Here is a 57,228-nt window from a genome sequence, read left to right as displayed (position 1 = left end):
GCCCGCGCGGGGCTGGTAAGTGCCGCCCATCACCGGATAGCGCACGTCCGGCGAGATGTTGACGATCGGGCAGACCTCCTTGACCTGCCGCTCGTCGAGCCACTCGGCGTCCACCCCGTTGAGGCGGTTCGCTTCCACCCTCCGCACGCTGTCGCGGACGTCCTGGAGGCTGTGGGCCAGGTTCAGAACTCCCCGCTGGGAGAAGAGGATCGGATAGTCCAGCTCCTCCTCCAGGCCCTCCCACAGCTTGAGCGCGTGCTCGTAGATGCCCGCGCTCTCGTCCCAGAGGTAGTTGGAGCGGATGATCGTGGTGTTGCGGGCCATGTTGCCGCCCGCGAGCCAGCCCTTCTCCAGCACGGCGACGTTCGTGATGCCGTGGTTCTTCGCGAGGTAGTGGGCGGTGGCCAGGCCGTGTCCGCCGCCGCCGACGACGACCACGTCGTACGAACGCTTCGGCTCGGGCGTGCGCCACAACCAGTCGGGGTGCTCCGGCAGTTCGGCGCCGGGGGTACGGGGGCTCATCGCGCGTCTCCGTCTTCTGCGAGTCGACTGTGGTGGTTAGCCGCGGAGGCGGGACATCGTCGGGTCGAACAGCGGCTCCTCGGCGACGACCGCCTCGACGCGCTCGTCGAAGTAGCCGATGTGCAACGCCGTGCCGGGCGTGGTCAGTTCGGTCGGCAGCCAGGCGTACGCGATGCCCTTGCCGATCGTGTAGCCGTACGCGGCGCTCGTGACGTAGCCGACGGCGCGCTCGCCGTCGTACACCGGCTCCTTGCCCATGACGCCCGACCTCGGGTCCTCGATGGTCAGGCAGGTGAGCTTGCGCCGTACGTCCGCCTTACGGCGTTCCAGGGCCGCCTTGCCGACGAACTCGCCCTTGTCGAGCTTCACGGCGAAGCCGACGCCGGCCTCGTACGGGTCGTGCTCGTAGGTCATGTCGGTGCCGAAGGAGCGGTAACCCTTCTCCAGGCGGAGGCTGTTGAAGGCGCCGCGGCCCGCCGCGATGCCGCCGAGGGGCTGGGCCGCCTGCCAGAGGGTGTCCCAGAGTTTCTGGCCCTGGTCGGCGGTGGTGTACAGCTCCCAGCCGAGTTCGCCGACGTAGGAGAGGCGCATCGCCGTCACCGGGACGCTGCCGATGTAGGCGCGTTTGGCGCGGAAGTACTTGAGGCCGTCGTTGGAGAAGTCGGCGTCCGTCAGGGGCTGGAGGACCTTGCGGGCCAGGGGTCCCCACAGGCCGATGCAGCAGGTGCCGGGGGTGATGTCGCGCACCTGGACCGTGCCGTCGGCCGGGAGGTGGCGGGTGAACCAGTCGAGGTCGAGGTTGCCGTTGGCGCCGACCTGGAAGAGGTCGCGGGCGAGGCGGGCGACCGTGATGTCGCTGCGGATGCCGCCGTCGTGGTCGAGGAGCAGCGTGTACGTCACCGAGCCGACCGACTTGGCGACCTTGCTGGTGGTGAGGCCCTCCAGGAAGTCGGCGGCACCCGGGCCGGTCACCTCCAGGCGTTTGAGGGCCGTCATGTCGTACATCGCGACCGTCTCGCGGGTCGCCTGGGCCTCGGCGCCGACGATCGGGGACCAGAACTGGGCCGCCCAGTCGTTCGGGGTCGGCACCGAACGGCCTTCCACCAGGGGCGCGTTGGCCTCGTACCAGTGCGGGCGTTCCCAGCCGTTCGCCTCCAGGAAGAAGGCGCCCAGTTCGCGCTGGCGGGTGTGGAAGGGGCTGGTGCGGATCGGGCGGGGGTGCCCGGACGGCTGGAGGGGGTGAAGGATGTCGTAGACCTCGACGAAGTTCTGGCAGTCGCGGGCCAGGACGTACTCCGGGGAGAGCTGGTGCGGCTCGAAGCGGTTGAGGTCGCACTCGTGGAGGTCGAAGGAGGAGCAGTAGCCGTCGACCAGCAGTTCGGCGACGGCGCGGCCGACGCCCGCGGAGTGGGTGACCCAGACGGCCTCGGCGACCCAGAAGCCCTTGACGTCCGGGGACTCGCCGAGGAGGGGGAAGTTGTCGGTGGTGAAGGAGAAGAGGCCGTTGATGCCTTCCTCTACCTTCGCGTCCTTGGTGGCGGGGAGGAGCGACTGGGTTTCCGTCCAGGCGGGCTCGAAGTCGTCCTCGGTGAACTTCAGGACCGAGGGCATCCCGCCGGCCGTGTCCGCCTCGTCGAAGGAGAGGATCTCGTCGGCGGTGACCGGCATCGGGCGGTGGCCGTAGTAGCCGATGCCGAGGGTGTCGAAGCGGTCGCGGTAGTAGAGGTCGGCGTCCTGGTGGCGCAGGATCGGCCGGACCGCCTCCTCCGTCTGACCGGCGAGCGCGGGGACGGGGCCGGTCCAGGCGAGCTGGTGCGCGAGCGGGGTGAGGGGGAGGTTCAGCCCGGCCATGCGGGCGATCTTCGGCCCCCAGATGCCGGCGCAGCACACGACGATGTCGGCGGGGATCTCGCCCTGGGACGTGAGGACGCCGGTGACCCGGCCGTCGCTCTGTTGGATGTCCAGCACCTCGTGGCGGGGCAGGAAGCTCACGCCACGCTCGGTGGCCCGGCGGATCTGGGCCTCGACGGCGAGTACGGCCTTGGCGAGGCCGTCGGTGGGGACGAGGAGGCCGCCGAGGACGCGGTCGCGGTTGAGGAGGGGGTGCTGGGCGGCGCACTCGTCGGGGGTGAGGAGACGGGCCTCGATGCCCCAGGCGGTGATCCAGCCGTGGCGGCGGTGGAGTTCGGTGAGGCGCTCGGGGGTGGTGGCGACTTCCAGGCCGCCGACCTGGAGGAAGCAGGGCTGGCCGTCGACGTCGAGGGAGCAGAACTTCTCGACGGTGTAGCGGGCGAGTTCGGTCATCGTCTTGGACGAGTTCGTCTGGAAGACCAGGCCCGGGGCGTGGGAGCTGGAACCTCCGGTGGCGGGAAGCGGTCCCTGGTCGACCACGGTCACTTCGGTCCAGCCTCGCGCGGAGATCTCGTCCGCGAGTGCCGCGCCGACGACACCCGCTCCGATGATGACCACTCGGGGTCCCGCCATCGCCGCACCTCCGGTTGAAAACCAGTCCAGGCCCTCAGTGTCAGTTGCTTGCTACGCAACATGACTCAGGTTGCGCAACTCAATGTGCCCGCCTCGCAGGTGGGTGTCAAGAGGGTCAGGGAGGTGGGAGAGGAGGCCTCTCCGGCGAGGACGACCACCGGTGGGGGCGGTCCCCGGCGGGGCGGTCCCCGGCCGGGGCAGAAACGAAGAAAGCCCCGCGCTCGCGGCGCGGGGAACACACAAGTGGTGCGGGCGGTCACGCGCCGGGGCGGCCTACGGGCGGGCTCACCGGCGGGGCACAAATCGGCGTGACAGGATACCCGTATGTCTACCAACGTATTCTTCGACATCACCATTGACGGCGACGCCGCGGGCCGCATCGTCTTCAAGCTGTACGACGACGTCGTCCCCAAGACGGCGCAGAACTTCCGCGAGCTGGCCACCGGCCAGCACGGCTTCGGGTACGAGGGCTCCGGCTTCCACCGCGTCATCCCGGAGTTCATGCTCCAGGGCGGCGACTTCACCCGTGGCGACGGCACGGGCGGCAAGAGCATCTACGGCGAGAAGTTCGCCGACGAGAACTTCAAGCTCAAGCACACCAAGCCGTTCCTGCTGTCGATGGCGAACGCCGGCCGGAACACCAACGGCTCGCAGTTCTTCATCACCACGATCGTCACCTCGTGGCTCGACGGCAAGCACGTCGTCTTCGGCGAGGTCGTCGAGGGCCAGGACCTGGTCACGCGGATCGAGTCCCTGGGCTCCCAGTCCGGTGCCACCCGCGCGAAGATCGTCATCGCCGCCTCGGGCGTCGTGAGCGAGTAACACCCTCTCCCGCCGAGGTCCGCCCGGTCATCCCGGCGCCCGGCAGCCCGTGGCGGGACCGCGGCAGCCCTTGAGCTGCGGCAGCCCCGCCACGGGCCCCTGGAAGAGGCCGTACCCGACCATCCCGGTACTACTTGATCCAGGCGTCAACCTTCGCCCGGTTCGCGTCGACCCACTTCTTCGCCGCCGCCTCCGGCGTCATCTTGTCCTCGGCTATGTACTTCGCCACCGTGTTCTGGTCGTCGTTCGTCCAGGTGAAGTTCTTCACCAGGTCGTACGCCGGACTCCCCGACTTGGCGAACTTCGCGCTGACGATCTTGTCCAGCTTGTACACGGGGTAGTCGCACGCCACCTTCTCCAGGTCCGCGTCGCAACCCGCCTTGTACTCCGGCAGCTTCACCTTCACGAGCGGCACCTCGGCCATGAACCACTGGGGCTCGTAGAAGTAGCCGATCACCCACTCCTTGTTCTTCTCCGCCTTGCGGAAGGCCTGGATCAGCGCCGTCTCGCTGCCCGCGTACACCACCTTGAAGTCCAGCTTCAGGTTCTTCACCAGCGCCTCGTCATTGGTGACGAAGGACGGGTCGCCGTCCAGCAACTGGCCCTTGCCGCCCGACTCCGACGTCTTGAACTCCGCCGCATACTTGTCGAGGTTGTTCCAGTCGGTGATGTCCGGGTGCGCCTTGGCCAGCCACGGCGGTACGTACCAGCCGATCAGCCCTTCGTTGCCGGTCGCGCCCACCTCCACCGCCGTCTTCTGGTCGGTGATGTACTTCTTCTTCAGGTCGTCGTGGCCCCAGTTCTCGATGACGGCGTCCACCTCGCCCGTCCCGAAGCCCTGCCAGGCGATCTCCTCCTTCAGGTCCTTCTTGGTGACCTTGCACCCGAGGTCGTTCTCCGCCACGTACGCGACGACCGCCGCGTTCGCCTCGTAACCGACCCACGGGTTCACCGCGAGGTTGAAGGTGCCGCACTTCCCGGACGACCCGGAAGCCCCGGACGAGTCGTCGGAGCCCGACGCCGTGTCGCCGACCTTCGCGCCACCGCAGGCGGTGAGGGCGAGGCCGAGCACCGCCACCCCGGCCGCGCCGACTCTCCACTTTGCTGCTTGTCCTGCCATGGTGGGTAGCTCCTTACGCGCCGGCACGCCGCGCCGCTGCTTGAGTGATCCGGTCGAACATGACTCCGAGAAGGACGATGGCCAGCCCCGCCGCCAGCCCCTTCCCGTACAGCTGCCCCTGCGAGAAGCCGGCCACGACGTCGTAGCCGAGGGCGCCCGCGCCTACCAGGCCGCCCACAACAACCATCGACAGCACGTAGATCAGACCCTGGTTGGTGGCCAGGGTCAGGGCTCCGCGTGCCATCGGCAGCTGGACCTTGGTGATGATCTGCCAGGTGTTGCACCCGGCGGAGGTGGCCGCCTCGACGGTCGTCGCGGGCACGTTCCGTACACCGTCCGCGATGATCTTCATGGCGACGGGCGCCGCGTAGACGATCGCGGCGACGATCGCCGTGAAGCGGGTCGCGCCGAACAGCGCCAGGAACGGTACGAGGTAGACGAACGGCGGCATGACCTGCGCCGCGTCGAGGGTGGGCCGGATCAGGCGGTCCGCGACCGTACTGCGGGCCATCCACACCCCGACGACCACGGCCAGCAGCATCGTCATGACCGTGGCCACGAGCGTGGACGCCAGCGTCGTCATGCTGTCCGACCACAAGCCGGTCCCGACCAGCAGGCCGACGCACACCGCCGTCGTCACCCCGGACCGCCAGCCGCCGAGGACCACGCCGAGCCCGACCAGGACCGCGCCGACGAGCCACCAGGGCGAGTCAGTGAGCAGCGTCTGGAAGGGGTTGAGCAAACCGTTGGTGAGGGCGTCGCGGAAGGCGTTGGTGAGGCCCGACAGGTTGTCCTGCACCCAGGTGCTCGCGGTGTCGGCGGCGCTCGCGACGGAGCTGCCGACACTGCCCTCACCCGGGAACTCCGCCGCCCATACATAGGTGTGGGAGAGGTAGACCAGGACCGCGGTGACCGCCGCGCCCGCCACCACCAGCTGCCGGCGCCGGGCGAGGAACCGGCCGCCCGAGCGCCGCGCCGCCTCCTCGCGTCCGCTGGCCGCTGTCGTGACCCGGTCCAGGACGATCGCCATGATGACAATGGCGAGGCCCGCGTTGAAGGCCGTACCCACGTCGAGCGACTGGAGGGCCTGGATGACGGTCTTGCCGAGGCCGGGCGCGTCGATCAGGGCGGCGATGGTCACCATGGCGAGGGCCGCCATGATCGTCTGGTTGACGCCCATGACGACGGTCCGCTTGGACATCGGCAGCAGCACCTTCAGCAGCGACTGCCAGCGGGTGGCGCCCAGCGAGTCGGCCGCCTCGACCGTCGTCTCCGGCACGGACCGGATGGCGTGCGCGGTGATGCGGATCGCCGGCGGGGCCGCGTAGATGACGGTGGCGATGGTCGCGGAGGCGCCGCCGATGAGGAAGAACAGGGTCAGCGGGGCGAGGTAGACGAAGGTGGGCATCGTCTGCATGAAGTCCAGGACGGGCGTCATCACCTTGTTGACCCGGTCGGACAGCCCCACCCACACCCCCAGCGGGATCGCGAACAGCAGCGCCACGAGCACCGCCGTCAGCGTCAGGGCGAGCGTGTCCATGCTCTCCTGCCACAGCCCCTGCAGTCCGAAGAACACGAACCCGGCGACGGTCAGCAGCGCCACCCGCCAGTTGCCCACGGCCCACGACACGAACCCGGCGATCCCTACGACCCCGAGCCACCCGATCTGCGGCAGCGGCCGGGAGTCGGACGGCTGGGAGATCAGGTGCTGGACGAAGGTCGCCAGGTTGTCGATGACCAGGCGGATCTCGTTGAAGAAGTAGAGGAAGAGCGGGTTGGAGTTGCGGTTGGCGCCGATCGAGTCGTAGACGTCGTTCAGCCACCGGTGCAGGTCGGTGAGGTCCGCCGCCGCGAGGGTCAGCGTGTTCGTGCCGCGCAGTACGGCGAACAGCACCAGCCAGACGACGAGGATCGCCCCGACCACCACACGCCGGCTGACCCGCCGTACGGCTGCGGCGGGCGCGGCCTCGGGCACGGCGTCCTCGGGCCCGGGCGGCTCGGGCGTCGGCGGTTTCTCCACGGCGACGGTCATCGCGCGTCGCCTTCCTGCCCGGCGACGACGGCGAGGATCTCCTCGTCGCCGACGATGCCGAGCAGCTTGCCGTTCTCGACGACCTTGACCGGCTTCTCGGCGGCGAGCACGGCCCGGGTGGCCTCCCGTACGACGACATCGGGGCCCAACTCCGGCCCGTCCAGGGCGTCTTCGTCGACCGGCGGACGCATGATCCAGCGCAGGGTGAGGACATCGGCACGCGGTACGTCCTTCACGAACTCGCGTACGTAGTCGTCGGCCGGGGCGCCCACCAGCTCGTCGCCCGTGCCGCACTGGACCATCTTGCCGTCGCGCATGATGAGGATGCGGTCGCCCAACTTGAGGGCCTCGGACAGGTCGTGGGTGATGAACACCATGGTCTTGTGGACCTCGTGGTGCAGCCGGATGACCTCGTTCTGCATGTCCCGCCGGATCAACGGGTCGAGTGCGGAGAACGGCTCGTCGAAGAACAGGACGTCCGGTTCACCGGCCAACGCCCTTGCCAGGCCCACGCGTTGCTGCATACCGCCGGAGAGCTGATCGGGATAGGAGTTCTCGTACCCGGAGAGCCCGACCAGCTCGACGACCTCCAGCGCCCGCTTCATCCGCTCGGCCCGGCCCATCCCCCGTATCTCGAGCCCGAAGGCGACGTTGTCGACGACCCGCCGGTGCGGCAGCAGCCCGAAGTGCTGGAACACCATGGAGAACTTCTGCCGACGCAGCTCGCGCAGCCGCTTGTCGTCGGCGTCGCGGATGTTCTCGCCCTCGAAGACGATCTCCCCCGCGGTGGGTTCGATCAGCCGGGTGAGACATCGCACGAGGGTCGACTTCCCGGACCCGGAAAGGCCCATGACGACGAACACCTCGCCGGGCGACACGTCGAAGTGCACGTCCCGTACGGCGGCCGTGCAGCCCGTACGGTCCATCAGCTCGCGTCGGGTGAGCCCGCACAGCTCCTCCGATTCCGGCACCCGGTCGGCCTTCGGCCCGAACACCTTCCACAGGCCGCGCACGGAGATGACCGGCGTGCCGTCCGAGTCCTGGGGCGTGCCGCGCCGCTGCGGCACCTCGGTCTGTACTGGGGTCACGATCGACCTCTTTTCGGCGTTCAGCCGCGGAACCAGTGCTGCGGCCGGGGTTGGATGTTCTGCCAGATGTGCTTGGGCTCCCGGTACTCGTCCAGGCCGGACGGTCCCAGTTCCCGGCCTACGCCCGAGTGCCCGAAGCCACCCCATTCCGCCTGCGGCACATAGGGGTGGTAGTCGTTGATCCACACGGTGCCGTGCCGCAGCCGCCGGGCGACCCGCTGGGCCTTGCCCGCGTCCTGCGTCCACACGGCTCCCGCGAGCCCGTACTCGGTGTCGTTCGCGATGCGTACGGCATCGTCCTCGGCGCCGCTGAAGCGCTCGACGGTGAGCACGGGCCCGAAGGACTCCTCGTGCACGACCCGCATGTCCTGCGTGCACTCGTCGAGGACGGTGGGCGGGTAGAAGTGCCCGCCGGCGAGGGCGGGTTCGTCCGGCCGCGCGCCCCCGCAGCGCAGCACGGCGCCCTCGGCGAGCCCGGCGGCGACGTAGGCCTCGACCTTGGCGAGATGCTGGGCGGAGATGAGCGCCCCGGTCTCGGCGTCGGGGTCGAAGGGCCCGCCGAGCCGTATCTGCCGGGCCCGCCGCACCACTTCGTCCACGAACCGGTCATGGATGGAATCCTCGACAACGAGCCTGGCCCCGGCGGAGCAGACCTGCCCGGAGTGCAGGAAGACGGCCGTGAGGGCGAAGTCCACGGCCGTCTCGAAGTCGGCGTCGGCGAACACGACGTTGGGGTTCTTCCCGCCGAGTTCCAGGGCCACCTTCTTCACGCCCGCGGCGGCGGTGGCCATGATCCGTTTCCCGGTCTCCAGGCCGCCGGTGAAGGAGACGAGGTCGACGTCGGGGTGCTCGGAGAGCGGCGCTCCGACCTCGGGCCCGGCGCCCAGGACGAGGTTGGCGACACCGGCGGGGAGCCCGGCCTCGGCGAGCGCGCGGACGAGGAGGACGGAGGTGGAGGGGGTGAGTTCGCTGGGCTTGAGGACGAAGGTGTTCCCGGCGAGAAGGGCCGGGGCGACCTTCCAACTGGCCTGGAGGAGCGGGTAGTTCCAGGGGGTGATGAGCCCGCAGACCCCGACCGGCTCGTACACGACCCGGCTGACGGCGTCGTCCCGCCCGGTGTCGATGACCCGCCCGGCGTCGACGCCCCCGATCCCGCCGTAGTACCGGAAGCAGGAGACGACGTCGGCGATGTCGTACTCGCTCTCCACCAGCCGCTTGCCGGTGTCGAGGGACTCGGCGCGGGCGAACTCCTTGGCGTCGCGCTCCATGATGTCGGCGGTGCGGAGCAGCAACTGACCGCGCTCCCGTTCGGGAGTACGCGGCCAGGGTCCCGTGTCGAAGGCGCGGCGGGCGGCGGCGATCGCGGCCTCGGTGTCGGGGCGGGTCCCCTCCGAGACGGTGGCGGCGAGCGTGCCGTCGGCGGGACATCGGATTTCCCGGCGGCCACCGGCCACCGGCTCCCGCCATTCACCGTCCACATACAGGTCTGCCACGCGCCAAGCCTTTCCATAGGAATTCGTTGCGCATCGTGCACCCAATTGCTTGTGGTGGAACACCCTGGCGAATGTGCAGACATACGTCAAGTAGTTGGCGGATGACGATTTCGACAGCCCCCGAGGTCACGGGCGCGCGCCGCGCCCACATACACCAGACAAGGCCCGACCGCCCTTGACGCGACCGGCCACCGAGCCGACCATGTTGCGTATCGCTCACCATGTTGTGCAATACGCACCAACGGAGGCTGACGTGTCCCCTGAGTTCCCGCGCCCGCAGACCGGCAGCGAGTACGTCCTCACCCTCTCCTGCCCCGACAGCTCGGGGCTGGTGCACGCCGTGAGCGGCTTTCTCGTCCGCAACTCGGGAAACATCCTGGAGAGCCAGCAGTTCGATGACCGGCTCCAGGGCCGTTTCTTCATGAGGGTCCACTTCGACGTTTCCGATCCAAACGCGGGACTGGAAAATCTGCGTTACCGATTCGGTCCGGTGGCGGAGGCGTACGGCATCTCCTGGACCCTTCGGGAGGCGTCGACGCCGACCCGCACCCTGATCATGGTGTCGAAGTTCGGCCACTGCCTGAACGACCTGTTGTTCCGCCGCCGCACGGGCGGCCTGAACATCGAGATCCCGGCGATCGTCTCCAACCACCGCGACTTCGAGAGCCTGGCGGAGAGCTACGGCGTCCCCTTCCACCACATCCCGGTGACAAGGGAGACGAAGCCGGAGGCGGAGGCCCGACTGCTGGAGCTGGTACGGGAGTTGGAGATCGACCTGGTGGTCCTGGCCCGCTATATGCAGGTCCTCTCCGACGACCTGTGCAAGGAGCTGGAGGGCATGGCGATCAACATCCACCACTCCTTCCTCCCCAGCTTCAAGGGGGCGCGGCCGTACGAGCAGGCGTACGACCGGGGCGTGAAGCTGGTCGGCGCGACGGCGCACTACGTCACGCCCGAGCTGGACGAGGGCCAGATCATCGAGCAGGACGTGGTGCGGGTGGACCACTCGCTGGACCCCGGGGAGCTGGTGACGGTGGGCCGGGACGTGGAGGCGCAGGTGCTGGCGCACGCGGTGAAGTGGCACAGCGAGAGCAGGGTGATGGTGGAGGGGAACAGGACGGTGGTCTTCCGCTGAGGTCCGCATTTCGTATACGGGGTCGGTATTTCGTATACGTGGGCGGCATGACGGATCTCTGAGGTCGAGCCGACAAACCACATCCCGCCGGTTTTCACTGCTTCGAGCTACCTCACTCAACTCCCCGAACGACGCGGCCGGTTTGGCGGCTAGGTTGCTGCGAGTGGACGGATTCCCTTGATCCCTCTCGCCAGTTGCCTCCTCCTCCCTGTCTCCCGGTCGGCGTACCCGTGTGCGTCGGACGACCCGTCGTGCAAGGAGCAATCCCCCGATGTCTGTCGACAGCACCCCGGAAGCGCGGACCGCGGCCGACGTGCCGCAGCAGTCCCTGAGCACCGCCGCCGCCCGCAACCTCGCCGGCACCACCAAGTCCGCCCCGCAGATGCAGGAGATCACCTCCCGCTGGCTGCTGCGGATGCTGCCCTGGGTCGAGACCGGGGGCGGTGTCTACCGGGTCAACCGGCGGTTGCGCCACACCGTCGGCAGCGGGCGCGTCGAGTTCGTCCAGGAGGGCGCCACGGTCCGGGTGATCCCGCAGGCGTTCGCCGAACTGGCCCTGCTGCGCGGATTCGAGGACACGGAAGTCCTCACCGCCCTCGCCGACCGCTGCACACAGCGTGACTTCACGGCGGGCGAGGTCCTCGTCGAGCGCGGCGGTCCCGCGGACCGGATCCATCTGATCGCACACGGCCGGGTCAGCCAGACCGCCGAGGGCGAGTACGGCGGAGAGATCGCCGTCGCGGTGCTGGCGGACGGCGCCCACTTCGGCGAGAACGCGCTGTCGGACCCCGACGCCCGCCACGACTGCACGGTCACCGCCGAGACCTCCGGCACCCTCCTCACCCTCTCGCACGCCGACTTCGCCGCCGTCCGGGCCGCCGCACCCCACCTCCAGGCCCACGTCGATCAGTTCGACTCCCGTACCCGGCAGCGTCAGAACAAGCACGGTGAGGCCGAGATCGCCCTGTCGGCCGGTCACGTCGGCGAGGCCGAACTGCCCGGCACCTTCGTCGACTACGAGTTGCGCCCGCGCGAGTACGAACTCTCCGTCGCACAGACCGTGCTGCGGATCCACACCCGGGTCGCCGACCTCTACAACGGTCCGATGAACCAGAGCGAGGAGCAACTCCGGCTCACCGTCGAGGCGTTGCGCGAGCGCCAGGAGCACGAGCTGATCAACGACCGGGAGTTCGGGCTGCTGCACAACGTCGACTTCAAGCAGCGCATCCAGCCCCGCGAGGGTCATCCGACCCCGGACGACATGGACGAGCTGCTCTGCCGCCGACGCGGCACCAAGATGTTCCTCGCCCACCCCAGGACCATCGCCGCCATCGGACGTGGTTTCAACGCCTGCGGTCTCTATCCCGACCATGTCGACCTCGGCGGGCAGTCCGTCCCCGCCTGGCGCGGGGTCCCCATCCTGCCCTGCAACAAGATCCCGATCAGCAGGGAGCAGACCAGCGCCATCATCGCGATGCGTACCGGTGAGAAGAACCAGGGCGTCATCGGCCTGCGGCAGACCGGGCTGGTCGACGAGTACGAACCGGGGCTCTCCGCGCGGTTCATGGGCATCAACGAACAGTCGGTGATCTCCTACCTGGTCAGTACCTACTACTCCGCCGCGGTGCTCCTGCCCGACGCCCTCGGCGTGATGGAGAACGTGCAGATCGCCCCCAGGCCGCGCTGAGGCCCTGATCCGTCGCAGGCCCACGCCGCCCATCACAGGTCCACAAGGAGCCGCCGATGCCCGACTCCGGGTCCCTCGGGTCACTTTCCCCCGACCAACTGCCGACACCGCCCACCGCCGTGCCGGACACCGGTACGCCGGCCGTCCCCGACCTCCCGGTCACGCCGACCGCCGTGCGCTTTCTCGCCTCGCTGCATCCACCGGTCCCGCTCCCCACCCCGCCACCACCCCCCACGGCCGCATCCGCAGCCGTATCCGCAGCCGCCGTACGGGACACGCCTCACCCCGCCGAGGCCGCTTCCGCCCTCCAGCGGATCCTGCGCGGACCGAGCGGACTGGGCGCGACCGCGCTCTCGTTGACGGGCGGCCACGCCCCCTCGCTCCCGGTTCCGGGGGCCCCGGCATCCGCGCCGCCCGCCGAGGGGCGAGCCGTTCCCGGCCTCTACCACCACTCCGTCCCGGAGCCCGACCCGGTGCGGGTCGAGGAGGTGAGCCGCCGGATCAAGGACTGGGCCAAGGACGAGGTCCAGCTCTTTCCCGAGGAGTGGGAGGGGCAGTTCGACGGCTTCTCCGTCGGCAGATACATGGTCGGCTGCCACCCCGACGCCCCGACGGTCGACCACCTGATGCTCGCCACGCGGCTGATGGTCGCGGAGAACGCGGTGGACGACTGCTACTGCGAGGACCACGGCGGGTCACCCGTCGGTCTCGGCGGGCGCCTCCTCCTCGCGCACACCGCGCTCGACCACTTCCACACCACCGCCGAATACGCACCGGCGTGGCAGGAGTCGCTCACCTCGGACGCCCCCCGGCGGGCCTACCGCAGCGCGATGGACTACTTCGTCCGCGCGGCCACGCCGTCCCAGGCCGACCGCTACCGGCACGACATGGCCCGGCTGCACCTGGGCTACCTCGCCGAGGCCGCCTGGGCACAGACCGGCCATGTTCCGGAGGTGTGGGAGTACCTGGCGATGCGCCAGTTCAACAACTTCCGGCCCTGCCCCACGATCACCGACACCGTCGGCGGCTACGAGCTGCCCGCGGACCTGCACGCCCGGCCGGACGTGCAACGGGTCATCGCGCTGGCCGGCAACGCGACCACCATCGTCAACGATCTCTACTCGTACACCAAGGAACTCGACAGCCCGGGCCTGCACCTGAACCTGCCGGTGGTGATCGCGGAGCGCGAGAAGCTCTCCGAGCGCGACGCCTATCTGAAGGCCGTCGAGGTCCACAACGAACTCCAGCACACCTTCGAGGCCGCCGCGGCCGACCTCGCGAAGGCCTGTCCACTGCCCAGCATGCTGCGCTTCCTCAAGGGCGTGGCCGCCTGGGTCGACGGCAACCACGACTGGCACCGGACCAATACCTACCGCTACACACTGCCCGATTTCTGGTAAAGAACGGAATTTATCTGTGACCACTGAAACAACCGCTACCGCCACCTCTACCGCAACCGCCACCGTGAAGATCCCGGCCCCGGCGACGCCGTACCAGGAGGACATCGCCCGCTACTGGAACAACGAGGCACGGCCCGTCAACCTGCGCCTCGGTGACGTGGACGGGCTTTACCACCACCACTACGGCATCGGCCCCGTCGACCACTCCGCGCTCGGCGATCCGGCGCACAGCGAGTACGACAAGAAGCTCGTCGCGGAGCTGCATCGACTGGAGTCGGCGCAGGCCGAGTTGCTCATGGACCACCTCGGCACCATCGGCCCCGACGACACCCTCGTCGACGCGGGCTGCGGGCGCGGCGGATCCATGGTCATGGCCCACAACCGCTTCGGCAGCAGGGTCGAGGGCGTCACCCTCTCCGCCACCCAGGCCGACTTCGGCAACAGGCGCGCGCGGGAACTGGGCATCGCGGACCAGGTCCGCTCCCGGGTGTGCAACATGCTCGACACGCCCTTCGACAAGGGCAGCGTGGCGGCGTCGTGGAACAACGAGTCGACCATGTACGTCGACCTGCACGACCTGTTCGCGGAACACTCCCGCTTCCTGAGGGTGGGCGGCCGGTACGTGACCATCACGGGCTGCTGGAACCCCCGCTACGGTCAGCCGTCGAAGTGGGTCTCCCAGATCAACGCCCACTTCGAGTGCAACATCCACTCCCGCCGCGAGTACCTGCGCGCCATGGCCGACAACCGGCTGGTGCCGAACGCCGTCATCGACCTCACCCCGGACACGCTGCCCTACTGGGAGCTGCGGGCCACGTCCTCGCTGGTCACCGGAATCGAGGAGGCGTTCATCGAGTCGTACAAGGACGGCTCCTTCCAGTACGTCCTGATCGCCGCCGACCGCGTGTGAGCCCGGCCTGGCGGGGCGAGGTCTCCCACCGGAGGCCCCGCCCCGCCAGGAGCGAACCTCAGCCTGCCAACCGCTCCAGCACGGCCCGCCGCCACCGTTCCGTCTCCGCGACCTGGTTGAACGTGAACAGGTGCAGGCCCGCCACCCCCGCCCCGGGTGCCGTGAGCGCCCCCTCCACCTGGGCAAGCAGCCTCTCCGGCGAGTATCCGCCGGGCGCGGCGAACCGCAGGAACCACAACGGGTGCCGGGCCAGGAAGCGGGTGGACTCGCCCACCCCGATCTTCGTCGCCATCGACAGCAGCTTGGCCCGCTGCACCGGCCCGGCCACCCCCACGTACACGGGCAGGGAGACATCCCGCCCTCGTATACGACCCACCCACTCCCCCAACACCCGCGCGTCGAAGCACAGGTTGCTCACGATGTACGTCGCGTGCTCCCGTTTGTCCCACATCGACTGGATGGTGACGTCGTCGTGGATGAGCGGATGGCTCTCGGGGTAACCGGTCACGCCGACATGCGTGAACGGGCCGCCCAGCTCACCGAGCCTCCGCAGCACCGGCAAGGCACCCTCGTACGCCCCGGCCGGTGGATCCGAGTCGCCCGCCGGCACGAAGACGTCATCGACCCCCACCTCCCGCAGCCGGTCGACGACGTCCTTGAGATGCGTGTCGTCCCGCAGCAGCCGCGCAGGCACATGCGGGACGACCCGATACCCGTGCCCCGCCAGCCGCTCGGCGAGGTCGAGAGTCGGCTCCAGTCCCTTGACCGGCGACGCCGTCACCGTGACGACGACGTCGCGCGGCACATGGGCCAGCACCTTCTCCTCGGTCGCCTTGGCGGGCAGCACCTCGTACCGGACGCGCTCCAGCAGCGACCTCAACCCCGAGGCAGCCAACGCCTACCCGCCCTGCTCGGCGTCACGGAGGCGGTAGTACACGGCCTTTGAGGCGGGCAGCGGCTCCTTGCCGAGGATCAGGTCGGCGGCCTTCTCGGCGATCATCATCACCGGCGCGTAGATGTTCCCGTTGGTGACGTAGGGCATGACGGAGGCGTCCACGACCCGCAGGCCCTCCACCCCGTGCACCCGCAGACTCTCGGGGTCGACGACGGCCATCTCGTCCGCCGCGGGCCCCATCTTGCAGGTGCAGGACGGATGCAGCGCCGTCTCGCCCTCCTTGGCGACCCAGTCGAGGATCTGCTCGTCCGTGTCCACCTGGAGCCCCGGCGAGACCTCGCCGTCGTTGTACGGGGCCATCGCGGGCTGGTTGAGCAGCCTGCGCGCGACCCGGATCGCCTCGACCCACTCCCGCCGGTCCTGCTCGGTGGAGAGGTAGTTGAAGCGCAGGGCGGGGTGTTCGCGCGGGTCCTTACTCTTGATCTTCACCGAGCCGATGGCGTCCGAGTACATGGGCCCCACGTGCACCTGGTAGCCGTGGCCACCGGCGGGCGAGGAGCCGTCGTAACGGACCGCGATGGGCAGGAAGTGGAACATCAGGTTGGGGTAGTCGACGTCCTCGTTGCTGCGGGCGAAGCCCCCCGCCTCGAAGTGGTTGGTGGCCGCCGGACCCTTCCTGAACAGCCACTGGAGCCCGATGAAGGGGGCCCGCCACTTCGCCATGTACGGCTGCATCGACACGGGCTGCTTGCAGGCGTACTGGACGTACACCTCAAGGTGGTCCTGCATGTTCTCGCCGACGCCCGGAAGGTCGTGCACGACGTCGATGCCCAGGGCGCTCAGCTCCTCGGCGTTCCCGACGCCCGACAGCTGGAGCAGCTGCGGTGAGTTGATCGCGCCGCCACAGAGGATGACCTCCTTGGCGCGGACCTCCTGCACCGGTCCCCTGCCGTGCCGGTACTCGACCCCCACCGCCCGCTTGCCCTCGAAGAGCACGCGGTTCACGAAGGCACGCGTCTTCACGGTGAGGTTGGGCCGCTTGCGGACGGGCTTGAGGTACGCCTTCGACGCGGACAGCCGCCGCCCACGGTGGACGTTCCGGTCGAACTTGGCGAAGCCCTCCTGCCGGTACCCGTTGACGTCGTCCGTCGCCGGGTACCCCGCCTCCACGGTGGCCTTGAGGAAGGCGCCGAAGAGCGGGTTGGTCGCCGGGCCGCGTTCGAGGACGAGGGGGCCGTCGTGGCCGCGGAACTCGTCGTCGGGGTCGGCGGCGAGACAGTTCTCCATGCGCCGGAAATACGGGAGACAGTGCGCGTAGTCCCACTTCTCCATGCCTGGGTCGGCCGCCCAGCGCTCGTAGTCCATGGGGTTCCCGCGCTGGAAGATCATGCCGTTGATGCTGCTGGAGCCGCCCAGCACCTTGCCGCGGGCGTGGTAGACGCGCCGCCCGCCCATATGGGGCTCGGGCTCGGACTCGTACTTCCAGTCGTAGAAGCGGCTGCCGATGGGGTAGGTCAGGGCGGCGGGCATGTGGATGAAGACGTCCCACGGGTAGTCGGACCGGCCGGCCTCCAGGACGAGCACCCGGTTCGCCGGGTCCGCCGAGAGCCTGTTCGCCAGTGCGCTGCCGGCCGATCCGCCGCCGACGATGACGAAGTCGTATTGCAGGGGAGCCATGATGTCTCGTCTCGCTCGCGCCGTAGATACGCGAGGCATGCTAATCCAGTAGCGCTATACGCACCAGGTTGCGGGACACGCAACATGCAAGGTCTTGATTTCGGAGCTGTTACCGGAAGGGGCGTTTTTTACTGCGCGTATAGTTTCGTTGTGAGCAACCACAGCACAGACACCGAAACGTCCAATTCACCGGCCGGCGGAGTGCAGTCGGTCGACCGCGCGATCAGCGTCCTGGAGATCCTCGCCCAACGCGGCGAGGCAGGCGTCAGCGAGGTCGCTGCCGAGATCGATGTTCACAAATCGACCGCGTTCCGGCTGCTCGGCGCGCTGGAGGCGCGTGGTCTGGTGGAGCAGGCGGGTGAACGCGGCAAGTACCGGCTCGGCTTCGGCATCGTCCGGCTGGCCGGCGCGGTCACGGGAAGTATCGACATCACGCAGCAGGGCCGTACGGTCTGCGAGCAGCTCGCCGAGGAGATCGGCGAGACGGTGAACCTCGCCGTGCTGCAGGAGCACTACGCCGTCAACCTGTTCGAGGCACGCGGCCCCGGGGCCGTCAGCGCGTACAACTGGGTCGGCCAGCTGACCCCGCTGCACGCCACGTCCAGCGGCAAGATCCTGCTGGCCCACCTCCCGGCGAAGGAGCGGACCGCGCTGCTGAACGGGGCGGGCCTGAAGAAGGTCACCCCGCACACGATCACCGCGAAGTCGAAGCTGGAGAAGGATCTCGTCGAGGCGCGCGAGCAGGGGTACGCCTGGACGCAGGAGGAGCTGGAGATCGGGCTGCACGCGATGGCGGCGCCGATCCGGGACCACACCGGGACGGTCGTCGCGGCGGTGAGCGCGTCCGGGCCCTCCTACCGGTTCACGACGGAGCGGCTGCACGAGACGGCGCCGCTGCTGGTCAAGGGGGCTGCGGAGATCAGCCACCGGATGGGGTTCGTGGCTGCTGCCGCCGGCGTGTCCTGAGGCACGGGTGAACAGGGACGTACGCCTGCGGCAGGAGTCACACGACAGGGCCTAGCTCGTCCAGCTGTGGGCGACGTCGACCACGACCCGGTCGGCCAACTGGATCACCCGGAACGGCAGTCGGGCGCGCACACCGAGCCCGACCTGGCTCTGGCCCTCGGAGGTGCCGCCGAAGCGGGCGTCCCGGAAGGTGCTGTACCCGCTGATGTTCACACCCGGCAGCGGCCTGCCCACCACACCCGGGTAGGTCGGTACGCCGGCCTCCAGGTCGTAGCTCCACGCACCCACGGCGATGTCGAGGATCGCCCCGCCGGCGACCGGGATGTACTGACCCGAGGGGTCCGCGTAGAACCGGTCCACGTACTGGACGGCATAGCCGACCTGACCGCCGCCGGGCACGTCGAACACGATGCGGTCGTAGCAGTCGTGCCGTCCGGTCCTGACGTCCGTCAGATGATCGGCCCCCATGACCGCGCCGCCGCTCTTGGCGCCGCTGCCCCAGCCCGTAGGACAGGCCGCCGCCGCGCGTGAGACCTCCGCCGGTGCCGCGCCTGCGGTGCCCGCCGCCGTCCCCAGCATGGTGCCCGCAAGCGCGAGCGCCGTCATCGCCGCTCTGATACCTCGCACCGTGTCCCCCTTGAAGCCCTTGGTCGCACAACTCTGACGCTGAGTGAGACTACCCATGGCACAGAAAGGTTGTACGTCGGACGAGGCGGGACAAACCGGTGATCTTGCCGTCCACGGCTGTGGTCCTGCGGCTGTGGCCCTGCGGAGGCTAGCGCGTCCCCAGCCGCTCGCTGACCCAGTCGTGGAAGGCGCCGATGTGGTGCTCGCTCGGCACCAGCACGCCGCCCTTCGCGTACAAGCGGGAACTCATGCCCGGCTGGGTGCGCTCGCAGGCCTCGAAGTCCTGGCGGTTGACGCGGTCGAACAGTTCCACCGACCGGCTGACGTCCTTGCCGGTCTCGACGACGTGCGGCAGATACAGCCAGTCGCACTCGACAACCGTGCGGTCGGCCGCCACCGGGTACATGCGGTGGAAGATCACATGGTCGGGTACGAGGTTGATGAACACCTGCGGTTTGACGGTGATCGCGTAGTAGCGGCGGTCCTGCTCCTCCGCGACCCCCGGGATACGGTCGAGCCCCTCGGAGCCGTCGATGGTGAACCCCTGCACCTCCCCGCCGAACTCGGCGCCGTGGCCGACGTAGTACTGGGCGGCGTAGCCGTCGGCGAACTCCGGGAGCACCTCGGTGAGTTCGGGGTGGATCGTGGCGCAGTGGTAGCACTCCATGAAGTTCTCGATGATGAGCTTCCAGTTGGCCTTCACGTCGTAGACGATCCGCTTGCCGACCGAGAGGTTGTCGATGTCGTAGTGCTCGATCGACTCGACGTCACCGAGCCGGCCGATGACCTCGCCGATCACGTCCTCCTCGAAGGAGGGCGGGTTCTCCGCGAGGCAGACCCAGACATAGCCGAGCCATTCCCGGACAGCCACGCTCACCAGCCCGTACTCGGTACGGCCGACATCCGGCATCTTCGTCAGGTTGGGCGCGGCGACGAGCTTGCCGTCGAGCCCGTACGTCCAGGCGTGGTAGGGACACTGGAAGGCCCGCTTGACCTCACCGGTCTCCTCGGTGCAGAGCTTGGCTCCCCGATGCCGGCACACATTGAAGTAGGCCCGGATCGAGTTGTCCCGCGCCCGCGTCACGAGGATGCTCTCGCGCCCCACGTCGACGGTCCGGAAAGCACCGGGTTTCGCCAGCTCGGAAGCGCGCGCGACACAGAACCACATGGTCTCGAATATCCGCTCCTGCTCCTGGGCGAAGATCCCCGCGTCCGTGTAAGAGGAGCCGGGGAGGGTGGCGATCAGACTGTCGGGCAGACTGGTCGAGGTCACAGGGCACTCCTCGGAGAAACGTAGTGATCACTTGATGTCGGGTAGCGCCCCGCAGGGGCGCACCCGCTAGGGGCGCGGGGAACTGCGCGAGAAGCCCCACCGACCGGCAGCCGAACTCACCGCACAACCGGCAGAGCCAACTGCTTACGCCACCGCACAAAAAGCCGAGGCTGATTCATCCCCAGCACAGCAACCGGCTCCCCACCCCGCCGATAGACAGCCAGGACGTCACGGTCACCCACCGCACCTTCCTCGACCGTCACACTGTCCGCACCCCCCGCGAACCCGGCGAACTGAATCTTCACCCCGTACTGATCCGACCAGAAGTAGGGAGGCCGGGGCGCCCCCGGCAACACCGCACCCCCGGCCAGCAGCACAGCCACCGCCGCAGCCGGCCGCTCCACCGCCCCGGTCCAGTGCTCGACCCGACGGTGAACGCCCGCCCGGGGGTCGTACCAGTTGGCACAGTCCCCCACCGCGACAACCCCCGCCAGACTGCTGCGCCCGTCCGCCCCGCACTTGACCCCGTTGTCGAGAACGACCCCGGACCCCTCAAGCCACTCCACACACGGCCGCGCCCCCACCCCGACGACGACGATGTCGGCCGGAACGCTGCGCCCGTCCTCCAGCAGCACCGCCTCGACCTGCCGCTCCCCGCTCAGCCCCTTCACGCCGACCCCGCAGAGCAGCCGTACGCCGTGGTCGGTGTGCAGGCCGGAGACGACGGCGCCCATGGTCTCGCCCAGGGGGCCGGCCAGCGGGGTCGGGGCGGCCTCGATGACCGTGACGTCGAGGCCGAGGGCGTACGCCGTGGAGGCGACCTCCGCGCCGATGAAGCCGCCGCCGATGACCACCAGGCGGCCACCGCGGGCGAGTTCGTCGCGCAGGGCGCGGGCGTCGTCCAGGGTGCGCAGGGTGTGTACGCCGGTGAGGCCCTCGGCGCCGGGGAGCGTGCGGGCGGCGGCGCCGGTCGCGATGACGACGCCGTCCGCACGCACCTCCCGGCCGTCGGCGAGGCGGACGGACCGGTCGGTGCGGTCGAGGCCGGTGGCGCGGGTGCCGAGCAGCCACTCCGCGCCGAGGTCCTCGCCGTCCGTCTCCAGCCCTAGGTCCGCCTCGCCGAGGGTTCCGGCCAGGAACTCCTTGGACAACGGCGGTCTGTCGTACGGGCGGTGGGCCTCGTCGCCGATGACGACGAGCCGCCCGTCGTAGCCCTGCTTCCGGAGCGAGCGCGCCGCCGACAGTCCGGCCAGCGAGGCGCCCACCACGGCCACCGTCCTCACGCGGGACCCCCGGCTAGCCGGGCCGCGACGCACGGCGGCAGGTTGGGGGCGTCCGCGGACACCCGGACGTGGATCATGCCGTCCTCGACGACCACCTCGTGCGTCCGCACCGGCAGCTTGGCCGGCGGGGAGTCGACCGCGCCGGTGCGCAGGTCGAACTTCGAGGCGTGCAGCGGGCATTCCACCTCGCAGCCCTCCAGCCAGCCGTCGGCGAGCGAGGCATCCTGGTGGGTGCAGGTGTCGTCGATGGCGAAGACCTCGCCGTCCTCGGTGTGGAACACCGAGACGGGCGGGTCGATGTCGAGCCGGAAGGCCTCACCTCGCGGGAGATCCGCGAGTCGGCACGCGGGAATCATCATGACACCTCGGTGCGTATAGCGAAACGGATTGCGGTAAGCGCAACGTCAGTTTGAGGGCGCCCAGAACCCTTGTCAAGAAGTCCAGGGGCCGGGATGAGCCACGTACGAGCCATGAATGACAGTTGCGCACTGCACAACACACAGCACATGACACAACACGCAGGCGGGCAGTCAGTCCACGGCCGGACGATCAGAAGCCGCGGTCGATCCACTCCTGAAGATGCGGCGCCTCGGCGGCGACGGTGGTGGTGTCGCCGTGCCCGGTGTATACGACCGTCTCGCCCGGCAGGGTCAGCAGCCGGTCCCGGATCGAGCCGACGATGGTCGGGAAATGGCTGTACGACCGTCCAGTGGCCCCGGGACCGCCCGCGAACAGCGTGTCGCCGCTGAAGAGGGCGCCCAGGGCGGGCGCGTACAGGCAGACCGCGCCCGGGGCGTGTCCGGGCGTGTGCAGGACGGTCAGCTCGACGCCGGCCACGGTCAGGACCTGGCCGTCGGCCAGTCCGCCGTCGGGTTCCCGGTCCGGATGGGTCTGCTTCCACAGCGGCAGGTCGTCGCCGTGGAGCAGGACCGGGGCGCCGGTGCGCGCGGCGAGCGCGGGGGCCGCGTCGATGTGGTCGTTGTGGGCGTGCGTGCACACGACGGCCCGGAGGGTACGGCCGCCGAGGGCCGCCGCGATGGCGTCGGCGTCATGGGCGGCGTCGACGACGATCGCCTCGCTGTCGTCGCCGACGATCCAGACGTTGTTGTCGACGTCCCAGGTGCCGCCGTCGAGCGAGAACGTGCCCGAGGTGACGAGCCGCTCGATCCGCGCGCTCTGCTCGATGGGGGCGCCCATCAGAACACCACCACCGAACGCAGCACGTCTCCGCCGTGCATACGCTCGAACGCCTTCTCGACGTCGTCGAGCGCGATGGTCTCGGTCACGAAGGCGTCCAGCGGGAGCCGCCCCTGGAGATGAAGGTCGATGAGCATGGGGAAGTCGCGGGAGGGCAGGCAGTCGCCGTACCAGGACGACTTCAGCGAGCCGCCGCGTCCGAAGACGTCGATCAGCGGCAGTTCGAGCTTCATGTCGGGCGTGGGCACACCGACCAGGACGACGGTTCCGGCCAGGTCGCGGGCGTAGAACGCCTGCTTGTACGTCTCCGGCCGGCCGACCGCCTCGATGACGACGTCGGCGCCGTGGCCGCCGGTCAGCTCACGGATGGCTTCGACGGCATCGGTCTCCCTGGAGTTGACCGTGTGGGTCGCGCCGAGGGTGCGGGCGGTGGCGAGCTTCCGCTCGTCGATGTCCACGGCGATGATCCTCGCCGCGCCCGCGAGGTTCGCCCCGACGACGGCCGCGTCCCCGACGCCCCCGCAGCCGATGACGGCGACGGTGTCACCGCGCCCCACGTTCCCGGTGTTGATGGCGGCACCGATCCCGGCCATCACCCCGCACCCCAGCAGCCCGGCGACAGCAGGCGAGACGGCCGGGTCGACCTTGGTGCACTGCCCGGCGGCGACCAGGGTCTTCTCGGCGAAGGCGCCGATACCGAGAGCGGGCGACAGCTCCGTACCGTCGGCGAGGGTCATCTTCTGCTTGGCGTTGTGCGTGTTGAAGCAGTACCAGGGCCGCCCGCGCAGACAGGCCCGGCAGTTCCCGCACACGGCACGCCAGTTGAGGATGACGAAGTCACCCGGGGCGACATCGGTGACCCCCTCGCCCACCGACTCGACGACACCCGCCGCCTCATGCCCCAGCAGGAAGGGGAAGTCGTCGTTGATCCCGCCCTCGCGGTAGTGCAGGTCGGTGTGGCAGACCCCGCAGGCCTGGACCTGGACCAGCGCCTCGCCCGGACCGGGGTCCGGCACGAGGATCGTCTCCAGGCTGACGGGGGCGCCCTTCCCCTTCGCGACGACAGCACGGACCTGATGGGTCATGGCCACTCCTCGGCTGGTACGAGACTGGATGTTGCTCATTACGGCACACATCTCACGTGTCGCAACACAGCATCATGGAGAGCCAAGCAGCGGTCAAGAACGCTGCAGGCACCCCCGGCCGCCGCCCTGTCGCTCCCCGACCGCTCCCCAGCCGCTCGTCAGCCGCCCCCGGCCTTTCGTCAGACATTCCTCCGATACTGGCCGCCGATCTCGAAGAACGCCTCGGTGACCTGGCGGAGTGTGCACACGCGGGCGGCGGCCATCAGCGCCTCGAAGGCGTTCTCGCCGCCCACCGCGGCCTCCTTCAGCCGGGCGAGGGCCTGCGCGGCCTCGGCACCGTGCGCGTTCTGGAAGTCGCGGACCCGCGTGAGCTGGGACTCCTTCTCCGTCTCCGTGGCGCGGGCCAGCTCGACCTCGTGGGGCGCACCCTCGCCACCGGGACGGCGGAAGGTGTTGACGCCGATGATCGGCAGCGTGCCGTCGTGCTTGCGCTGCTCGTACAGCATCGACTCGTCCTGGATGCGCCCGCGCTGGTACCCGGTCTCCATGGCCCCGAGCACCCCACCCCGCTCGTTGATGCGGTCGAACTCGGCGAGCACGGCCTCCTCGACCAGGTCGGTGAGCTGGTCGATGATGAACGACCCCTGGAGCGGGTTCTCGTTCATGGCGAGCCCCCACTCCCGGTTGATGATCAGCTGGATGGCCAGCGCCCGCCGCACGGACTCCTCGGACGGGGTGGTGACGGCCTCGTCGTAGGCGTTGGTGTGCAGGGAGTTGGCGTTGTCGTAGATAGCGATGAGCCCCTGGAGGGTGGTGCGGATGTCGTTGAAGTCCATCTCCTGGGCGTGCAGGGAACGACCCGAGGTCTGGACGTGGTACTTCAGCTTCTGGCTGCGCTCGTTGGCCCCGTACCGCTCCTTCATGGCGACGGCCCAGATACGGCGGGCGACCCGCCCCAGCACGGAGTACTCGGGGTCCATCCCATTGGAGAAGAAGAAGGACAGATTGGGCGCGAAGTCGTCGATGCGCATGCCACGCGCGAGATAGGCCTCGACGTAGGTGAACCCGTTGGCGAGGGTGAAGGCGAGCTGGCTGATCGGGTTCGCCCCGGCCTCGGCGATGTGGTAGCCGGAGATGGAGACCGAGTAGAAGTTGCGGACCTTCTGCTCGATGAACCACTCCTGGATGTCGGCCATCATCCGCAGCGAGAACTCGGTGGAGAAGAGGCAGGTGTTCTGCCCCTGGTCCTCCTTGAGGATGTCGGCCTGCACGGTCCCGCGCACGTTGGCGAGCGCGTGCGCCCGCAGCTCGCCGGCCTCCTCCGCCGAGGGCTCACGCCCCTCGGCGGCCCGGAAGGCGTCAACCCTCTGATCGATGACGGTGTTGAGGAAGAAGGCGAGAACGGTGGGCGCGGGCCCATTGATGGTCATGGAGACGGAGGTCGTGGGAGCGACGAGATCGAACCCGTCGTAGAGCGCCTTCATGTCCTCCAGGGTGGCGACGGAGACCCCCGAGGTGCCGACCTTGCCGTAGATGTCGGGGCGTTCGTCGGGGTCGCGGCCGTAGAGGGTGACGGAGTCGAAGGCGGTGGACAGCCGGGTGGCGGGCTGCCCCTCGGAGAGCAGCTTGAAGCGCCGGTTCGTACGGAACGGATCGCCCTCCCCCGCGAACATCCGCGCCGGATCCTCACCGTCCCGCTTGAAGGGGAACACCCCGGCGGTGAAGGGGAAGAGACCGGGCAGATTCTCCCGCCGCCAGAAGCGGACCAGCTCCCCGTGGTCGGTAAAAGCGGGCAGAGCGACCCGAGGAATCTTATTACCGGAGAGGGACTCACGATTCAACGCCGTACGGATCTCCCGGTCCCGCACCTTCACAACCTGCTCGTCGCCGGAGTACGAGGCCACGACCGCGGGCCAGTCCCGGATCTGATCGGCGACATCGGGAGACAGCTGACGCCGGGCGTCGGCGAGCAGGGTCTCGACACCCCCCGCATCGCTCCCGACCTCGTCCAGCTCACACCTGACGAAATCCAACCGCTGCACCCGCCGAGCGGCATCGGCGAGAGCCTCCGTACGGGCGTGATAGGCCCGGACGGCCTCGGTGATCTCGGCGAGATAGCGGACGCGTTCGGCGGGGACGACGCGCCGGATGCCGGAGGAGTGCCGCACGGTGACGGGCGCGAGAGCACCCTCGGACAGCGACAGCCCACGCTCGGCCAGTCCGTCCCGCAGGTGCTGGTAGAGGGCGGTGACACCGTCGTCGTTGAAGGTGGCCGCCGAGGTCCCGAACACGGGCATGTCCTCGGGCCGCTGCCCGAACGCCTCCCGGTTCCGGACGAGCTGCCGCCCCACGTCCCGCATCGCGTCCTTGGCGCCGCGCCGCTCGAACTTGTTGATGGCGACGACGTCGGCGAAGTCGAGCATGTCGATCTTCTCCAACTGCGAGGCGGCGCCGAACTCGGGCGTCATCACGTACATGGAGGTGTCGACGTACGGCACGATCGCAGCGTCGCCTTGCCCGATCCCCGGCGTCTCCACGATCACGAGATCGAACCCGGCGGCCTTGACGACGTCGATGACGTCGGACAGATGCTCGGGCAGCTCCCGGCTCCCCCGCGTGGCGAGGCTCCGGAAGAAGACCCGGCTGCCGTCGAGGGAGTTCATCCGAATCCGGTCACCGAGCAGCGCCCCGCCACCGCGCCGCCGGGTGGGGTCGACGGCGATGACAGCGATCCGCAGCTTGTCCTGCTGGTCGACACGGAACCGTCGTACGAGTTCATCGGTGAGTGAGGACTTGCCGGAGCCGCCGGTACCGGTGATCCCGAGAACGGGCGTGACCCGAGCGGCAGCGGCGGCCCGGACCTGCTCCAGCAGCTCGGGGGGCAGCTTGCCCAGCTCGGCGCCGGTGATGGCACGGGCGATGGCGAACCGATCACCGGTGAGCACGGCGGCGGCATCAACAGCCTTACTGTCCCAAAGGTCGAAGTCACAATCCCGAACGACGGAGTTGACCATCCCGGCAAGCCCCATCCGCTGCCCGTCCTCGGGCGAGAAGATGGTGACACCGCTGCGCCGCAGCCGGGCGATCTCCTCGGGCACGATGACCCCGCCCCCGCCTCCGACCACCTGAATATGCTCGGCCCCCTGCCCGCGAAGCGACTCGACAAGGTACTCGAAGTACTCGACGTGCCCGCCTTGATAGGAGGACACGGCAACCCCGTGCGCGTCCTCTTCCAGCGCGGCATCGACGACCTCCCGCACGGACCGGTTGTGCCCCAGGTGGATCACCTCGGCACCCTGGGACTGAAAGATCCGCCGCATGATGTTGATCGACGCGTCATGCCCATCGAACAACGCCGAGGCGGTAACCAGCCGGACGGGGTGCACGGGACGGTGGAGATCGCTCGCGGTCATGGGTTGCCTTCCCATTTACTAGGACGTCCTACTAGTGAGGATACTAGGACGTCCTAGTAAATGGACAGACGCACACCCCCACGCGGCCCGTCCGGGACATGAGGGCGGGGCCGCCGAGGCCGATTTTTCCCGCCCACCCACCCGTTTACTGCATCCATCCAGCCAAGGCCCAGGCATCTCCAGCCCGTCCGGCGTTTGAGGACGAGCGCGTTCAGCGCGATAGGCGGGGGTCTGGGGGCGGCAGCCTCCAGGGATGGGACGGGTAGGGGCGGCGGGGGCGAGGAAAGCACGGCAATGTGCCGCACGCCATTATGCAACTAGTTGCACAACACCCCCCACGTCCCCTACAAAGGCAGAACCAGCCCACCCCCACCCCACCCGGAGAGGCCCCCATGAGCCCCACCCCCTACCCCCACCTCCTCCGCCCCCTGAACCTCGGCCACACCACCCTCCCCAACCGCATCCTCATGGGCTCCATGCACATAGGCCTCGAAGAAGCAGACCCCACCTTCAAACGCATGGCCGAGTTCTACGCAACCCGAGCCCGCGGCGGCGTATCCCTCATCGTCACCGGCGGAATCGCCCCCAACGACGCCGGCCGCCCCTACGAAGGCGGCGCCAAACTCACCACCGACGCCGAAGCCGACCAGCACCGCACCATCACCACCGCCGTACACGCCGAGGGCGGAAAAATCGCGCTCCAGATCCTGCACTTCGGCCGGTACGCCTACCACCGGAACCTCGTCGCCCCCAGCCCCCTCCAGGCCCCGATCAGCCCCTACCCCCCACACGAACTCACCACCACCGAGGTCGAACAGACCATCGACGACTACGTCCGCACAGCCACCCTCGCCCGCCGCGCCGGCTACGACGGAGTCGAGATCATGGGCTCCGAGGGCTACCTGATCAACGAGTTCATCGCCGCCCGGACCAACCACCGCACCGACCACTGGGGCGGCTCCTACGAGAACCGCATGCGCTTCCCGGTCGAGATCGTCCGCCGGGTACGCGAGGCCGTCGGCGAGGACTTCATCCTCATCTACCGTCTGTCGATGCTGGACCTGGTCCCGGGCGGCTCGACACTCCCCGAAGTGATCAGCCTCGCCAAGGCAGTCGAAGCCGCCGGGGCCACGATCATCAACACCGGCATCGGCTGGCACGAGGCACGTATCCCCACCATCGCCACCTCCGTGCCGCGCGGCGCCTACACCTGGGTGACGAAGCGGCTCATGGGCGAGGTCGGCATCCCCCTGGTCGCCACCAACCGCATCAACACCCCTGAACTGGCCGAGCAGTTGCTCGCCGACGGCTGCGCGGACATGGTCTCCATGGCCCGCCCGATGCTCGCCGACCCCGAGTTCGTGAACAAGGCGCGCGAGGGCCGCCCCGAGGCGATCAACACCTGCATCGGCTGCAACCAGGCCTGCCTGGACCACACCTTCAGCGGCCAGATCACCTCCTGCCTGGTCAACCCCCGCGCCTGCCACGAGACGGAACTCGTCCTCGCCCCCACCCGCCTGCGCAAACGGATCGCGGTCGTCGGCGCCGGGCCCGCCGGACTCGCCTGCGCCGTCTCCGCGGCCGAACGCGGCCACCACGTCACCCTCTTCGACGCCGCCCCCGAGATCGGCGGCCAGCTGAACGTCGCCCGCAAGGTCCCCGGCAAGCAGGAGTTCGACGAGACACTCCGCTACTTCCGCCACCAGTTGGACGCCCACGAGGTGGACGTACGCCTCAACACCCGAGCGACCGCGGCCGACTTGGCGACGGCCTACGACGAGGTCGTCGTGGCCACCGGCGTGACCCCCCGCACCCCCGACATCCCCGGCGTGGACCACCCCAGCGTCGTCGGCTACCTCGACGTCCTGCGCGACAACGCCCCCGTCGGCGACCGCGTCGCGATCCTCGGCGCGGGCGGCATCGGTTTCGACGTCGCCGAGTACCTCACGGACAGCGGCGACAAGGCGCACGAGGACCCAGCGACGTACTTCCGCGCCTGGGGCGTCGACATGGACCACCGCACGCCGGGTGGCCTGACCGCCCCCGAACGCCCCGCACCGCCCCGCACCGTCCACCTCCTCCAGCGCAGGACGAGCAAGGTCGGCGCGGGCCTCGGCAAGACCACCGGCTGGATCCACCGCACGGAACTGAAGCACCGGGGCGTGACCATGACCCCGGGCGTCGTGTACGACCGCATCGACGACGCCGGACTCCACATCACCGTCGACGGCACCAGCACCCTCCTCCCGGTCGACACCGTCGTCCTGTGCACCGGCCAGGACCCGCGCCGGGACCTGTACGACGACCTGCTGGCCGCGGGCTGCGAGCCGCACCTGATCGGCGGCGCCGACCTGGCGGCCGAACTGGACGCCAAGCGGGCCGTCAAGCAGGGCACGGAACTGGCGGCGAGGCTCTGACACCCGTACGAACGCGCATGCGGGCGGACAACCGCCGTCCGCGTCCGGTCCCTAGGATTGAACCCATGTCCCTCCCGCACGCGATCCTCACCGCCCTGCTCGAAAAGCCGTCCTCGGGGCTGGAGTTGACCCGCCGGTTCGACAAGTCGATCGGGTTCTTCTGGTCGGCGACGCACCAGCAGATCTACCGCGAGCTGGGAAAACTGGAGGCCGAGGGCCACATCCGCGCCCTGCCCGCCGAACAGCCGAGCCGGGGCCAGAAGAAGAGTTACGAGGTGCTGCCCGCCGGCCGCGCCGAACTGGCCCGCTGGACGGCCGCACCCCAGGACCCCAAGCCGTACCGGGACGCCATGCTGCTGCGGCTGCGCGCCGCGGCGGTGGTCGGCACGGCAGGCGTCGAGGCCGATCTGCGCCGCCATCTCGCGCTGCACCAGCGCCAGTTGACGGAGTACCAGGAGATCGAGCAGCGCGACTTCCCGCCCCGGCCCCCGGGTTCGGCCGCCGCCCCCCAGGACCGTCTCCAGCACCTGGTCCTGCGCGCGGGCATCGACCTGGAGACCTTCTGGACCCAGTGGCTCACGCACGCCCTGACGGAGTTCGCGCAACTGCCCGCCGAGCGCCCTACGGAGTGAGGACGACCTTCCCGGCGACCGTCCCCGACTCGGCGAGCCGCAGCGCGTCGGCGGCGCGGGTCAGGGGCAGCCGGGCGGCGACCTGGGCGGTGACGTCGCCGCTGCGGAGGGCGGCGAGTACCTGGGTGAGGTCGGCGTGCAGCCGGGTCCGGAACCGCTTCGGGGCCAGCGCCTTCCCGGCCCAGACGTTGTAGAAGTAGGCGCTGCGGCGGTTGGGCAGCGCGTTCCACAGCCACACCCGGCCGAGCAGTTTGAGCACCGGCAACTGCTTGGAGCCCTCGTCGTCCCGGGTGGAGGCGCTGCCGTACGCGACGAGCGTGCCGCCGGGCGCGAGGAGGCGCCAGGAGTCGGTCACACCGGGCCCGCCGACGTGGTCGAAGACGGCGTCCACTCCGCCGGGGGCGAGTTCGCGGACCCGGGCGGCGACGTCCCCGGTGCGGTAGTCGACGGGGACGACGCCCCGCTCCCGCAGCGCGTCGTGGTGCCGTACGGACGCCGTGCCGATCACCTTCGCGCCGGCCGCCTGAGCGAGCTGGACCAGGACCGTGCCGACGCCGCCGTTGGCGCCGTGCACCAGGACGGTCTGCCCGGCGCGGACGCGGGCCTTGCGGTGCAGCATCTGCCAGGCGGTGATGCCATTGAGCACCACGGTCTCCGCCTCGGCCGCGCCGACCCCCTCGGGCACCGGGACGACATCGGTCGCGTCGACCGGCACATGGCTGGCCCAGCCGCCGACCTTGAGCAGCGCGGCCACCCTGGTGCCGGTCAGGCCCGGGTCGACGCCCTCACCGGCGGCGACGACGGTGCCGACGAGGTCGTACCCGGGGACGAAGGGGAAGGCCGGCTGGTCGTAGTACCGGCCGCGGCGCATCTGCTGTTCGGCGAAGGAGACGCCGGTCGCCTCCATCCGGACGACGACCTGCCCGGGACCGGCGACGGGCACGGTTCCGTGCCGCACCTCCAGCCCCTCCGGCTCCACCTTGCCCGGCAGAACGACCTCGACGAGTACTTCTGTGCCCATGACAGCCTCCATGACCGACCCCTTTGTTTCTCGTTATCGCGTTGGTTAGAAGCTATAACTCATCGACCGCGAGTGTCAATAACTTGAGTGATAGCCTCTAACCATGACCGAGACCCCGCGCGAGCGATACCGCGCCCAGGTGCGTACGGAGATCAAGGAACGCGCGTGGGAGCAGATCGCCACGGCGGGGGCGTCCGCGCTCTCCCTGAACGCCGTCGCCAAACAGATGGGCATGAGCGGACCCGCGCTCTACCGGTACTTCGCCGGGCGCGACGAGCTGATCTCCGAGCTGATCAGGGACGCGTACCGGAGCCTCGCCGACGCCTTCCGCGCAGCCGCCGAGCCCGCCCCCGACCCGGCCGCGCTCGCCCGCGCCCTGCGCGCCTGGGCCCTGGCCGACCCCCAGCGCTACTTCCTGGTCTACGGCACGCCCGTACCGGGCTACCACGCGCCCTCGGACGTCACCGGGATCGCGTCCGAGATCATGACGACCCTGCTCGACGCCTGCGCCACGCTGCCCCCGGCCGGCCCCAGGACACCGTTCGACGCGCACATCGAGGACCACCGGCTGTGGGCGGCCGGCCACCCCGCCCCGCCCGCGGTCCTGCGCCGGGCCCTGACCTGCTGGACCCGGCTGCACGGCGTCCTGTCCCTGGAGCTGGCCGGCCACTTCACCGGGATGGAGTTCGACCCGGCCCTGCTGTTCGAGGCCGAACTGGACGCGCTGCTCGGCTGAGCGGACGGGCGGGCTGACGGGAACGGCAGAGCGCCCTGTGTCCGAGGGGGAACCTCGGGCACAGGGCGCTCGCGCCGATCGGCCTAAGTGCGTGGTCGGTCGGTCCTCAGAGCCGGAAGACATCGAGGAAGGAGCTCCAGAACCCCTTCTTCCGCTGTTCCGGACGGCCCGCCTGGGACTGCACCGGCTGCGGGGCCGGGCGGTGCACCGGTTCCGGTGTCGTGGGCTTCGGGGCCTGGTTGCGCAGGGCCGAGGCGATCCGGGTGGCCGGGGTCGGGCTGAACCGGACCGGCAGGTTGGCCAGCGCGCGGTGGAAGGGGCCCGGGCGCCACAGCAGGCTGTCCTGCGGGACCGCGAGGGTCAGGTCGGGCAGGGCGTTGAGGATCTTCTCGATCGCCGTGAGGGCGATGACCACGGCCGGGTCCTTGGCCGGGCAGGCGTGCGGGCCCGCGCCGAAGGCCAGGTGCGCGCCCTTGCTGGACAGCTGCCGGGCCTCGTTGAGGGCCGGGTCGCTGTTGGCGGCGGCGAAGCTGATGACGACCGGGGTGTTCGCGTCGACCGGTACGCCGCCGAGGTCGACGTCCTGCAAGGGGTAGTGCGTGGCGTAGTTGGCGATGGGCGGGTTGTTCCACAGCACGTGGTCGATGGCTTCCTCGACCAGCATGCCGCTGCCGCGCTCCGAGGGGTTGTCGGACAGCAGCAGGAGCAGGGAGCTGGCGATGAGGTTGCGCTGGGGTTCGAGGCCCGCGCCCATCAGCACGATCAGCTGGTCGCGGAGTTCCTCGTCGTTGAGGCCCGCGGAGTGCTGGATGAGCCAGGAGGTCACGTCGTCGCCGGGCTCGCGGCGCTTGAGCGTGATCAGCTCCTGGAGGCAGGTGGCGACCTGCTCCAGGCCCTTGAGGGCGTCGTCCTGGCCGTCGAACATGGCGGCCATGCCGGAGGTCAGGCGGTCGCCGATGTCGGCGGGGCAGCCGAACATCTTGTTGAACAGCAGCAGCGGGATCAGCTTGGCGTAGTCGTTGAGGAGGTCGGCCCGCCCGCGCTCGCTGAACTGGTCGATCAGGTAGTCGGCGATGGGCTCGACGTCCCGCCGGATACGGCTGATGTTCAGCTTGGCGAGGCTCTCGGTGACGGCCTTGCGCAGCCGCAGATGCACGGCGCCGTCCGTGAACAGGACGTTGGGCCGGTACATCATCATCGGCAGTACGGGGCTGTCGAGGGCGATGCGGCCCTCGTTCAGGGCGGCCCAGCGGCGCGAGTCACGGGCGAACAGGGTGGTGTTCTGGAGCACCCTGAGGGCCATCTCGTGCTGGACGACGAGCGTGGCGTCCACGCCCGGTGCCAGCTCGACCGGTGCGGCGGGGCCGTGGGCGCGCAACTTGTCGTAGACGCCCTGCGGGTCGGCGGCGAAGTCGGCGCCGTGCATGGGGCATCTGGCGGGAGCGCTCGACGTGGCACCCGCGTGCTGTATGTCCATGGAGGTTCCTTTGGGTTCCCCGCGCCTCGCGGCGGGGACGGGGGTGAGGAAAAACCTTGTGCGCGAAAGCGTGTGCGCGGCCCTGCCCGGGCCGCCCCCTGCCCGGGCCCCTTGTGCGGGGAGGGGCCGGACGAAGGGGTGGGACCGGGGCTGGAGCCCGATGTGACGGCGGGCCTCAGGCCGCGCGGGTGAGCAGGTGCTGGACGAGGGCGATCAGTGCCTTCGCCGACGACGTCTGGTCACGCGCGTCGCAGTAGACGACGGGGGTGTCCGGCAGCAGGTCGAGGGCCTCGCGGATCTCGTCCTCGTCGAACGCGCCGCCCAGCGGGTCGAAGGTGTTGACGGCGATGGCGTACTCCAGGCCGTACTTCTCGACCAGGTCGATCACCGGGAACGTCTCGGCCAGCCGGGACGGGTCGACCAGGAGCAGGGCGCCGAGCGCGCCGCGGGCCATGTCCTCCCACAGCTGCATGAAGCGCTGCTGACCGGGCGTACCGAAGAGGTACAGCACCAGTTCCTCGCTCAGCGTGAGCCGGCCGAAGTCCAGCGCGACCGTGGTCGTCACCTTGTCCGGAGCGCCCTTCAGGTCGTCCACGTGGGCGGACGCCTGGGTCATCTTCTCCTCGGTGCGCAGCGGGGCGATCTCCGACAGCGAGCCGATGTACGTGGTCTTGCCCACCGCGAAGTGCCCCACGACAAGGATCTTCGCGGTGGTGGTCACCGCGTCTGAGACGTAGATCGTCTCAGCCGTAGAGGGATTCGAGTCCATGCAGCACCTTTTCGATGATTCCTCTGTCGACGGACTGGGCGCGTGGGGGCGCGGCACGGCGCAGGAGATGACCCTGTTCGAATAAATCGGTGAGGAGGAGTCGGGCGACTCCCACCGGCAGCGACAGATGCGCGGCGACCTCCGCGACGGAGAGGTAGCCGCCGCCGCACAGGTCCCAGATGGCCCGGACCTCGGGGCTGGCGCCGAGCGGCAGCTCCCGGTCGGGGGCCAGCGTGACCAGGGTGTGCAGGGACAGGTCGTCGGCGGTCGGCAGCCGCCGTCCGCCCGTGATGACGTACGAGCGGACGAAGTCGCTGGTGACCGTGACCGGAGCTTCCTCGCCGTGGGCGTTCATGCGTCCGCACCGGCGTTCTGACGCGGCGGGGTGGTCATCGCCTTGCCGAGCGCGCCCACCTGCTGCTGCATCCGGAAGGACATGGCCTCCATGTCGACGTCGAGCGCGGCCGACACGGCGAGGTAGGCGCCGCTGCCCGCGGCTATGAGGAAGATCCAGCCGCCGTCGTACTCGATCAGGGTCTGCTTCCACAGACCGCGGCCGGAGCCGACGAAGGGGGCGACTGCGCGGCTGAGGGACTGCATCGAGCTCATCGCGGCGGCGTTGGTCTCCGCCTCGTCGCGCTCGATGTCACTGGACCGCTCCAGCAGGAGGCCGTCGGCCGATACGAGGATCGCGTGACGGGCGCCGCGGACTTGCAGCACATCGTTCAGCACCCACGACAGATCGGGATTCACTGGTCCTGTGGTCCTTCCATGGTCGTCGTATCCCGCCCAAGCAGCGTTCCGCGCTGGAACGCACCGATACGTGAGGCCGTCACCTCTGTGTTGAACTCCGGCTCGGCCGGGTCCGGCGGCGAGGGCACCACCGCGACGGGACTGCCGCGCCGCCGCCGCTTGGGCAGACCGCCGGCCGTCGTGCCGATCGGCCGCGGGGGTCCGCCCGGCGTGGCCACCGGGGTCAGCCGCTGGGGGGCGGCCGGCGGAGCCTCGACCGGCTTCGGCTCGGCCTTGGCCGCACCGCCCTCGGGCTCGGGAACGTCCGTCGTCAACAGGTTCTCCGGCAACAGAATCACCGCCCGTACGCCGCCGTAGGGCGACACCGAATCGACCGAGACCTTGAAGCCGTACCTGGTGGCGAGCATCCCGGACACGGCGAAGCCGAACTTCGGCGGGTCGCCGAGGCTCGTGATGTCGACCGGTGCCTGCGGGGAGAGCAGCACGGTGGCCCGCGCCTTCTCCTCGGTGTTCATACCGAGGCCGGCGTCGTCGACGATCAGGCAGACGCCGGTGGGCACGGCCTGGATGTTGATGTCGACGCGGGTGCCGGGCGCGCTGTAGTTGGTGGCGTTGGCGAGCAGTTCGGCGAGGACGACCGCGACGGGCTCGACGGCCCGGCTGGCCACCGAGACGTTCACCTGGGTGTTGATGGTGACGCGGTCGAAGTGCTTGATCCGGCCCTGGGCGCTGCGCGCCACGTCGTACACGGAGGCGGTGGACTCGCGCCGCCCGAGCCAGCCGCCGCACAGGACCGCGATGCCCTGGGCGCGGCGGCCGAACTGGCTGTTGGTGTGGTCGATCATCATCAGGTCGCCGAGGACCTGTTCGTCGTCGCCGTAGCGGCGCTGCGACTTCTCGATGATGAGCTGCTGTTCGTCGGCGAGTACCTGGAGCGTCCGCATCGCGGACTTCAGTACGGCCTTGGTGTCTTCCTCCGCGTCCTTGCGCACCGCGGCGAGATCGCCGGCGTGCTGTGCGTTCAGCTGGGTGTATTCCGCATAGAGGCGGTCGCGTTCACTCGTTGCTGCTTCGCGGGCGCTCTGCAGGTCGTTGCTCTTCCTGCGGAGGGCCATGTTGGTTCTGCGGGCCCGCATCACTGCGACGACCGCAGCGACCAGGACCACGAGCAAGATCCACAGCAGTGGATCCTGGATCAATGACGTCATGAGACTCTCTTCAAGTCGCCTTGCGACAGGAGCAGTTGCAGTCCGTTGGGTCCGGCCTGGAACACGGGCCCAGCCCGGTGGCGAACCTTACCGGCGGACCGACTCAGCCACTCCTTCGCGATGGGGCCCTTAGAGACTGTCCCCCGTGCGCGCGGCACGCCTCAGCCTACTGAAAGTGGGATGATCTTAGCAGTCAAGGGAGCGTCAAAAAGGTTCCGCTTACGCTCACTTGGAGACCTTCACACAGCTTTCGCGAACGGGTCCACGACAGTTATGGACCCGATACCTTCGGCATCCCGCCGGCGTCCTTCCGGCGTCCCGCCGGGCGCGAAAAGGCCCGCTCCCCCGTCATCCGGGAAGCGGGCCAAGGGTGTTGGCGCGGTTCGGAGCGGTCAGGCGGCCTCGGCGTCCACCTCGCACCACACGCGGAGCCGCTCGTCGACGAGCCGCTCCGGGTACTCCACGCCGGTCTCGAAGTGCTCGGGGAGCCGCGCGAGGCGGCCGTCCGGCCCCACGAAGGTCCGCAACACGTTCTGGGTCTGCTGCCGCTCGCTCTGGTCGGCCTGGTCGAATGCCATGCCTGAGGTTAACCCCTGCGCTCCGAAAAGGGTGACGCCCGGTCCGACGCCGTTACCAGGCGTGAGCGGGCGCGTTGTAGGGGAAGTGCGGGCGCGAGTCCAGCGCTCGCACTCATCGAACCAAAGGAGAACGTGATGTCTCGCATCGCGAAGGCAGCCGTCGCCGCGCTCGGCACCGGTGCCGTGGTGCTCGGCGGTGCCGGTATGGCCTCGGCCGACGCGGGTGCCCAGGGCGAGGCCGTCGGCTCGCCCGGCGTCCTGTCCGGCAACGTCCTGCAGATCCCGGTCCACGTGCCGGTCAACGTGTGCGGGAACTCGGTCAGCGTGATCGGCCTGCTGAACCCGGCCTTCGGCAACACCTGCGCCAACGTCAGCGACGGCCACCCGGGCAACCCCGGCCCCGGCGGCTACGGCAACTGACCCGTCGTACGCACACCGTGAGAGCCCCGGCGGATCCACCGCCGGGGCTCTCACGCGTAACACTCGGCCGCTCAGCCGCTCGGCCAGCTCAACCCCTCAGGCGTACCGGTAGATCGCGCTGTGGTCCTCCAGCTGATCCGGCGTCACGTCCCAGGGCGGCAGCGCCTCGTACCGGGCGACGACCCGGCCGCGCTGCGGATCGCCCAGCTTCGGGGCCCGCTCGGGCAGATAGCGGGCGCCGGCGCCGTGCCGCCGCTGCCAGCGCGACCAGCACAGGTCGACGAAGGCGTGGTGCAGCCAGAACACCGGGTCGTTGACGGACGCGCCGCCGACCATGTGCCCGCCGACCCACCGGTGGACGCGGTTGTGGTTGCGCCAGGACGGGGCGCCGCGCCCGCTCCCCCACCCTTCGAGCTTGTTGCGGAACCCCTTCGCGGACGTCGAGTTCCACGGCGACACGTCGTAGACGGGATCGTCGAGGGCCACGGCCAGGTCCTGCGGGGTCGGCAGCGTGAGCGGATCGCGGACCCGGCCGAGATCCCGGGTGAGGAACTCCCCGTCGGTGACGCTCTCCCTGACGGTCCAGTCACCGCGGTCGTAGGCGAACGGCCCGCTCATCACCCGCTGGTCGGACGCCCGCCCGGTCCCGCCGAGCAGATCGTCGCTCCAGGGCGTGCCGGTGGCCGTCCGGTCCCGGGTCCAGTCCCAGTACGGCAGCGTCACCGCCGGGTCCACCCGCTGCAGCGCCTCCTCCAGGTCCAGCAGGAACCGCCGGTGCCAGGGCAGGAAGGAGGGCGCCATGTGCGCCGTACGCAGCCCCTTCTCACCGTCGGAGACGTAGTACTCGATGTGCGTGCGCACGAACTCGTCGTACTCGCCCCGCCGTTTGACCTCCATCAGCGCCCCGACGAACCGCCGCCGCTCGGTCCGCGTCAGCGTGCTGACGTCCTTACGCGTGTACGCCACGACCGCCCCCTTCGCCGCCGGCGACCGTCAGCTTCCGCCCGGGCCCCAGCTCGTCGACGGCGGCGCGGGCCGCCTCAAGGGGCGTGGGGTACGAGCGGTAGTGGTCGACCATGCTCAGATACGTCCCGTCCGCGCGCCGCATCAGATGCAGGGGCCGCCCGTCCACGGTGACGTGCCACGGCCCGCCGCCGGGCGTGCGCATCGCCTGCGTCATGTGGCCGTCGTCGGCCCGCATGCCGCGCAGCCGGCGGCCCCGGTACATCTCGTCGAAGGACGACGCGTCGTCGCCGCCGGGCTCCCGGCGGGGCCACGCGGCGGCGACGACCGGCACGACGGCCAGGGCGAGGGCCGACACGCACAGGGCGCGCAGCGCGTCCCGGCGCGTCCCGGACCGGACGGGGGGACCGGACGGGCCCCGCTCCACTCTGCTGACGAACAAGACTCTCGCCTCTCTCCTGGTTCCGTTCGTTCGGTGGTGCGACCGCCCGGTGACCCAGCGCGTCCTGTTCGTCAGGCCGGCGAGACGCCGACTCCGCCGACTACGACGGCTACAGGGAGCCGAGGCCCAGGGCACCCGTCGGGGCCGTCTGCAGCAGCGGGGTGAGGACCGCGGCCTGCGGCTCCCGGAGGGTCGGCAGGCCGAACACCTCGGGGTTGGGGGCGGTCAGCGGGGTCTCCACGGACAGGCCGGGGGTCAGGGTCCGCAGGTCGGCCGCGGGGACCTTGACGGAGGCCTCGTCGAAGCCCTTGCCGACCACCTGCGGCAGCGGCGTCTCGGCCGACAGGCCGGGCAGGGCGGCGCCGAGCGGCACCTGCGGCAGCGCGCTGGCCGGGATCATCTGGCCCTCGACGTAGCGCGGGCCCTCGGGCACGCCCGGCATCAGCAGCGGCAGTTCGCCGCCGACCTTGGGCAGGTCCAGGTTGAGGGACTGCTCGACGCCGTCCAGCGGGACGGGTACGGGGACCGTGTCGGCCGCGACGGCGGGGGCCGCGGCGCCCACCGCCGCCGCAACGCCGGTGAGGACGGCGGCGGCAAAGGTTCGAGTGGTCGACTTCATGGCAAGTACGGTCCTTTACAGGAATCGGGGGTGTTCGTCCGTACCGCGTAACGATCCTGAGAACCGCATCAGCGCAAGATTCCCCCGACCGGCGCATTAGTCATGAGATCGGTCCGGAGAGCGGCTCCCCCCTTCGCCGCTCCGGACGTCGGTCGTCAGCGCAGGCTGCGGGCCGGGAGGATGACGTGGGCCGCGGCGGTGAGGGTCTCCTCGGCGCCCGCGAAGGCGGCCAGTGCCTCCGGCTCGACGGCCTTGCCGGGCTGGGCCTCGGGCCACGCGCGGGTGGTGAACACCAGGTAGGCGAAGCCGCGTTCGGCGACGGCGGTCAGCCACTCCGGGGGCGGCGTGCACTGGGCGTTGAGCTGCGGCATGTTGACGACGGCCGAACCGGCCTCGACGAGCAGGCTGACCGGCAGGCTCGGCCGGGTCGAGCCGTCGACGATGTCGCCGCCCACCGGCAGTCCGGTGTTGGCGAGGAGCTGCTCGACGGCGACGGCCGAGGCCTCCGGGCCGCCCTCGCCGTCCCCGAGGGAGTAGGCGAGCAGGTAGGGCATGTCGCCGTCGGGGGCGTCACCGCTCCAGGCCATGACGACGAGCGTGCCCAGGTCGGCGATGCGGAAAGGGCGCGTTTCGCTTGAGGTTGAGGTCACCGCGGAACCTTATCGACGGGATTTGGCGCGGCCGTCCGCATTCTCACTCGACCGGGGGATTTCCCGCCGGTATCCACACGAAAGAGGGACGGGACTCGAACAGCGCGAAGGACCGATTCCGCGCGCCGGAACCGGTCCTTTCGACACCCATGTGAAAACTCGTGTCAGCCCTGGAGGGGGAGGCCGCCGAGGAGCCCGCCGTTGGAGTTGAGGGCGGTCGTCGCGTCCTTCACCGAGTTGAGCACCGAGCCCTTGTTCTCGGTGTCGAGCGCGTTCGACTGGTGCTGGAGCGGCTGCAACTGGTCCACGTCGAGGCCGTTCCGGGTCAGCGTGTCGAGACCGCCGTTGAGGCTGGTGGGGGTGAGCGCGGCGGTGTCGTAGGCGAACGCGGGGGCGGCGGCACCGGCGATGACCAGGGACCCGGCGACAACAGCGGCAGCCTTCAGGGACTTCATCATGTTCCTTCCATCGGGAATTCTGTCGCCGTGCCTAACGATCTCCGGTGACGACGGAAACCCCGTAAGCAGAAATTTCTGCGGCCCGTGTCGTTCCCGAAAGACGAAATGCCTCTCAGCGGATTGACGTACGGGCCGCAGAAATGGTGCCGCTCGTGGAGCTAGTTGCCCGGCAGCGCCAGCGGCGGTACCGGCACCGGCAGCGGGGGCACCTCCGCCGGCAGCTTGGGCAGCGCGGGCAGACCGGCCAGGTCGGCCGCGGGCAGACCGCTGCCGAGCAGGGTGGCGGCGACGAGGCCGACGAGGCTGGTCACCACCCCGGTGACGGCCGGGACGACGTTGGCGGCATCGCCGGAGGTGACCGCCGTCAGCAGCGTGTCGACCGCCTTCTCCAGCGCGGCGAGCGCGTCGCCCTTGATGTCGAGCGGCCCCTTGGCCTCCCTGGCCGCCTTGACCGCCTTGGCGGGCGCCGGAAGCGTGGAGTAGATCGGAAGCGCGGGCGCCGGGGGAAGCGCCGGGGTGGTGGGCAGGGCGGGGGTGGTCGGCAGCGCCGGAGTCGTGGGCAGCGCCGGAACCGCCGGGACAGCCGGGACTGCGGGAACCGCCGGGACCGCCGGAGCCTCCGGCGTCGTCGGCAGGTTCACCGGCGGGGTCGCCGGTGCCGGAGCCGGTGCCGCCGCCGTGGCCGACGCGATGGCCGTCTTGACGGTGTCGACCAGCTTCGTCGCCTCGTCCAGCGGGAGTTGGCCGTTGTCCGCCTTGAGCACGGCGGTCAGCAGATCGGTGACGGGTTTGAGTACGCCGCCCAGGTCGCCCAGCGCCTCGACCTGCGCGAGGAGCGCGTCGGCGTTGGGGACGGGAGCCTGGGAAGCCGCGTTGCCGCGCTCGCGGGCCGGGTCGCCGTCTGCCGCCAGAGCGGCCGGTGCGCCTATTCCGAGCAGGAGGGTGGCGCAGAGTGCGGTCGACGCGATACGCCGTGCGGGCAGAGCACGCATGGAGGTTCCTTCCGGTGTGCGGTGGTGCGGTGAGGTGTACGGACGGATGAACCCGCCGTCGGATCCACCGTCAGATCCACCGCTGCCACCCGCAACCGGTCCGGCCCTCCCCGCCGCCATTCGGCGCAGCGAACGCCCGGAACACGAACCGGCCGCCCTCCCTGGAGGGGAGGACGGCCGGCAGAAGGGTCCGCGCCGACTCACGTCGGCCGCTGACGACTTACGTCAGTCGTTGACGCAGGTGTTGCCGAACGCCGGGTTCAGCAGACCGATGACGTTGACGGTGTTGCCGCAGACGTTGACCGGAACGTGGACCGGGACCTGGAGGACGTTGCCCGACAGGACGCCCGGGGAGTGGGCAGCGGCGCCGTGCGCGTCGCTGTCGGCGGCGGCGACACCGGCGGTACCCGCCACGGCGGCGACGGCAACGGTGGAAAGGGCGAGGCCCTTCGCGATACGCGACATGGAGAAGTGCTCCTTGGGAGTTGTCACAAACATCCGGGCGGGGATGCCCGGCGCTGTGTCAACGCGTGGCGCGCGCCCGGGTTGTGCCGCCAATGGGGTGATCTCGCTAATCGCTCGGACGCACGATTCCGACACAGTTGCCATGTATCAGCGATAAATACGCATAGCGGCTAGAGTGACTCACCTTCTGCCGACCGCGACAAATAAGTGATGTCCACATTTTCTGTCCGTCGGTCCACGACCTTTTCCCCGAAAGGGCAACGCCGGTCATGCGTATTTCCCCGGGCCTTCCGCTGCGCCGTGCGATGGTGGGCGTCTTTGCCGTCGCCGCGATCTGTACCCCGGGAGGTACGGCGACGGCCGGGCCGCCCGCCGAGAAGCAGTCCGGCAAGGAGGCGACCCGCCTCGCGTTCACCGAGCGCTACCGCGCCCTCCAGCACGGCGGGATCGTCCGCGCCGCCAACGCCTCCATCAGCTGCCGCACCGCCCTCGGCACCTGCGCGGGCGTCCGCAAGGGCGAGCGGCTCGCGAGCGCGACGGGCGGCACGAAGGCGGCCGTCAACAGCGACTTCGACATGTTCTACGTCGATGTCGACAGCGATCCGAACACGTACAACTCCAGCCGCGCGGAGGTCCGGGTGCCGCAGGGCGGCACGGTCACGTACGCGCGCCTGTACTGGGGCGGCAACCTCAAGGTCGGGGAGCAGAAGCCGCCGAAGGACAACGGGCGGGTGCTGATCGCGGAGCCCGGCGGCGAGTACAAGGAGCTGCTCGCGGACTCGGTCGTCGGGCACCGGGTGGCGCGCGGCGCCGACGCCTTCCAGGCCTCCGCCGATGTCACGAAGCTGGTCAGGGAGAGCGGTTCGGGGCTTTACACGGTCGCGCAGATCAATGTGGCCATGGGGAAGTCGGCGGCCGGTGCCTGGGGCGGCTGGACGCTGGTGGTGGCGTACGAGAAGGCGGCGGAACCGCTGCGGCGGCTCGCGGTGTGGGACGGGTTCGACACGCCGGAGACCCGTACGGGTGACATTCCGTCGGTCCGGTTGGCCGAACTGAAGTTCCCGGTGGGCGCGAACGGGCGGGCCGGTCTGGTCGCCTACAACGGCGACCGGGGCAGCGTCGGTGACTCCCTGTCGGTGTCCGTCGGCGGGCGTACGACCACGCTCGGGGACCCGGCCAACCCCCGCGACGACGTACTGAACTCCACGATCGGCGGGGCCGTCTCGGAGCGCGTTCCGGCGTACGCGAACACTCTCGGTTACGACTCCGACGTGTTCGAACTGGGTACGGCGCTGCGGCGCGGTGGTGACCAGCTGGCCTTCCGGCTCGTTTCCCAGCGGGACGCGGCGTGGGCCGGCGCACTTTTCGTGGCCGTCGACGCCAGGCAGTAGCCGAGGCGCGTCCAACGCCGCCACCCGTGAGCGAGGAAACCGCGCATGCAACTGTCAGCACCCGGCCTCCGGCCACGGGTCCTGCACATCACCCAGCCGGTGGACGGCGGGGTCGCCCGGGTCGTGACGGACCTGACGCGGGCTCAGCTGGCCGCCGGTCTGCACGTCTCGGTCGCCTGCCCGGACGGCGGTGACCGCCACGGCCTCGCCGCACAGCTGACGGCGCTCGGCGCCGACGTACATCCCTGGCACGCGACCCGGGCGCCGGGGCCCGCGCTGGCCGGGGAGGTGCGGCGGCTCGGGCGGCTGGTCCGGGCGGTGCGGCCGGACGTCGTGCACGCGCACAGCGCGAAGGCCGGGCTGGCCGCGCGGCTGGCCGTACGGGAGCGGGTGGCGACGGTGTTCCAGCCGCACGCCTGGTCGTTCGAGGCGGTCGGCGGGCCCACCGCCGCGCTGGCGCTCAAGTGGGAGCGGTGGGGCGCGCGTTGGGCCTCCCGCGTGGTGTGCGTGAGCGACGCCGAGCGGGCCACCGGGGTGCGGGCCGGGATCGCCGGGCGGTGGCGGGTGATCCCCAACGGGATCGACACCGAGCGCTTCCGGCCGACGGACCGGGACTCCGTACGGGCCGGGATCCCGCTGCTCGCCGAGGTCGGTCCGGGTGCTCCGCTGGTCGTGTGCGTGGGGCGGCTGTGCCGGCAGAAGGGGCAGGACGTGCTGCTCCGGGCCTGGGGCGAGGTCGCCGAACGGGTGCCGGGGGCGCGGCTCGTGCTCGTCGGGGACGGTCCCGACGCGGCGCGGCTGCGGGCGCTCGCGCCGGACTCCGTGCTGTTCGTGGGGGCCGTCGCCGATGCCGTCCCCTGGTACCGGGCCGCCGATCTGGTCGTCCTGCCCTCGCGCTGGGAGGGCATGGCGCTGGCGCCGCTGGAGGCGATGTCCTGCGGGCGGCCGGTGGTCGTCACCGATGTGGACGGCGGGCGGGAGAGTCTGCCGGCCGCTCTCGCCCCGCGCTGTCTGGTGCCGGCCGAGGACCCCGCCGCGCTGGCCGGGAGCGTATCCGCATTACTGCTCGACCCGCCGCTGCGTGAGTCGCTGGGGCAGCTGGGGCGTCGGCACGTCCTGTCCGCGCACGACGTCCGGCACACCGCCGAGGCCGTCGCGGACGTGTACCGCGAGCTGATCACCGCGCACGCCGTGCGGCCCGTGCGCGCCGAGTACAGGGAGTCCATCCACTCGTGACTGCGGAAAGTACCGTCCCTTCCCCCGGCGGAAGGCCGCGGGAGCACGGATTCTCGACCGTATCGGCCGTCTCGGTCATCCCGCGCCGCGGGGCGATCGGCGGCTTCAGATTCCCGGCCGGCCGACGCCCCGCGCCCCGGCCGGCCTCCCCGCTGCCCCTGCTCGCCGTCGACAGCACCGCCGCCCTGCTCGGCGTCCTGGCCCTGCCCGAGCCGCAGCGCCACCCCCTTCTCGTCGGCGCGCTGCTGCTGGGTGTGGTCGTGCTGAACACGCGGGCCTCGCTGTACCGGCCCGAGTCGATGCCCGCGTTCCTCGACGAACTGCCCGCCGTCTGCGGCCGGATCGCGATGGGCTGGCTGGCGCTGGCCGCCGTGGTCGGGGCGTACGCGCCCGCCGACTCGCTCTCCGCCCGGACCCTCGCCCTGGGCTGCGCGGTGCAGGCGGCGGCGAGTGCCGCCGGGCGCGGGACCGTCCACCGGGTGCGGCGCCGGGCGCTGCTGCGCCGCCCGCACACCGCCCTGGTCATCGGCCCGACCGGCACCGCCCGGCGGGTGGCCGCCGCGTTCCTGCGCCACCCGGCGTGCGGGGTACGGCCGGTGGGGCTGATCACCGACCACCCGGACGGCATCGCGGGCCTGCCCGTGCTGACCACCGGCGAGGAGGTCGAGCGGGCGCTGATCCAGAACGGCGTCCGGGCCGTGCTCGCCGTCCACCCCTCCGTACGCGCCGAACAGGGGCCGCTGCTGCGGGCGTTGGCCGAGTCGGGCTGCACGGTGTGGGAGATCGACGCCGAGTCGCCCTCGTACGAGAGCGCCGAACGGCTCGCCGGGTTCTCCTGCCGGCGGCTCGCGATGGTGCCGGACCGGCCGGGCAGCCTGAGCAAGCGGACGCTCGATGTCGTGGTCTCGGGCGCGCTGCTCCTGATGGTGTCGCCGCTGCTGCTGCTGTGCGCGGTCGTGCTGCGGCTGACCGGCGGGCCCGGGGTGGTCTTCCGGCAGGAGCGGATCGGCATGGACGGGCGGCCGTTCACCCTCCTCAAGTTCCGCACCCACCGCCCGGTCGACGAGATGGAGGCGGCGACCCGCTGGAGCGTCGCCGACGAGCGGCGGATGAACTGGTTCTGCCGCTTCCTGCGCCGCACCTCGCTGGACGAGCTGCTCCAGCTGTGGAACGTCTTCTGGGGCGACATGAGCCTGGTCGGGCCGCGCCCCGAACGCCCGTACTTCGTCGGCAAGTTCAGCCAGACCTACCCCGGTTACGCGGCCCGGCACCGGATGCAGACCGGGATCACCGGGCTCGCCCAGATCCACGGGCTGCGCGGGGACACCTCGATCGAGGACCGCTGCCGGTTCGACAACGCCTACATCGACAACTGGTCGCTGTGGCAGGACATCTGCATCCTGCTGCGCACCGCCGCCGCGCTCGTCCGACCGACAGGAAGTTGACAGCGGTGAGCCACAGCCCCGCGCTGACGTTGCCGTACCGAGTGCCCTTCGCCTCCTTCGCCCCGCTCCTCCCGGTCATGCTGGTGATCGCCCTGCTCGGGCTGCCCGCCACGCAGGGCACGGACGGCGGGGCCACCCCGGCCGATGCCGTCTCCGGGCTCGTGGTCCTCTACTGCGCGATCCGGGTCGTACGGGAGCGGCGGCGCCCGCTGTCCCGTACGGCCGCCGTGGTGATCGGGATGCCCGTGGTGGGGCTCGCGGTCGCGGCCGTCGGGGCTTCCTCGCCCGCCGCCGGGCTCGGCGGGCTCGGGCGCTACCTCCAGATCTTCGTGCTGGTCCCGGCGTCCGTGGTGCTGCTGGTCCGGGACCGGCGCGACTTCCGGGTGCTGGCCTGGGCGTTCGTCGCCTTCGCCGGGTTCCAGGGGGCGGTCGGGGTGCACCAGTACGCGACCGGGACCGGCGCCTCCTACCAGGGCGAGGAGATCCGGGCGGTGGGCACCTTCGGACCCGCCGACGTGATGGGCATGGCGACGGTGGTGTGCTTCGGGCTGATGTGCGCGGTCGGGCTGGCGCTGGGGGCAACCGCCTCTCGACAGCGGACCGTTGCCGCCTGCTGCGCCCTCGCGCTGCTCGCCCCGCTCGCCGTCTCCTTCAGCCGGGGTGCCTGGATCGCCACGGCGGCGGCCTGCGCGCTGCAGCTGGTGCTGGCCGGGATGCGCCGCGCGCTGAAGGTCGGCGCGGTGGTGGCCGCCTGCGCCGTGATCCTGGTCGGCGGCCTCGGGGTCGGCTCGGCGATGTTCCAGGAACGGATCAGCAGCATCGGCCAAGTCACCGACGCCCCCGACCAGTCGGTCACCGACCGGTACACGATGTGGGCGGCGGCGACCGACATGTGGAGCGAACACCCGCTCACCGGCGTCGGGTTGAAGGGCTTCCCCGAACACCGCGACGGCCACGCCTCGTTGGCCCTGTCCTCCGGCAGCGACACGGAGGGCGCGGGCGCCGCCTACCGCAAACAGCCACTGCTGTCCCCGCACAACATGTACCTGCTGGTGCTGAGCGAGCAGGGCCTCATCGGGCTCGTCGCCCTCGGCGGCAGCTGGCTGGCGCTGCTGGTGTGCGGTCTGCGCGGGCTCGTACGGGTGCGCAGGGGCCGTACGCCCGACGGGCTCGACTGCGCGCTCGTCGCCTGCGGGCTGCTGATCTGGCAGTTGATCGACTTCCTGTACGCCGACATCGGCGGGCCCGCGACCGTGCTGACCGCCCTCGCCTTCGGGCTCGTCGCCTGGTGGGCCCTCGTCGGCGGCGACGAAGCGCCCAGGGCGTCCACGCGATGAACGCGACGCCTCCTCGGACCGAGGGAGAGACCCAGGGTGAGATCGAGGGCGAGATCGAGGGTGGGACCAAGGTGACGCTGCCCGCGGCCCGCGCCGCCTCACCGGCCACGAAGAAGGGAAAGGGAGGCGCGGGGGAGGGTGACAAAGGGGGCGGCGCCGGTGCCGAGACAGGTACCGGGGCCGGGGCCGCCGAACTCGCCCCCGTCTCCCGCAAGTTCCTCGCCAAGGCCACCCTCGTCACCGCCGTCCTCTCGGTCGCGGGCGCGCTGCTCGGGCTGGTCCGGGACCAGTCGCTGGCCCGGCTGTTCGGGGCCGGCAGCGACACGGACGCATTTCTCGTCGCGTGGACCGTGCCGGAGTTCGCGGCGACGCTGCTCATCGAGGACGGGCTGGCCTTCGTCCTGATCCCGGCGTTCAGCATGGCGCTGGCCCGACGCGCCCAGGGTGCCCCCGGCGATCCGGTACGGGCGCTGGTCGCCTCGACGCTCCCCCGGCTGGCGCTGGCGTGTGCGGGCGGCGGCGCCCTGCTGATCGCCATCGCGCCCTACCTGGTCGACGCGCTCGCCCCCGGGCTGCCCGACCCCTCGCTCGCCGTGGACTGCACCCGCCTCACCGCGACCTGCGTCCTCAGCTTCGGGCTCGCCGGGTACTGCAGCGCGGCCCTGCGCGCGCACCGGCGGTTCCTGGCGCCGGCGGCGATCTACGTGGCCTACAACGTCGGCATCATCACGGCGATGTTCGTGCTGGGCGGGCGTTGGGGGGTGCGCTCGGCGGCGGTCGGGGTGGCGGTGGGCGGCGGCCTGATGGTCGTAACCCAACTGCCTTCCGTGCTGCGGCAGTTGCGGCGGCGCCGGTCGAAGGCGGACGAGGTCGCGGCTGCCGAGCTGGTCGCGGACGAGACGTCCGGGGCGCCGATGGCATTCGCGCTCGTCGCGCCCGTGCTGCTGTTCGCGCTGACCCGGCAGTCGCAGGTGCTGATCGAGCGGTTCCTCGCGTCCACGCTGCCCGCCGGGGCGATCTCGCACCTCAACTACGCGCAGAAGGTCGCGCAGATCCCGATGACGCTGTCGCTGATGCTGTGCACGGTCACCTTCCCGGTGGTCGCGCAGGCCATCGCCCAGGGCGACACCGAGCGGGCCCGCAGCCGGGTGGAGCGGGATCTCGCGCTGGCCGCCTGGGTGGTGCTGCTCGGGGCGGCGGCGGTGGTCGCCTGTGCTCCGCAGATCATCGAAGTCCTGTTCCAGCGGGGCGCGTTCACCGCCCGGGACACCGAGGCGACGGCCACCGTGATGCGGGTCTACGCGGTCGGGCTGCTCGGGCACACGATGGTCGGCGCGCTCGTCCGCTCCTACTTCTCCTCGAACCGGCCCACCTGGTACCCGCTGGCCGCGATGGCCGCCGGGATCGTCGCGACCTCCTGGATCGGCGCCTGGTCGGTCGGGCCGTGGGGCGTGTGCGGGATCGCCGCCGCCAACGCGGCCGGGATCACCCTGTCCGCCGCCCTGCTGCTGTACGGCATGGGTCCGCGCAGTGTGCCGATCCGGACCCGGCGGGTGCTGGCCGAGCTGAGCAAGCCGGTGCGCGCGGCGGTGTGCGCGACGGCCGCGGGGGCGTTCGTGACCAGCCGGATCGACGGGCCGGTGACGGCTCTCGCCGCCGGTACGGCGACCGTGACCGTCGTCTTCTTCCTGCTGGGCCTGCTGATGCGGGCCCAGCCCGTGCAGAGCCTCCTGCTCGCACTCCGTTCCCTACGCTCCATGACCCGAAGGCTTCCGCATGCCCGCAAGCGCACCCGTACCCACGCCCGTCCCCGCCGCCGCGACCGCGTCCGCTGACCGGGCCCGAAGAGGCGCGCTGTCCGTCCCGTGGATCGCGATGTACCACTCGGTGGGCGACTGCTCGGACGACCCCTACAGCATCACGGTCACGCCCGACCGCCTCGACGCCCAGCTGCGCTGGCTGCACCGGCGCGGACTGCGGGGCGTCGGTGTCGCCGAGCTGCTCGCCGCGCGTGCCCGGGGTGAAGGGCGCGGGCTTGTCGGGCTGACCTTCGACGACGGGTACGCCGACTTCCTCACCAACGCCCTTCCGGTGCTTGAGCGTTGGGACTGCGGCGCGACCCTCTACGTGCTGCCGGGGCGGCTCGGCGGGGAGAACGCCTGGGACCCGCTGGGCCCGCGCAAGCCGCTGCTGACGGCGGACGGCATCCGTGCGGCTGCCGAGGCGGGGATCGAGATCGGTTCGCACGGGCTGACGCACGTCGACCTGACGAAGGCGGACGACGAGCTGCTGAGCGCCGAGGTCGCCGAGAGCAGAGCGGTGCTCTCGGAGTTGAGCGGTGCTCCGGTCGACGGCTTCTGCTATCCGTACGGGACCGTCGACCAGCGGGCCGCCGACGCAGTGCGCGACGCCGGGTACGGCTACGGCGTCGCCATCAACCCCGGCGCGCTCAACGGCGTCCACGTCCTCCCCCGCGTGCACATCGGCGAGAACGACACCGCCGTACGCCTCCACCTCAAGTACCGGCTGCACCGGCTGCGGCGCCGGCCCGTCGAGGGGGTGTGACTGCGGTGAAGGCCCTGCATGTCATCACCGGCCTCGGCGTCGGCGGCGCCGAGCAGCAACTCCGGCTGCTGCTGCGGCACTTGCCGGTCGACTGCGATGTCGTGACGCTCACCAACCCGGGCTCGGTCGCCGACGGGCTGGTCGCCGACGGCGTCCGGGTCGTCCACCTCGGCATGGCCGGCAACCGGGATCTCGCCGCGCTGCCCCGCCTGGTCGACGTCATCCGGTCCGGTCGCTACGACCTGGTCCACACCCACCTCTACCGGGCCTGCGTGTACGGCAGGCTCGCCGCGCGGCTCGCGGGCGTGCGCGGGATCGTCGCCACCGAACACTCCCTCGGCGACTCGCAGATGGAGGGACGGCCGCTGACCGCCGGGGTCCGCGCGCTGTATCTCGCGAGCGAGCGCCTCGGCCGCGCCACGGTCGCCGTCTCCCCCACGGTCGCCGAACGGCTGCGCCGCTGGGGTGTGCCCGCGCCCCGGATCGAGGTCGTACCCAACGGCATCGACCTGACCCGCTTCCGCTTCGACCCGGTCGCCCGCCACCGCACCCGCGAGCGGCTCGGACTGCCCGAGGGCGCGTACGTCGTCGGCGGCATCGGACGCCTCGCACCGGGCAAGCGCTTCGGCGACCTCATCGACGCGCTCGCCCAACTCCCCGACGACTACTGGCTGTTGCTCGTCGGCGGCGGACCCGAGGAGCACACCCTCCGGCGCACCGCGCACGAGGCGGGCGTCGCCGACCGGGTCCTGTTCACCGGCGAGCGCCCGTACGTGCCGGACGGCACCCCCGGCCCCGACCTGCCCTCCCTCACCTCCGCGATGGACCTGCTCGCCTCCCCCTGCCCGGAGGAGGCCTTCGGGCTCGCCGTCGTCGAGGGCCTGGCCGCCGGACTGCCCGTCCGGTACGTCTCCTGCCCGGCGGTCGAGGACCTGCCCCCGGACTCCGCCGGGGGCGCCCGCCGCGTACCCGGCGGCGCCGACTCCTTCGCGCGCGCCCTCGCCGAGGCCCGCGCGCTGGGCCCGCAGGACCGCACACCCCCCGCAGCCGCCCACCACTACGACATCACCCGCAGCGCCGCCCAGCTGATGGACGTGTACGCCGCGACCGTCCCCTCCGCCACCCCGTCCCCGTCCCCCTCACCCCAGGGAGTCCCCTCCTCATGACCGAGAACGCCAGCAGAGTTCCCCGCCTCACTCCCTTCACCCGCACCCGCGTCCTGCCCGCGTGGTACCTCCTCACGGCCAGCGCCGTACTCGGCGGCCTCCTCGGCGGCGCCTACGGCACCTTCAAGGCCCCCACCTACACGGCCACCAGCTACGTCGTCGCCGTACCGACCGAGAAGTCCGACCCGGCGTCCGCGCTCGGCTTCGCGCAGGCGTACGGCCGGGTCGCCACGCAGCTCGCGGTGCTCGGGGACGCCCAGGTGTGGGCGGGCGTACCGATCTCGACGCTGCGGAAGAGCGTGCAGACGGCGACCTCGCCGGACGCGCCCATGGTCGCCGTCTCCGCCACCTCCGCCCGCCCCGAGCTGGCCGCCGACATGGCCAACGCGGTGGCCCGCTCGCTCACCCGGCACGCCAACGACACCAAGGACTCCACCCACGTCGAGCTGCTCCAGTTCTCGCGCGCGGCGAAGCCCGCCGACCCGTCCTCGGCCTCGGCGGCGGTGACCGGGCTGGTCGGCGCGAGCGCGGGCGGGCTGCTCGGCGGCCTGGTGCTGCTGGTGCGGCCCCGGCGGCGTACGGAGGAGGCGGCGCCCGCGGCCTCCGTACCGGGCCCGGCCGTGGCCGCCGACGCGCACGGCCAGCTGTGACGGTCACGGCACCGGGCGCCCTGCGCGCCGAAGTCGTCAGCGACGAGACCGCCTTCGCCGAACTCGCCCCGGCCTGGGGCCGGTTGTACAAGCGGTGCGGCGCGGCAACCCCGTTCCAGAGCCACGCCTGGCTGCACTCGTGGTGGCTGTCGTACGGCGTCCCGGGCCGGCTGCGGATCGTCGTGGTCCGCGACCCGGAGGGCGAACTCCTCGCCGCCGCCCCGCTGATGCGCGTACACCGTCCGCTGCCCGCCCTGGTGCCGCTGGGCGGTGCGATCTCCGACTACGGTGACGTCCTCCTCGACGACGCCACGGCCGACGAGGCCGCCGCCGCCCTCGCCGAGGGCCTCTCCGCCGCCGCCGGCACCGCGCTGATCGACCTCCGCGAGGTCCGTCCGGGCGGCGCGGCCGAGCAGGTGTACGAGTGCTGGCGTGGCCCCCGACGCCAGGTCAAGGACTCCCTGTGCCTGGAACTCCCGGCCGTCTCGATGGACGACCTGGTCTCCCGGCTGCCTTCCTCCAAGGCCCAGCGGGTCCGCGCCAAGCTGCGCAAGCTGACCGCGCTCGGCGTCGAGCGGCGCGTCGTGCGCCCGGACGAGGTCGACGCGGCGCTGGCCCGGCTGCTCGAACTGCACCAACTCCAGTGGCAGGGACGGAAGGTGACGTCGGAGCATCTCCAGCCCCGGTTCCGCGAGCACCTCGCCCGGTCGGTCGGGCCGATGGTCCGCTCGGGGGACGCGGTGGTCACCGAGTTCCGCCTCGACGACACCGTGGTCGCCGTCGATCTGACCCTGCTGTCGGGACGCCTCGCGGGCGGCTATCTGTACGGCGCCCATCCGGGCCTGCGGAAGCGCAAGGCGGACGTCGCCGTGATGCTCCTCGACGCCTGCGCCCAGCACACCGGGGCGGGCGGGCACGGCACGCTGAGTCTGCTGCGCGGGGACGAGCCGTACAAGTACCACTGGCGCCCCGAACCCGTCGTCAACCAGCGCCTGTTGCTGGCCCGGCGGCTGACCGCGCCGCTGATGTCGGCGGTGGTGTGCGACGTCGCCGCCCGCAGCCGGGGCAAGGAGATCCTGCGCCGGCTGCGGGAACGTGAGGGAAACGGCGGTGGGGCGGAGAACGCGAACGGTGGCGGCGGATCGTGAACGACCCGCCGCCACCGGGCGGTCACCGACCGCGGGACCACCAGTCGAACTTCAGGCACAGCTTCCCGCCGAGCCAGTACTCCACCCAGTCGCCCAGATCCAGCGGCGAGCAGTTGGGCGGCCGCAGCGGCACGGGCGGCGGGGTCACCGGGTCCGTGGGCTTCGGCGGCTCGGGGGTCGGTTCGGGCGTCGTCGGGACGGTCGGTTCCGGGGTCGGCACCGTCGGCTCCGGGTCCTTACGGCCCGTCAGGATCTGGCGGTACACCTCGGACGCCTGCGGATTGCTGCCGCACTGCCAGACGCCGTGCGGACAGTAGTCGGTCAGCGTGTTGTACAGCGGCTTGTGCTCGTCCATCCAGGCGAGCATGCGCCGCATGTACTCCGGGTTGTCGCCGTTGCGGAACAGCCCCCATTCCGGATAGGAAATGGGCTTTCCGTGCGCCTTGGCGAAATCCACATGTGCCTGGAGTCCGTACGGCTCACTGATCTGCTCGTCGAACGAGATTCCGCGCGGCTGGTCATAGGAGTCCATGCCGATGATGTCGACCGTGTCGTCACCCGGATAGCACTGTGTCCAGGGAATGGCGTCCTTGCCCCGGGTCGGATTGAAGTCGAACCGGAATTTCTGGCCCGGCACCGACCGCATGGTGGTGACGATCCTGTTCCAGTACTTCTTCCAGGACTCCGGGTCCGGCCCGCAGCGAGAGGTGTAGGTAATGCCGTTCATCTCCCAGCCGAGCACGATCACGGTGTCCGGGATCTTAAGCTCGACCAGCCGCTCGGCCAGGGTGCGGAAGTGGTGATCGTAGAGACCGGCCGCGCCGCGCCGCAGCAGGCTGCGGACCCCGCGGTCGGAGACGCCCTCCTCGTTGCGCTCCTGCATGGGCACGTTGAGGACGAACAGCCGGTCCTCCTGGGCCCGCCGCCAGTCCGCCCACACGTCGAGGAACCCGGGCAGGCCCTCGATGTTGCTCCACCGGTCCCCCGGCAGGTAGGTGTGCCCGACGGTCAGGTCGGCACCGCCCAGCCAGCGGCTCAGCTCGGCGATCCTGGCCGTGCCCCGGACGCCGTCGTAGTCGACGTACGCGCCGAAGGCGGGCAGCTTCGGGGGCTCCGGCGGCTCGGGGGGCTCCGGTGGCTCGGGTCTGGGCGGCTCGGGGGGCTCGGGCGGCAGTGGGGGTTCGGGGGCCACGGGGTCGACCGGGGCGACCGTCCCGGTGGGTGGTACGGGAACGGGAGGATCGGCCACCCCCGCGCCCACGGCGTGACCCGGACCCGTCGTCAGGACAGCCGACAAGGCGACCGCCGCCGCCATGAACGCCAGCCGTCCGGTACGCGCCCGTCGCTTGTGTGGGGCCATTCCTGCTCCTTCTCCTGCTCCTTCTCCTGCTTTTCACCTACTGACACTCAGTCATACAAATATGAATTCCGCCACCGCGCCTAAGACTTTCGAGTGAACCGACCCGAAGGAAACCCGAAAAAACATGTCCGTGTCGCTCCTCGACACCCGTGTCCCCGCCGTCCTGGTGCGGACCGACCGGAATCCCTTTCACCACGGAACGCTGGGCGCCGTCCGCTCCCTCGGCCGGGCGGGCGTCGACGTCCATCTGATCGCCGACGTGACCGGAAGTCCCGTACGCAGATCGCGTTTCGTACGACGGCTGCATCCCCCGCCGCCGCCCGGCGCGGGCCCGGCCGACATCGCCCGCACGCTACTGCGGGTGGCCGCCCAGGTCGCGCGGCCCGCCGTACTCATCCCCCTCGACGACGCGAGCGCCGTCGCGGTGGCCCGCGCCCGGGACGAGCTGGCGCCCGCCTTCCTGCTGCCGCAGCAGCCCGGCGCGCTGGCCGAACGGGTGGCCGACAAGGCCGAACTGGCCGCCGTGTGCGCGGCCGTGGGCGTACCGCACCCGCTGACGCTGATCCCGGACAGCGCGACCGAGGCCGCCGCCGCTGCCTGGCGGCTCGGGCTGCCGACGGTGGCGAAGTGGAGCAGGCCCTGGCTGCTCCCGGCGGGCAGCGGGCTGCGCTCCACGGTCGTCGTGCGCTCGGCGCGGCAGGCGCGGGAGCTGTATCTGCGTACGGAGGAGGCGGGCAGCCGGCTGCTGCTCCAGGCGTTCCTGCCGCCCGGGCCCGACCTCGACTGGTTCTCCCACGGGTACGTCGACCGCACCGGAACCGTGCGCGGCGGCGGCCCCGGGCGCAAGCTGCACTCCTGGCCGCGCGCCGCCGGACTGACCGCGGTGGGCCACTGGACGCCGAACGCGCCGGTACGGGCGCTCACCGAACGGCTCATCGGCGAACTCGGCTACCGGGGCATCTTCGACCTCGACTACCGCCGCTGCACCACCACCGGCGGCTACCACCTGCTCGACTTCAACCCGCGCCCCGGCGCCCAGTTCCGGCTCTTCACCGACACGGCCGGTCTTGACGTCGTACGCGCGCAGCACCTGGATCTGACCCACCGTCCGATGCCGGAGGGGGCGGCCCGGCCGGGGCGGGCGTTCGTGGTGGAGAACTACGCGCCGCTCAGCGCGCTGCGCCCGGCACCGGCCGGCCGCGAACTGGCCTGGCACGCGCCGGACGACCTGGGTCCCGGCTGGGCGATGTGGGCCCTGTGGGCCCGGCACGCGGGGCGGCGACTGCCGTCGCGGCTGCGCCGGCTGTGCGAGCGGAGCGTGCCGGACGACGCGCGGTCGCGGGTGCGGGTGCGCGTGGTGCGGCAGGGCACCGACGCCCGGCCGTCCGAGACCGGCGGCCTGCCGGCCGACGTGCCGGTGGCCGACCGTGCCTCGGACGACGGGGCTCGGAGCGACGGCGCCCTGAACGACGGTGCCATGAGTGGCGGTCCCTTGATCAACGCGCCCCGGGACGGCGGTCCCCCGACCGACACACCCCGGGCCGGCGGCCCTGTGACCGACGTACCCGTGACCGGCGGTCCCCTGACCGACGGTCCGTTGACCGACGACGAGAAAGCGAGCAGTTGTTGATGTACGACCTGCTGGTGGTGGGCGCGGGCCCCTACGGCCTGTCCATCGCCTCCCATGCCGCCGGTGCCGGGCTCCGGCAGCGCGTGTTCGGCCGGCCCATGGCGTCCTGGCGGGACCACATGCCCCGGGGCATGTACCTCAAGTCGGAGCCGTGGGCCTCGAACCTGTCCGACCCCGACGGCCGCTGGCGCCTGGACACGTACTGCGCCGGGCGCGGTGTCGAGGCCCGGCACGGGGAGCCGATCCCGCTGGAGATGTTCGCCGCGTACGGCCAGTGGTTCGCCCGCAACGCCGTGCCCGAGGTCGACGAGCGGACGATCACGCGAGTGGCGCCCGTCGCCGGGGGCTTCGAGGCGGTGACGGAGGACGGCCAGACGGTACGCGCCCGGACGGTCGCCCTCGCGGTCGGCGTACTCCCCTTCGTCGAGATCCCGGCAGCGCTGCACGGCCTCGACCCCGACCTGGTCTCCCACAGCAGCCACCACGGCGAACTCGACCGCTTCCGGGGCCGGGACGTCACGGTCATCGGCGGCGGCCAGGCGGCCCTGGAGACGGCGGCCCTGCTCGCCGAACAGGGCACGCGCGTACGGGTGCTGGCCCGGGCGGACCAGCTGACCTGGAACGACGTGCCGCCCGCGTGGGAACGCCCCTGGTGGCGCTCGGTCCGCGCCCCGCACAGCGGCCTGGGCTGCGGCTGGCGCAACTGGTTCTACTCGGAACGCCCCGGCCTCTACCATCGCCTCCCCGAACCGACCCGCGCCCGTATCGCGGCGACGGCGCTCGGTCCGGCGGGCGCGTGGTGGGTACGGGCCCGGGTCGAACCGGCGGTGGAGGTGATGCTGGGTCAGGAGGTCGCACAGGCCCGGGAGTTGGCGGGCGGGGCGGGTGGCGTACGGCTGGAGACGGTGAGCCGGTCGGGTGAGCGAAGCACCCTGGAGACCGAACACGTCATCGCGGCAACGGGGTTCAGGGCGACGACGGACCGGATGGGGCTGCTGGACGCGGAACTCGGGGCCGGGCTGGGCACGTTGGCGGACGGGTCGCCCGCGGTCGGGCGGCACTTCGAGTCCTCGTACCCCGGGCTGTTCCTGGCGGGGCTGGTGACGGCGTCCGGGTTCGGGCCCGCCATGCGGTTCGTGCACGGGGCGACGTTCACGGCGGAGACGCTGGTGCGGGGGGTGCGGCGGCGGTTGCGGGCGCGGGGTGGTGGTGCGGTGGTGGTGCCTGCGCCGGCCTCGGCTTCGGCTTCGGCTTCGGGGCGGCGTGAGGAGGCTGTGCGGTCTCGCTCCGCGGGGTAGGCGGTTCGTTTTCTGCCGCGGGTTCGGTGGGGGCTGGTCGCGCAGTTCCCCGCGCCCCTGAAACGGCCCCCCGTGCCCCTTGCGGGGGCACGGGGGGCCGTTTCAGGTCGGCGGTGATTCAGCCGTGGGCTACTCGTGGGCGCCCGGGCCGCCGCGTCGGCCTCGCCTGTAGAGGACGAATCCGCCCGCGATCATCACAACGCTCACTGCCGAGGCCGCGATCAACTCCTCCCGGCTGCCGGTCGGCGGCAGGTGGGGGGGCTTGGTCGGCGGGGTGGTCACGGGGGGCGATG

At 70.8% G+C, this 57,228-nt stretch carries 51 protein-coding genes (1 of these 51 only partly in view); 21 read left to right on the top strand and 30 right to left on the bottom strand.

The window, feature by feature from the left end; translation table 11 throughout:
* Both CW359_RS29525 and CW359_RS29520 read right to left on the bottom strand, forming a co-directional pair.
* Window positions 1–522 carry the beginning of a sarcosine oxidase subunit beta family protein gene (locus tag CW359_RS29525; protein WP_105973233.1) on the bottom strand. Its footprint begins 711 nt before the window's first position, so the window shows 522 of its 1,233 coding nt (coding positions 1–522); it begins with the start codon at window positions 520–522; its stop codon lies off the left edge, out of view.
* A gap of 36 nt (window positions 523–558) precedes the next feature.
* Entirely contained in the window at window positions 559–3,006 is a 2,448-nt protein-coding gene (locus CW359_RS29520) for a GcvT family protein (RefSeq protein ID WP_105973232.1), read from the bottom strand.
* A gap of 324 nt (window positions 3,007–3,330) precedes the next feature.
* Here CW359_RS29520 and CW359_RS29515 point away from each other — a divergent pair, with 324 nt between their 5' ends.
* Window positions 3,331–3,828, top strand: a complete 498-nt coding sequence (locus CW359_RS29515; protein WP_105973231.1) for a peptidylprolyl isomerase — start codon at window positions 3,331–3,333, stop codon at window positions 3,826–3,828.
* A gap of 130 nt (window positions 3,829–3,958) precedes the next feature.
* On the opposite strand, the gene CW359_RS29510 is transcribed toward CW359_RS29515, so the two are convergent.
* From CW359_RS29510 to CW359_RS29495, 4 genes are all read right to left on the bottom strand, one after another.
* Window positions 3,959–4,948, bottom strand: coding sequence for an ABC transporter substrate-binding protein (locus CW359_RS29510; protein ID WP_105973230.1), 990 nt, complete (start codon window positions 4,946–4,948; stop codon window positions 3,959–3,961).
* Window positions 4,949–4,961: 13 nt separating this feature from the next.
* Window positions 4,962–6,488, bottom strand: a complete 1,527-nt coding sequence (locus tag CW359_RS29505; protein WP_408647533.1) for an ABC transporter permease — start codon at window positions 6,486–6,488, stop codon at window positions 4,962–4,964.
* A gap of 488 nt (window positions 6,489–6,976) precedes the next feature.
* Window positions 6,977–8,068 (bottom strand): quaternary amine ABC transporter ATP-binding protein, encoded by a 1,092-nt coding sequence (locus tag CW359_RS29500; RefSeq protein WP_105973228.1) that lies wholly within the window; start codon window positions 8,066–8,068, stop codon window positions 6,977–6,979.
* A gap of 20 nt (window positions 8,069–8,088) precedes the next feature.
* Window positions 8,089–9,561 carry an aldehyde dehydrogenase family protein gene (locus CW359_RS29495; protein ID WP_105973227.1) on the bottom strand — a complete coding sequence of 491 codons (1,473 nt, stop codon included), beginning with the start codon at window positions 9,559–9,561 and terminating at the stop codon, window positions 8,089–8,091.
* Window positions 9,562–9,814: 253 nt separating this feature from the next.
* Here CW359_RS29495 and purU point away from each other — a divergent pair, with 253 nt between their 5' ends.
* The 4 genes from purU (at window position 9,815) to CW359_RS29475 (ending at window position 14,693) form a co-directional block, all read left to right on the top strand.
* Entirely contained in the window at window positions 9,815–10,696 is an 882-nt protein-coding gene (purU, locus tag CW359_RS29490; protein ID WP_105973226.1) for a formyltetrahydrofolate deformylase, read from the top strand.
* A 271-nt stretch (window positions 10,697–10,967) separates the two neighbouring features.
* On the top strand, window positions 10,968–12,383 hold the full coding sequence (locus tag CW359_RS29485; protein ID WP_105973225.1) for a family 2B encapsulin nanocompartment shell protein: 1,416 nt from the start codon (window positions 10,968–10,970) through the stop codon (window positions 12,381–12,383).
* A 56-nt stretch (window positions 12,384–12,439) separates the two neighbouring features.
* Window positions 12,440–13,783 (top strand): family 2 encapsulin nanocompartment cargo protein terpene cyclase, encoded by a 1,344-nt coding sequence (locus tag CW359_RS29480; protein WP_105973224.1) that lies wholly within the window; start codon window positions 12,440–12,442, stop codon window positions 13,781–13,783.
* Between the two features lie 16 nt (window positions 13,784–13,799).
* Window positions 13,800–14,693, top strand: a complete 894-nt coding sequence (locus CW359_RS29475) for a geranyl diphosphate 2-C-methyltransferase (protein ID WP_105973223.1) — start codon at window positions 13,800–13,802, stop codon at window positions 14,691–14,693.
* A 58-nt stretch (window positions 14,694–14,751) separates the two neighbouring features.
* Here CW359_RS29475 and CW359_RS29470 read toward each other — a convergent pair whose 3' ends face one another.
* Both CW359_RS29470 and betA read right to left on the bottom strand, forming a co-directional pair.
* Complete coding sequence (locus CW359_RS29470) at window positions 14,752–15,588, bottom strand: methylenetetrahydrofolate reductase (protein ID WP_105973222.1); 837 nt, start codon at window positions 15,586–15,588, stop codon at window positions 14,752–14,754.
* A gap of 3 nt (window positions 15,589–15,591) precedes the next feature.
* Window positions 15,592–17,265: a choline dehydrogenase gene (betA, locus tag CW359_RS29465; RefSeq protein WP_105973221.1), complete on the bottom strand. Its 1,674-nt coding sequence runs from the start codon at window positions 17,263–17,265 to the stop codon at window positions 15,592–15,594.
* Between the two features lie 201 nt (window positions 17,266–17,466).
* On the opposite strand from betA, the gene CW359_RS29460 reads away from it, so the two are divergent.
* On the top strand, window positions 17,467–18,231 hold the full coding sequence (locus CW359_RS29460) for an IclR family transcriptional regulator (RefSeq protein WP_105973220.1): 765 nt from the start codon (window positions 17,467–17,469) through the stop codon (window positions 18,229–18,231).
* 51 nt (window positions 18,232–18,282) lie between these two features.
* Here CW359_RS29460 and CW359_RS29455 read toward each other — a convergent pair whose 3' ends face one another.
* From CW359_RS29455 to icmF, 7 genes are all read right to left on the bottom strand, one after another.
* Window positions 18,283–18,858, bottom strand: a complete 576-nt coding sequence (locus CW359_RS29455; RefSeq protein ID WP_105973219.1) for an AMIN-like domain-containing (lipo)protein — start codon at window positions 18,856–18,858, stop codon at window positions 18,283–18,285.
* A gap of 148 nt (window positions 18,859–19,006) precedes the next feature.
* On the bottom strand, window positions 19,007–20,131 hold the full coding sequence (locus CW359_RS29450; RefSeq protein ID WP_105973218.1) for an aromatic ring-hydroxylating oxygenase subunit alpha: 1,125 nt from the start codon (window positions 20,129–20,131) through the stop codon (window positions 19,007–19,009).
* Between the two features lie 116 nt (window positions 20,132–20,247).
* A complete protein-coding gene (locus tag CW359_RS29445) occupies window positions 20,248–21,414 on the bottom strand; it encodes an NAD(P)/FAD-dependent oxidoreductase (protein WP_105973217.1) in 1,167 nt (388 codons plus the stop codon).
* Window positions 21,411–21,773, bottom strand: coding sequence for a bifunctional 3-phenylpropionate/cinnamic acid dioxygenase ferredoxin subunit (locus CW359_RS29440; protein ID WP_105973216.1), 363 nt, complete (start codon window positions 21,771–21,773; stop codon window positions 21,411–21,413). Before CW359_RS29440 ends, CW359_RS29445 begins: the two co-directional genes overlap by 4 nt.
* A gap of 190 nt (window positions 21,774–21,963) precedes the next feature.
* Window positions 21,964–22,611 carry an MBL fold metallo-hydrolase gene (locus CW359_RS29435; protein ID WP_105973215.1) on the bottom strand — a complete coding sequence of 216 codons (648 nt, stop codon included), beginning with the start codon at window positions 22,609–22,611 and terminating at the stop codon, window positions 21,964–21,966.
* Window positions 22,611–23,696: an S-(hydroxymethyl)mycothiol dehydrogenase gene (locus CW359_RS29430; protein WP_105973214.1), complete on the bottom strand. Its 1,086-nt coding sequence runs from the start codon at window positions 23,694–23,696 to the stop codon at window positions 22,611–22,613. The genes CW359_RS29435 and CW359_RS29430 overlap by 1 nt, the downstream gene beginning before the upstream one ends.
* Before the next feature lie 179 nt (window positions 23,697–23,875).
* Window positions 23,876–27,109 carry a fused isobutyryl-CoA mutase/GTPase IcmF gene (gene icmF / locus CW359_RS29425; RefSeq protein WP_105973213.1) on the bottom strand — a complete coding sequence of 1,078 codons (3,234 nt, stop codon included), beginning with the start codon at window positions 27,107–27,109 and terminating at the stop codon, window positions 23,876–23,878.
* Between the two features lie 392 nt (window positions 27,110–27,501).
* Between icmF and CW359_RS29420 the strand changes: the two genes are divergently transcribed.
* Window positions 27,502–29,526, top strand: coding sequence for an NADPH-dependent 2,4-dienoyl-CoA reductase (locus CW359_RS29420; protein WP_105973212.1), 2,025 nt, complete (start codon window positions 27,502–27,504; stop codon window positions 29,524–29,526).
* A gap of 65 nt (window positions 29,527–29,591) precedes the next feature.
* On the top strand, window positions 29,592–30,158 hold the full coding sequence (locus CW359_RS29415) for a PadR family transcriptional regulator (protein WP_105973211.1): 567 nt from the start codon (window positions 29,592–29,594) through the stop codon (window positions 30,156–30,158).
* Here the strand turns inward: CW359_RS29415 and CW359_RS29410 are convergent.
* Window positions 30,148–31,179 carry a medium chain dehydrogenase/reductase family protein gene (locus CW359_RS29410; RefSeq protein WP_105973210.1) on the bottom strand — a complete coding sequence of 344 codons (1,032 nt, stop codon included), beginning with the start codon at window positions 31,177–31,179 and terminating at the stop codon, window positions 30,148–30,150. The two genes, CW359_RS29415 and CW359_RS29410, sit on opposite strands and share 11 nt — an antisense overlap.
* A 103-nt stretch (window positions 31,180–31,282) precedes the next feature.
* On the opposite strand from CW359_RS29410, the gene CW359_RS29405 reads away from it, so the two are divergent.
* Entirely contained in the window at window positions 31,283–31,915 is a 633-nt protein-coding gene (locus CW359_RS29405) for a TetR/AcrR family transcriptional regulator (protein ID WP_105973209.1), read from the top strand.
* Between the two features lie 106 nt (window positions 31,916–32,021).
* On the opposite strand, the gene CW359_RS29400 is transcribed toward CW359_RS29405, so the two are convergent.
* The 6 genes from CW359_RS29400 to CW359_RS29375 form a co-directional block, all read right to left on the bottom strand.
* Window positions 32,022–33,341 (bottom strand): cytochrome P450 family protein, encoded by a 1,320-nt coding sequence (locus CW359_RS29400; protein WP_105973208.1) that lies wholly within the window; start codon window positions 33,339–33,341, stop codon window positions 32,022–32,024.
* Window positions 33,342–33,567: 226 nt separating this feature from the next.
* Entirely contained in the window at window positions 33,568–34,161 is a 594-nt protein-coding gene (locus CW359_RS29395) for a GTP-binding protein (protein ID WP_105973207.1), read from the bottom strand.
* Window positions 34,136–34,516, bottom strand: a complete 381-nt coding sequence (locus CW359_RS29390; RefSeq protein ID WP_105973206.1) for a DUF742 domain-containing protein — start codon at window positions 34,514–34,516, stop codon at window positions 34,136–34,138. Before CW359_RS29390 ends, CW359_RS29395 begins: the two co-directional genes overlap by 26 nt.
* Window positions 34,513–34,914 (bottom strand): roadblock/LC7 domain-containing protein, encoded by a 402-nt coding sequence (locus CW359_RS29385; RefSeq protein ID WP_105973205.1) that lies wholly within the window; start codon window positions 34,912–34,914, stop codon window positions 34,513–34,515. Before CW359_RS29385 ends, CW359_RS29390 begins: the two co-directional genes overlap by 4 nt.
* Window positions 34,911–36,122 carry an ATP-binding protein gene (locus CW359_RS29380; protein ID WP_105973204.1) on the bottom strand — a complete coding sequence of 404 codons (1,212 nt, stop codon included), beginning with the start codon at window positions 36,120–36,122 and terminating at the stop codon, window positions 34,911–34,913. Before CW359_RS29380 ends, CW359_RS29385 begins: the two co-directional genes overlap by 4 nt.
* A gap of 392 nt (window positions 36,123–36,514) precedes the next feature.
* Window positions 36,515–36,700 carry a hypothetical protein gene (locus CW359_RS29375; protein ID WP_105973203.1) on the bottom strand — a complete coding sequence of 62 codons (186 nt, stop codon included), beginning with the start codon at window positions 36,698–36,700 and terminating at the stop codon, window positions 36,515–36,517.
* Between the two features lie 135 nt (window positions 36,701–36,835).
* Here CW359_RS29375 and CW359_RS29370 point away from each other — a divergent pair, with 135 nt between their 5' ends.
* Window positions 36,836–37,120 carry a chaplin gene (locus CW359_RS29370; RefSeq protein ID WP_105973202.1) on the top strand — a complete coding sequence of 95 codons (285 nt, stop codon included), beginning with the start codon at window positions 36,836–36,838 and terminating at the stop codon, window positions 37,118–37,120.
* Window positions 37,121–37,216: 96 nt separating this feature from the next.
* On the opposite strand, the gene CW359_RS29365 is transcribed toward CW359_RS29370, so the two are convergent.
* From CW359_RS29365 to CW359_RS29335, 7 genes are all read right to left on the bottom strand, one after another.
* Window positions 37,217–38,086, bottom strand: a complete 870-nt coding sequence (locus CW359_RS29365) for a tyrosinase family protein (RefSeq protein WP_105973201.1) — start codon at window positions 38,084–38,086, stop codon at window positions 37,217–37,219.
* Window positions 38,070–38,525, bottom strand: a complete 456-nt coding sequence (locus CW359_RS29360; RefSeq protein ID WP_105973200.1) for a tyrosinase cofactor — start codon at window positions 38,523–38,525, stop codon at window positions 38,070–38,072. Before CW359_RS29360 ends, CW359_RS29365 begins: the two co-directional genes overlap by 17 nt.
* 109 nt (window positions 38,526–38,634) lie before the next feature.
* Window positions 38,635–39,144, bottom strand: coding sequence for a hypothetical protein (locus tag CW359_RS29355; protein WP_105973199.1), 510 nt, complete (start codon window positions 39,142–39,144; stop codon window positions 38,635–38,637).
* Window positions 39,145–39,299: 155 nt separating this feature from the next.
* A complete protein-coding gene (locus CW359_RS29350; RefSeq protein WP_105973198.1) occupies window positions 39,300–39,794 on the bottom strand; it encodes a DUF5949 family protein in 495 nt (164 codons plus the stop codon).
* A 164-nt stretch (window positions 39,795–39,958) separates the two neighbouring features.
* Window positions 39,959–40,249, bottom strand: coding sequence for a hypothetical protein (locus CW359_RS29345; protein WP_105973272.1), 291 nt, complete (start codon window positions 40,247–40,249; stop codon window positions 39,959–39,961).
* 161 nt (window positions 40,250–40,410) lie between these two features.
* Window positions 40,411–41,244 (bottom strand): hypothetical protein, encoded by an 834-nt coding sequence (locus CW359_RS29340; RefSeq protein WP_105973197.1) that lies wholly within the window; start codon window positions 41,242–41,244, stop codon window positions 40,411–40,413.
* A 225-nt stretch (window positions 41,245–41,469) separates the two neighbouring features.
* Window positions 41,470–41,709, bottom strand: a complete 240-nt coding sequence (locus CW359_RS29335; RefSeq protein WP_006382607.1) for a chaplin — start codon at window positions 41,707–41,709, stop codon at window positions 41,470–41,472.
* A 269-nt stretch (window positions 41,710–41,978) separates the two neighbouring features.
* On the opposite strand from CW359_RS29335, the gene CW359_RS29330 reads away from it, so the two are divergent.
* From CW359_RS29330 to CW359_RS29290, 9 genes are all read left to right on the top strand, one after another.
* A complete protein-coding gene (locus CW359_RS29330; RefSeq protein WP_105973196.1) occupies window positions 41,979–43,100 on the top strand; it encodes a DUF3344 domain-containing protein in 1,122 nt (373 codons plus the stop codon).
* Between the two features lie 45 nt (window positions 43,101–43,145).
* Window positions 43,146–44,336 carry a glycosyltransferase gene (locus CW359_RS29325; protein ID WP_105973195.1) on the top strand — a complete coding sequence of 397 codons (1,191 nt, stop codon included), beginning with the start codon at window positions 43,146–43,148 and terminating at the stop codon, window positions 44,334–44,336.
* Complete coding sequence (locus CW359_RS29320) at window positions 44,333–45,781, top strand: exopolysaccharide biosynthesis polyprenyl glycosylphosphotransferase (protein ID WP_105973194.1); 1,449 nt, start codon at window positions 44,333–44,335, stop codon at window positions 45,779–45,781. Before CW359_RS29325 ends, CW359_RS29320 begins: the two co-directional genes overlap by 4 nt.
* A 77-nt stretch (window positions 45,782–45,858) precedes the next feature.
* Window positions 45,859–47,118, top strand: a complete 1,260-nt coding sequence (locus CW359_RS29315; RefSeq protein WP_105973271.1) for an O-antigen ligase family protein — start codon at window positions 45,859–45,861, stop codon at window positions 47,116–47,118.
* Window positions 47,115–48,953 carry a murein biosynthesis integral membrane protein MurJ gene (murJ, locus tag CW359_RS29310; protein WP_232838655.1) on the top strand — a complete coding sequence of 613 codons (1,839 nt, stop codon included), beginning with the start codon at window positions 47,115–47,117 and terminating at the stop codon, window positions 48,951–48,953. Before CW359_RS29315 ends, murJ begins: the two co-directional genes overlap by 4 nt.
* A 40-nt stretch (window positions 48,954–48,993) precedes the next feature.
* Window positions 48,994–49,683, top strand: coding sequence for a polysaccharide deacetylase family protein (locus tag CW359_RS29305; RefSeq protein WP_105973269.1), 690 nt, complete (start codon window positions 48,994–48,996; stop codon window positions 49,681–49,683).
* A gap of 5 nt (window positions 49,684–49,688) precedes the next feature.
* Entirely contained in the window at window positions 49,689–50,849 is a 1,161-nt protein-coding gene (locus CW359_RS29300; protein ID WP_105973193.1) for a glycosyltransferase, read from the top strand.
* Window positions 50,846–51,499, top strand: coding sequence for a YveK family protein (locus CW359_RS29295; RefSeq protein ID WP_105973192.1), 654 nt, complete (start codon window positions 50,846–50,848; stop codon window positions 51,497–51,499). The genes CW359_RS29300 and CW359_RS29295 overlap by 4 nt, the downstream gene beginning before the upstream one ends.
* Window positions 51,496–52,647: a GNAT family N-acetyltransferase gene (locus CW359_RS29290; RefSeq protein ID WP_198655429.1), complete on the top strand. Its 1,152-nt coding sequence runs from the start codon at window positions 51,496–51,498 to the stop codon at window positions 52,645–52,647. Before CW359_RS29295 ends, CW359_RS29290 begins: the two co-directional genes overlap by 4 nt.
* Before the next feature lie 22 nt (window positions 52,648–52,669).
* Here the strand turns inward: CW359_RS29290 and CW359_RS29285 are convergent, their stop codons facing one another.
* Complete coding sequence (locus CW359_RS29285; RefSeq protein ID WP_198655428.1) at window positions 52,670–54,007, bottom strand: glycoside hydrolase family 26 protein; 1,338 nt, start codon at window positions 54,005–54,007, stop codon at window positions 52,670–52,672.
* Between the two features lie 124 nt (window positions 54,008–54,131).
* Between CW359_RS29285 and CW359_RS29280 the strand changes: the two genes are divergently transcribed.
* Together CW359_RS29280 and CW359_RS29275 are read left to right on the top strand one after the other, a co-directional pair.
* A complete protein-coding gene (locus CW359_RS29280) occupies window positions 54,132–55,637 on the top strand; it encodes a carboxylate--amine ligase (RefSeq protein ID WP_105973191.1) in 1,506 nt (501 codons plus the stop codon).
* Window positions 55,637–56,935, top strand: coding sequence for an NAD(P)-binding domain-containing protein (locus tag CW359_RS29275; RefSeq protein ID WP_105973190.1), 1,299 nt, complete (start codon window positions 55,637–55,639; stop codon window positions 56,933–56,935). The genes CW359_RS29280 and CW359_RS29275 overlap by 1 nt, the downstream gene beginning before the upstream one ends.
* The last annotated feature ends 293 nt before the right edge of the window (window positions 56,936–57,228 follow it).

Source organism: Streptomyces geranii (genome assembly GCF_002954775.1).
In the GTDB taxonomy this organism is placed as follows: domain Bacteria; phylum Actinomycetota; class Actinomycetes; order Streptomycetales; family Streptomycetaceae; genus Streptomyces; species Streptomyces geranii.
Note: the sequence above shows the minus strand (reverse complement) of the source record. Positions and strands in the feature narration are given on the sequence as shown.

Excerpts from the sequence above, each read along its gene's own strand:
- CW359_RS29520 (WP_105973232.1), bottom strand. The coding sequence starts at position 3,006 with ATGGCGGGACCCCGAGTGGTCATCATCGGAGCGGGTGTCGTCGGCGCG.
- CW359_RS29515 (WP_105973231.1), top strand. The coding sequence starts at position 3,331 with ATGTCTACCAACGTATTCTTCGACATCACCATTGACGGCGACGCCGCG.
- CW359_RS29510 (WP_105973230.1), bottom strand. The coding sequence starts at position 4,948 with ATGGCAGGACAAGCAGCAAAGTGGAGAGTCGGCGCGGCCGGGGTGGCG.
- CW359_RS29505 (WP_408647533.1), bottom strand. The coding sequence starts at position 6,488 with ATGGACACGCTCGCCCTGACGCTGACGGCGGTGCTCGTGGCGCTGCTG.
- CW359_RS29485 (WP_105973225.1), top strand. The coding sequence starts at position 10,968 with ATGTCTGTCGACAGCACCCCGGAAGCGCGGACCGCGGCCGACGTGCCG.
- CW359_RS29480 (WP_105973224.1), top strand. The coding sequence starts at position 12,440 with ATGCCCGACTCCGGGTCCCTCGGGTCACTTTCCCCCGACCAACTGCCG.
- betA (WP_105973221.1), bottom strand. The coding sequence starts at position 17,265 with ATGGCTCCCCTGCAATACGACTTCGTCATCGTCGGCGGCGGATCGGCC.
- CW359_RS29440 (WP_105973216.1), bottom strand. The coding sequence starts at position 21,773 with ATGATGATTCCCGCGTGCCGACTCGCGGATCTCCCGCGAGGTGAGGCC.
- CW359_RS29435 (WP_105973215.1), bottom strand. The coding sequence starts at position 22,611 with ATGGGCGCCCCCATCGAGCAGAGCGCGCGGATCGAGCGGCTCGTCACC.
- CW359_RS29430 (WP_105973214.1), bottom strand. The coding sequence starts at position 23,696 with ATGACCCATCAGGTCCGTGCTGTCGTCGCGAAGGGGAAGGGCGCCCCC.
- icmF (WP_105973213.1), bottom strand. The coding sequence starts at position 27,109 with ATGACCGCGAGCGATCTCCACCGTCCCGTGCACCCCGTCCGGCTGGTT.
- CW359_RS29420 (WP_105973212.1), top strand. The coding sequence starts at position 27,502 with ATGAGCCCCACCCCCTACCCCCACCTCCTCCGCCCCCTGAACCTCGGC.
- CW359_RS29415 (WP_105973211.1), top strand. The coding sequence starts at position 29,592 with ATGTCCCTCCCGCACGCGATCCTCACCGCCCTGCTCGAAAAGCCGTCC.
- CW359_RS29410 (WP_105973210.1), bottom strand. The coding sequence starts at position 31,179 with ATGGGCACAGAAGTACTCGTCGAGGTCGTTCTGCCGGGCAAGGTGGAG.
- CW359_RS29405 (WP_105973209.1), top strand. The coding sequence starts at position 31,283 with ATGACCGAGACCCCGCGCGAGCGATACCGCGCCCAGGTGCGTACGGAG.
- CW359_RS29400 (WP_105973208.1), bottom strand. The coding sequence starts at position 33,341 with ATGCACGGCGCCGACTTCGCCGCCGACCCGCAGGGCGTCTACGACAAG.
- CW359_RS29395 (WP_105973207.1), bottom strand. The coding sequence starts at position 34,161 with ATGGACTCGAATCCCTCTACGGCTGAGACGATCTACGTCTCAGACGCG.
- CW359_RS29390 (WP_105973206.1), bottom strand. The coding sequence starts at position 34,516 with ATGAACGCCCACGGCGAGGAAGCTCCGGTCACGGTCACCAGCGACTTC.
- CW359_RS29380 (WP_105973204.1), bottom strand. The coding sequence starts at position 36,122 with ATGACGTCATTGATCCAGGATCCACTGCTGTGGATCTTGCTCGTGGTC.
- CW359_RS29375 (WP_105973203.1), bottom strand. The coding sequence starts at position 36,700 with ATGGCATTCGACCAGGCCGACCAGAGCGAGCGGCAGCAGACCCAGAAC.
- CW359_RS29370 (WP_105973202.1), top strand. The coding sequence starts at position 36,836 with ATGTCTCGCATCGCGAAGGCAGCCGTCGCCGCGCTCGGCACCGGTGCC.
- CW359_RS29355 (WP_105973199.1), bottom strand. The coding sequence starts at position 39,144 with ATGAAGTCGACCACTCGAACCTTTGCCGCCGCCGTCCTCACCGGCGTT.
- CW359_RS29345 (WP_105973272.1), bottom strand. The coding sequence starts at position 40,249 with ATGAAGTCCCTGAAGGCTGCCGCTGTTGTCGCCGGGTCCCTGGTCATC.
- CW359_RS29340 (WP_105973197.1), bottom strand. The coding sequence starts at position 41,244 with ATGCGTGCTCTGCCCGCACGGCGTATCGCGTCGACCGCACTCTGCGCC.
- CW359_RS29335 (WP_006382607.1), bottom strand. The coding sequence starts at position 41,709 with ATGTCGCGTATCGCGAAGGGCCTCGCCCTTTCCACCGTTGCCGTCGCC.
- CW359_RS29330 (WP_105973196.1), top strand. The coding sequence starts at position 41,979 with ATGCGTATTTCCCCGGGCCTTCCGCTGCGCCGTGCGATGGTGGGCGTC.
- CW359_RS29325 (WP_105973195.1), top strand. The coding sequence starts at position 43,146 with ATGCAACTGTCAGCACCCGGCCTCCGGCCACGGGTCCTGCACATCACC.
- CW359_RS29315 (WP_105973271.1), top strand. The coding sequence starts at position 45,859 with ATGCTGGTGATCGCCCTGCTCGGGCTGCCCGCCACGCAGGGCACGGAC.
- murJ (WP_232838655.1), top strand. The coding sequence starts at position 47,115 with ATGAACGCGACGCCTCCTCGGACCGAGGGAGAGACCCAGGGTGAGATC.
- CW359_RS29305 (WP_105973269.1), top strand. The coding sequence starts at position 48,994 with ATGTACCACTCGGTGGGCGACTGCTCGGACGACCCCTACAGCATCACG.
- CW359_RS29295 (WP_105973192.1), top strand. The coding sequence starts at position 50,846 with ATGACCGAGAACGCCAGCAGAGTTCCCCGCCTCACTCCCTTCACCCGC.
- CW359_RS29285 (WP_198655428.1), bottom strand. The coding sequence starts at position 54,007 with ATGGCCCCACACAAGCGACGGGCGCGTACCGGACGGCTGGCGTTCATG.
- CW359_RS29280 (WP_105973191.1), top strand. The coding sequence starts at position 54,132 with ATGTCCGTGTCGCTCCTCGACACCCGTGTCCCCGCCGTCCTGGTGCGG.
- CW359_RS29275 (WP_105973190.1), top strand. The coding sequence starts at position 55,637 with ATGTACGACCTGCTGGTGGTGGGCGCGGGCCCCTACGGCCTGTCCATC.